The 56,903-nt window shown below is 73.0% G+C and carries 50 protein-coding genes and 1 tRNA gene (2 of these 51 only partly in view); 23 read left to right on the top strand and 28 right to left on the bottom strand.

Annotated features, from left to right (window positions below; genetic code table 11):
• Positions 1-291, bottom strand: the 5' portion of a protein-coding gene (locus O7622_RS03115) for a hypothetical protein (protein ID WP_282311775.1). It extends 168 nt beyond the left edge of the window; the window shows 291 of its 459 coding nt (coding positions 1-291); it begins with the start codon at positions 289-291; its stop codon lies off the left edge, out of view.
• Entirely contained in the window at positions 273-932 is a 660-nt protein-coding gene (locus O7622_RS03110) for an HNH endonuclease family protein (RefSeq protein ID WP_282311774.1), read from the bottom strand. The genes O7622_RS03115 and O7622_RS03110 overlap by 19 nt, the downstream gene beginning before the upstream one ends.
• Positions 933-1,040: 108 nt before the next feature.
• On the opposite strand from O7622_RS03110, the gene O7622_RS03105 reads away from it, so the two are divergent.
• Positions 1,041-2,486 carry an MFS transporter gene (locus O7622_RS03105; RefSeq protein WP_282311773.1) on the top strand — a complete coding sequence of 482 codons (1,446 nt, stop codon included), beginning with the start codon at positions 1,041-1,043 and terminating at the stop codon, positions 2,484-2,486.
• Between the two features lie 81 nt (positions 2,487-2,567).
• On the opposite strand, the gene O7622_RS03100 is transcribed toward O7622_RS03105, so the two are convergent.
• From O7622_RS03100 to O7622_RS03090, 3 genes are all read right to left on the bottom strand, one after another.
• Positions 2,568-3,512, bottom strand: coding sequence for an IS5 family transposase (locus O7622_RS03100; protein WP_282311772.1), 945 nt, complete (start codon positions 3,510-3,512; stop codon positions 2,568-2,570).
• Positions 3,513-3,639: 127 nt separating this feature from the next.
• The gene (gene leuA, locus O7622_RS03095) at positions 3,640-5,385 is read right to left on the bottom strand and encodes a 2-isopropylmalate synthase (protein WP_282311771.1); all 1,746 of its coding nucleotides are present in this window, start codon (positions 5,383-5,385) and stop codon (positions 3,640-3,642) included.
• Between the two features lie 271 nt (positions 5,386-5,656).
• Positions 5,657-6,421 carry a hypothetical protein gene (locus tag O7622_RS03090; protein ID WP_282311770.1) on the bottom strand — a complete coding sequence of 255 codons (765 nt, stop codon included), beginning with the start codon at positions 6,419-6,421 and terminating at the stop codon, positions 5,657-5,659.
• A 238-nt stretch (positions 6,422-6,659) separates the two neighbouring features.
• Here O7622_RS03090 and O7622_RS03085 point away from each other — a divergent pair, with 238 nt between their 5' ends.
• Together O7622_RS03085 and O7622_RS03080 are read left to right on the top strand one after the other, a co-directional pair.
• Complete coding sequence (locus O7622_RS03085; RefSeq protein ID WP_013289039.1) at positions 6,660-7,925, top strand: aspartate kinase; 1,266 nt, start codon at positions 6,660-6,662, stop codon at positions 7,923-7,925.
• A 6-nt stretch (positions 7,926-7,931) separates the two neighbouring features.
• Positions 7,932-8,993, top strand: coding sequence for an aspartate-semialdehyde dehydrogenase (locus tag O7622_RS03080; RefSeq protein WP_282311769.1), 1,062 nt, complete (start codon positions 7,932-7,934; stop codon positions 8,991-8,993).
• 144 nt (positions 8,994-9,137) lie between these two features.
• Here O7622_RS03080 and O7622_RS03075 read toward each other — a convergent pair whose 3' ends face one another.
• The gene (locus O7622_RS03075) at positions 9,138-10,595 is read right to left on the bottom strand and encodes a diguanylate cyclase (protein ID WP_282311768.1); all 1,458 of its coding nucleotides are present in this window, start codon (positions 10,593-10,595) and stop codon (positions 9,138-9,140) included.
• Between the two features lie 179 nt (positions 10,596-10,774).
• Here O7622_RS03075 and O7622_RS03070 point away from each other — a divergent pair, with 179 nt between their 5' ends.
• The 3 genes from O7622_RS03070 to O7622_RS03060 all read left to right on the top strand — a co-directional run bounded on the left by O7622_RS03070 (position 10,775) and on the right by O7622_RS03060 (position 14,403).
• Positions 10,775-11,554: a phosphodiesterase gene (locus O7622_RS03070; RefSeq protein WP_282311767.1), complete on the top strand. Its 780-nt coding sequence runs from the start codon at positions 10,775-10,777 to the stop codon at positions 11,552-11,554.
• A gap of 12 nt (positions 11,555-11,566) precedes the next feature.
• Positions 11,567-12,259 carry a histone deacetylase gene (locus tag O7622_RS03065; RefSeq protein ID WP_282311766.1) on the top strand — a complete coding sequence of 231 codons (693 nt, stop codon included), beginning with the start codon at positions 11,567-11,569 and terminating at the stop codon, positions 12,257-12,259.
• Between the two features lie 401 nt (positions 12,260-12,660).
• Positions 12,661-14,403, top strand: coding sequence for a bifunctional metallophosphatase/5'-nucleotidase (locus O7622_RS03060; protein WP_282311765.1), 1,743 nt, complete (start codon positions 12,661-12,663; stop codon positions 14,401-14,403).
• A gap of 57 nt (positions 14,404-14,460) precedes the next feature.
• On the opposite strand, the gene O7622_RS03055 is transcribed toward O7622_RS03060, so the two are convergent.
• Positions 14,461-15,744: an MFS transporter gene (locus tag O7622_RS03055; RefSeq protein WP_282311764.1), complete on the bottom strand. Its 1,284-nt coding sequence runs from the start codon at positions 15,742-15,744 to the stop codon at positions 14,461-14,463.
• 110 nt (positions 15,745-15,854) lie between these two features.
• Here O7622_RS03055 and O7622_RS03050 point away from each other — a divergent pair, with 110 nt between their 5' ends.
• The gene (locus O7622_RS03050) at positions 15,855-16,328 is read left to right on the top strand and encodes a hypothetical protein (RefSeq protein WP_282311763.1); all 474 of its coding nucleotides are present in this window, start codon (positions 15,855-15,857) and stop codon (positions 16,326-16,328) included.
• Positions 16,329-16,348: 20 nt separating this feature from the next.
• Here O7622_RS03050 and O7622_RS03045 read toward each other — a convergent pair whose 3' ends face one another.
• From O7622_RS03045 to O7622_RS03030, 4 genes are all read right to left on the bottom strand, one after another.
• Positions 16,349-17,452 carry an ionic transporter y4hA gene (locus O7622_RS03045; protein ID WP_222947868.1) on the bottom strand — a complete coding sequence of 368 codons (1,104 nt, stop codon included), beginning with the start codon at positions 17,450-17,452 and terminating at the stop codon, positions 16,349-16,351.
• Between the two features lie 76 nt (positions 17,453-17,528).
• On the bottom strand, positions 17,529-18,215 hold the full coding sequence (locus tag O7622_RS03040) for an HAD family hydrolase (RefSeq protein ID WP_282311762.1): 687 nt from the start codon (positions 18,213-18,215) through the stop codon (positions 17,529-17,531).
• Positions 18,216-18,296: 81 nt separating this feature from the next.
• Positions 18,297-18,373, bottom strand: a tRNA-Pro gene (locus O7622_RS03035).
• A 141-nt stretch (positions 18,374-18,514) separates the two neighbouring features.
• On the bottom strand, positions 18,515-19,408 hold the full coding sequence (locus O7622_RS03030; protein ID WP_282311761.1) for a metallophosphoesterase: 894 nt from the start codon (positions 19,406-19,408) through the stop codon (positions 18,515-18,517).
• 25 nt (positions 19,409-19,433) lie between these two features.
• Here O7622_RS03030 and O7622_RS03025 point away from each other — a divergent pair, with 25 nt between their 5' ends.
• Positions 19,434-19,889 (top strand): GatB/YqeY domain-containing protein, encoded by a 456-nt coding sequence (locus O7622_RS03025; RefSeq protein ID WP_282311760.1) that lies wholly within the window; start codon positions 19,434-19,436, stop codon positions 19,887-19,889.
• 75 nt (positions 19,890-19,964) lie between these two features.
• Here the strand turns inward: O7622_RS03025 and O7622_RS03020 are convergent, their stop codons facing one another.
• Entirely contained in the window at positions 19,965-22,394 is a 2,430-nt protein-coding gene (locus O7622_RS03020) for a transglycosylase domain-containing protein (protein ID WP_282311759.1), read from the bottom strand.
• Between the two features lie 403 nt (positions 22,395-22,797).
• On the opposite strand from O7622_RS03020, the gene O7622_RS03015 reads away from it, so the two are divergent.
• Positions 22,798-23,118 (top strand): WhiB family transcriptional regulator, encoded by a 321-nt coding sequence (locus O7622_RS03015; RefSeq protein WP_282311758.1) that lies wholly within the window; start codon positions 22,798-22,800, stop codon positions 23,116-23,118.
• A gap of 9 nt (positions 23,119-23,127) precedes the next feature.
• Here the strand turns inward: O7622_RS03015 and O7622_RS03010 are convergent, their stop codons facing one another.
• Genes O7622_RS03010 through O7622_RS03000 form a run of 3 tightly spaced genes read right to left on the bottom strand, consistent with a single transcriptional unit; the run spans position 23,128 to position 25,933 of the window.
• Positions 23,128-24,276, bottom strand: a complete 1,149-nt coding sequence (locus tag O7622_RS03010; protein WP_282311757.1) for an ArsA-related P-loop ATPase — start codon at positions 24,274-24,276, stop codon at positions 23,128-23,130.
• 54 nt (positions 24,277-24,330) lie between these two features.
• Positions 24,331-25,305, bottom strand: coding sequence for an ArsA-related P-loop ATPase (locus O7622_RS03005; RefSeq protein ID WP_282311756.1), 975 nt, complete (start codon positions 25,303-25,305; stop codon positions 24,331-24,333).
• A 49-nt stretch (positions 25,306-25,354) separates the two neighbouring features.
• Positions 25,355-25,933 carry a hypothetical protein gene (locus O7622_RS03000; RefSeq protein ID WP_282311755.1) on the bottom strand — a complete coding sequence of 193 codons (579 nt, stop codon included), beginning with the start codon at positions 25,931-25,933 and terminating at the stop codon, positions 25,355-25,357.
• Positions 25,934-26,267: 334 nt separating this feature from the next.
• Between O7622_RS03000 and O7622_RS02995 the strand changes: the two genes are divergently transcribed.
• From O7622_RS02995 to O7622_RS02965, 7 genes are all read left to right on the top strand, one after another.
• Complete coding sequence (locus O7622_RS02995; protein ID WP_282311754.1) at positions 26,268-26,708, top strand: hypothetical protein; 441 nt, start codon at positions 26,268-26,270, stop codon at positions 26,706-26,708.
• Positions 26,709-26,770: 62 nt separating this feature from the next.
• Positions 26,771-26,926, top strand: coding sequence for a DUF4177 domain-containing protein (locus O7622_RS02990; RefSeq protein ID WP_013289021.1), 156 nt, complete (start codon positions 26,771-26,773; stop codon positions 26,924-26,926).
• Positions 26,927-26,931: 5 nt separating this feature from the next.
• Positions 26,932-27,393, top strand: a complete 462-nt coding sequence (locus tag O7622_RS02985; protein ID WP_013289020.1) for a RidA family protein — start codon at positions 26,932-26,934, stop codon at positions 27,391-27,393.
• Between the two features lie 129 nt (positions 27,394-27,522).
• Positions 27,523-28,305: an MBL fold metallo-hydrolase gene (locus tag O7622_RS02980; protein WP_282314017.1), complete on the top strand. Its 783-nt coding sequence runs from the start codon at positions 27,523-27,525 to the stop codon at positions 28,303-28,305.
• Entirely contained in the window at positions 28,302-31,883 is a 3,582-nt protein-coding gene (locus O7622_RS02975; RefSeq protein WP_282311753.1) for an adenylate/guanylate cyclase domain-containing protein, read from the top strand. Before O7622_RS02980 ends, O7622_RS02975 begins: the two co-directional genes overlap by 4 nt.
• 134 nt (positions 31,884-32,017) lie before the next feature.
• Positions 32,018-32,476, top strand: coding sequence for a hypothetical protein (locus O7622_RS02970; protein WP_282311752.1), 459 nt, complete (start codon positions 32,018-32,020; stop codon positions 32,474-32,476).
• A 30-nt stretch (positions 32,477-32,506) separates the two neighbouring features.
• Entirely contained in the window at positions 32,507-33,982 is a 1,476-nt protein-coding gene (locus O7622_RS02965; RefSeq protein ID WP_282311751.1) for a serine/threonine-protein kinase, read from the top strand.
• On the opposite strand, the gene O7622_RS02960 is transcribed toward O7622_RS02965, so the two are convergent.
• A complete protein-coding gene (locus O7622_RS02960) occupies positions 33,969-34,433 on the bottom strand; it encodes a hypothetical protein (protein ID WP_282311750.1) in 465 nt (154 codons plus the stop codon). The genes O7622_RS02965 and O7622_RS02960 overlap by 14 nt on opposite strands.
• A gap of 235 nt (positions 34,434-34,668) precedes the next feature.
• Here O7622_RS02960 and O7622_RS02955 point away from each other — a divergent pair, with 235 nt between their 5' ends.
• The gene (locus O7622_RS02955; protein WP_282311749.1) at positions 34,669-36,447 is read left to right on the top strand and encodes an alpha/beta fold hydrolase; all 1,779 of its coding nucleotides are present in this window, start codon (positions 34,669-34,671) and stop codon (positions 36,445-36,447) included.
• Positions 36,448-36,564: 117 nt separating this feature from the next.
• Here the strand turns inward: O7622_RS02955 and O7622_RS02950 are convergent, their stop codons facing one another.
• The 9 genes from O7622_RS02950 to O7622_RS02910 form a co-directional block, all read right to left on the bottom strand.
• Positions 36,565-37,755 (bottom strand): acyl-CoA dehydrogenase, encoded by a 1,191-nt coding sequence (locus tag O7622_RS02950; RefSeq protein WP_282311748.1) that lies wholly within the window; start codon positions 37,753-37,755, stop codon positions 36,565-36,567.
• Complete coding sequence (locus tag O7622_RS02945) at positions 37,752-39,767, bottom strand: biotin carboxylase N-terminal domain-containing protein (protein ID WP_282311747.1); 2,016 nt, start codon at positions 39,765-39,767, stop codon at positions 37,752-37,754. The genes O7622_RS02950 and O7622_RS02945 overlap by 4 nt, the downstream gene beginning before the upstream one ends.
• Positions 39,768-39,835: 68 nt before the next feature.
• The gene (locus O7622_RS02940) at positions 39,836-41,437 is read right to left on the bottom strand and encodes a carboxyl transferase domain-containing protein (RefSeq protein ID WP_282311746.1); all 1,602 of its coding nucleotides are present in this window, start codon (positions 41,435-41,437) and stop codon (positions 39,836-39,838) included.
• On the bottom strand, positions 41,434-42,603 hold the full coding sequence (locus O7622_RS02935) for an acyl-CoA dehydrogenase family protein (RefSeq protein WP_282311745.1): 1,170 nt from the start codon (positions 42,601-42,603) through the stop codon (positions 41,434-41,436). The genes O7622_RS02940 and O7622_RS02935 overlap by 4 nt, the downstream gene beginning before the upstream one ends.
• The gene (locus O7622_RS02930) at positions 42,600-44,276 is read right to left on the bottom strand and encodes an acyclic terpene utilization AtuA family protein (protein WP_282311744.1); all 1,677 of its coding nucleotides are present in this window, start codon (positions 44,274-44,276) and stop codon (positions 42,600-42,602) included. The genes O7622_RS02935 and O7622_RS02930 overlap by 4 nt, the downstream gene beginning before the upstream one ends.
• Positions 44,273-45,067, bottom strand: coding sequence for a TIGR03084 family metal-binding protein (locus O7622_RS02925; RefSeq protein WP_282311743.1), 795 nt, complete (start codon positions 45,065-45,067; stop codon positions 44,273-44,275). Before O7622_RS02925 ends, O7622_RS02930 begins: the two co-directional genes overlap by 4 nt.
• A 32-nt stretch (positions 45,068-45,099) precedes the next feature.
• Positions 45,100-45,711 carry a TetR/AcrR family transcriptional regulator gene (locus O7622_RS02920; protein WP_282311742.1) on the bottom strand — a complete coding sequence of 204 codons (612 nt, stop codon included), beginning with the start codon at positions 45,709-45,711 and terminating at the stop codon, positions 45,100-45,102.
• 105 nt (positions 45,712-45,816) lie between these two features.
• Positions 45,817-46,560, bottom strand: coding sequence for a metallophosphoesterase family protein (locus tag O7622_RS02915; protein WP_282311741.1), 744 nt, complete (start codon positions 46,558-46,560; stop codon positions 45,817-45,819).
• Between the two features lie 141 nt (positions 46,561-46,701).
• Positions 46,702-47,379, bottom strand: a complete 678-nt coding sequence (locus tag O7622_RS02910) for a Crp/Fnr family transcriptional regulator (protein WP_007466162.1) — start codon at positions 47,377-47,379, stop codon at positions 46,702-46,704.
• A 220-nt stretch (positions 47,380-47,599) separates the two neighbouring features.
• Here O7622_RS02910 and O7622_RS02905 point away from each other — a divergent pair, with 220 nt between their 5' ends.
• The 6 genes from O7622_RS02905 to O7622_RS02880 all read left to right on the top strand — a co-directional run bounded on the left by O7622_RS02905 (position 47,600) and on the right by O7622_RS02880 (position 53,016).
• The gene (locus tag O7622_RS02905; RefSeq protein ID WP_282314016.1) at positions 47,600-48,307 is read left to right on the top strand and encodes an adenosylcobinamide amidohydrolase; all 708 of its coding nucleotides are present in this window, start codon (positions 47,600-47,602) and stop codon (positions 48,305-48,307) included.
• Between the two features lie 184 nt (positions 48,308-48,491).
• Entirely contained in the window at positions 48,492-49,631 is a 1,140-nt protein-coding gene (locus O7622_RS02900) for a CapA family protein (protein WP_282314015.1), read from the top strand.
• A gap of 59 nt (positions 49,632-49,690) precedes the next feature.
• Positions 49,691-50,470: an endonuclease III gene (gene nth, locus O7622_RS02895; RefSeq protein WP_282311740.1), complete on the top strand. Its 780-nt coding sequence runs from the start codon at positions 49,691-49,693 to the stop codon at positions 50,468-50,470.
• Entirely contained in the window at positions 50,470-51,072 is a 603-nt protein-coding gene (locus tag O7622_RS02890) for a TlpA disulfide reductase family protein (protein ID WP_282311739.1), read from the top strand. Before nth ends, O7622_RS02890 begins: the two co-directional genes overlap by 1 nt.
• On the top strand, positions 51,069-51,761 hold the full coding sequence (locus O7622_RS02885; protein ID WP_282311738.1) for a CoA pyrophosphatase: 693 nt from the start codon (positions 51,069-51,071) through the stop codon (positions 51,759-51,761). Before O7622_RS02890 ends, O7622_RS02885 begins: the two co-directional genes overlap by 4 nt.
• Positions 51,762-51,837: 76 nt before the next feature.
• Entirely contained in the window at positions 51,838-53,016 is a 1,179-nt protein-coding gene (locus O7622_RS02880; protein WP_282311737.1) for a MarP family serine protease, read from the top strand.
• Between the two features lie 62 nt (positions 53,017-53,078).
• Here O7622_RS02880 and O7622_RS02875 read toward each other — a convergent pair whose 3' ends face one another.
• From O7622_RS02875 to eccCa, 3 genes are all read right to left on the bottom strand, one after another.
• Positions 53,079-53,873 (bottom strand): phosphatase PAP2 family protein, encoded by a 795-nt coding sequence (locus tag O7622_RS02875; protein WP_282311736.1) that lies wholly within the window; start codon positions 53,871-53,873, stop codon positions 53,079-53,081.
• 40 nt (positions 53,874-53,913) lie between these two features.
• Entirely contained in the window at positions 53,914-55,155 is a 1,242-nt protein-coding gene (gene mycP / locus O7622_RS02870; protein ID WP_282311735.1) for a type VII secretion-associated serine protease mycosin, read from the bottom strand.
• 160 nt (positions 55,156-55,315) lie between these two features.
• Positions 55,316-56,903, bottom strand: partial view of a type VII secretion protein EccCa gene (gene eccCa / locus O7622_RS02865; RefSeq protein WP_282311734.1) — the final stretch only. The gene runs 2,351 nt beyond the window's last position; only the last 1,588 of its 3,939 coding nucleotides appear in the window; the start codon falls outside the window, past its right edge; it ends in the stop codon at positions 55,316-55,318.

Here is a 56,903-nt window from a genome sequence, read left to right as displayed (position 1 = left end):
CAGCTCGCCGGTCACCACGCCCACCTCGTCGGTCATGACCCCGCCCGGGCCCGCGGTGATGTCCGAGGTGCGGTCCGCCGGTCCGGCCGGTGCGCCCGGCACCGCGTCGGCGGTCATGCCCGCCCCGGCGACGTCCGCGGACACCGGCTGCCGGCCGTCCGCCGTCATCCCGGCCGAGGCCGGACCGGCCGTCGTCTCCGCGGCCGCCTCCGGGGCCGGTGCGGCGTCTGCCTCCGGCGTGCCCGCCGGTGCCGGTGTGGCGTCCGGCCCGGTCACGGTTTGCTCGCCCATGTGCAGCCCTCCAGCATGTCGGTGAGAGCGGCCTTCTCGGCACTTGTCACAGTCAGCCGCCAGTAGTGCTTGACCGTCACCCAGTCCGCCGCGTACTGACACCAGGACGACCGGTTCGGCGGCTTCCACTGGGACGGATCCTGGTCACCCTTTGCCCGGTTGGAGCGCGCCGAAACCGCGATGAGCTGCGGCCGCGTCAGGTCGTTGGCGAAGTCGCCGCGCTTCGAGTCGTCCCACTCGTCCGCGCCCGAACGCCACGCGGCGGCCAGCGGCACGGTGTGGTCGATGTCCACGTCCGACGGATCGTTCAGCACCACACCGTCGTAGACGCTCTCCCACCGCCCGCCCACGACGTTGCAGCCGGACAGCTTGATGCCCTCGCCGTCGCGTTGCAGCACGCTGTCGCGTACGTCGCAGTTCTTGCCGGTGCCCCGCCAGTGCGGGAAGCGGGAACGGCTGTAGCCCTTCATCGCCCCGGCGGTGGCCACTGTCAGCTCACCGAGCTGCTTGTTGACGTTCCCGGCGGCACTGGGCGGCGCCTCCGGCTCGGTGACCGACACGTCGCAGCCGGCCACGCCGAGGGCGAGCACCGCGCTCAGCGCGGCCGCCAGCCCGGCTCGGGCTCCTGATCTCGTACGCACAGACGACACCCCTCCAGCTTGCGTGCTCCGGGCGAGTCCGCACAGTACCCGGCGACGGTTTCCACGATTCGTGGCGTCGGCGGTGGGCGGCGGGCAGAGTGGTGAGACGTGACCGCACCCGCTCCCGCGCTGCGTACCGGCTCCGCCGCCGGACGCGGCACACTGCTCGCCGCGATCCTCGCCTCCGGCATGGTGTTCCTGGACAGCACTGTCGTCAACGTCGCGCTGCCGCGGCTCGGCGCCGAACTGGACGCCACAGTCGCCGGTCTGCAGTGGACCGTGAACGGCTACCTGCTCATGCTCGCCGCGTTCGTGCTGCTCGGCGGCGCGCTCGGGGACCGGTTCGGCAGGCGGCGCGTCTTCCTGCTCGGCGTGGTCTGGTTCGCTGTGGCGTCGGTGCTCTGCGGGCTGGCCCAGGACACCGGATGGCTCGTCGCCGCCCGGTTCCTCCAGGGCGCGGGCGGGGCACTGCTCACCCCGGGGTCGCTGTCCGTGCTCCAGGCCAGCTTCCATCCGGACGACAGGGGCCGGGCGATCGGCACCTGGTCCGGGCTGTCCGGTGTGTCCACCGCGCTCGGTCCGCTGCTCGGCGGCTGGCTGATCGACACGTTCTCCTGGCGGTGGATCTTCTTCGTCAACCTGCCGCTGGCCGTCGGCGTGGTGCTCGCCGCGCTGCGCTGGGTGCCGGAGAGCCGGGACGAGGAGGTCTCGCGTACCGGGTGCGGGCGGCGGCGGTTCGACGTGGCGGGGGCGCTGCTCGGCGCGCTCGCGCTCGGCGGTGTCACGTACGCGCTCATCGACGCCCCGGCACGCGGCCTGGACTCCCCGGCGGTGCTGGCCGCGGCGGTGCTCGGGGTGGTCGCCGTGGTGCTCTTCGTGCTGGTCGAGCGGCGGCGCGGCGACACCGCGATGCTGCCCACCGGGCTGTTCTCCAGCCGGCTGTTCTCCGTGCTGAACGTCTTCACAGTGGTCGTGTACGCGGCGCTCGGCGGGTTCACCTTCTTCCTCGCCGTCTACCTGCAGAACGTGGTCGGCTGGTCGGCGCTGCTCACCGGCCTGGCCACGGTGCCGATGACTGTGCTGCTGCTGGTCGGCTCGCCGCGCGCGGGCGCGCTGTCGGCCCGCATCGGCCCCCGGCTGCCGCTCACCGTCGGCCCAGTGATCGCCGCGGCGGGCCTGCTGCTGTTGCGCCGGGTCGGGCCCGGTGCGTCGTACTGGGTGGACGTGCTGCCGGGTGTGGCGCTGTTCGGCGCCGGGCTCACGCTCGTGGTGGCGCCGCTGACCACGTCGGTGCTCGGCGCCGTCTCGGACCGGTTCGCCGGGGTGGCGAGCGGTTTCAACAACGCCGCCTCCCGGGCCGGCGGCCTGCTCGCGGTGGCCGCGCTGCCGCTGCTGGTCGGGCTGTCGGGCACCGGGTACGAGCAGAAGGGCGCGCTCGCCGACGCGTACCGGGGGGCGTTGGCGTGGTGCGCGGGGCTGCTGCTGGCCGGCGCGGTGCTCGCCGCCGTGCTCATCCACCGCCCCGGGCGGGGGGAAGGAAGGGCCCCTTCTTAACGCCTCCGGTAGAGGAAGGGCCCCTTGTTAACACTCGGACCATTCGGGCGCGGACGTTAAGTGAGTGTTTGAGATTCCGGCTCAGGTGTGGGTTGCCTGGGCCGGTTTCGTGTGTCGGGCCAGGCGGGTGACCATGACGTGGTTCATGGCCCAGGTAACGAAGGCGGCGTGGCTGACCGGTAGGCGTTCGTAGTCGCGTACGCAGCGGCGTTTCTTGCTGATCCAGGCGAAGGTCCGTTCGGCGACCCAGCGTCGGGGAAGCACGACGAAGGTGTGTTGTCCGGGGAGTTTGTGGACCAGCTGCACGGTGAGGTCGAGGGCTTGGCGGGCCCAGGTGCTCAGGGTGCCGATGTAGCCGCCGTCTGCCCAGAGCAGGCGCAGGCCGGGGTGAAACAGACGGGTGCGCCAGAGCAGGTCACGGGCGATGGTGCGGTCGTTGACGTGAGCGCCGGTGATCATGACGGCCAGCAGCAGGCCCATGGTGTCCACGACGATGTGGCGTTTACGGCCGTTGACGTTCTTCGCCACGTCGAACCCGCGGCTGGATCGGGGCACGGTGTCCGCGGCGCGCACCGACTGGGAATCGATCGCGCCGGCGCTGGGATGCGCGTGCCGTCCGGCGGCGGTACGGCACTGCTCCCGCAACCGGTCGTGCAGACGCATCAACGTGTGGTCATCGCGCCATCGAGCGAACCACCAGTACACCGTCCCCGGGGGCGGGAACTCCCGCGGCAGGGCCCGCCACGGACAACCGGTGCAGGCCACATACAAGATCGCCGTGACGATCGCCCGCATCGGATGCGACGGCGGCCGCCCCCGCCGACCGACCGACACCGGCGTGACCAACGGCGCGATCACCGCCCACTGCGCATCGGTCAGATCACCGGGATACCGCCGCCGCGCCGCCCGTTCCCGTTCCCGCCGCACCCGCTGCGGCGGATAGCGGCGGGGCGACGCGGACGGCGTGACAGTGATCGGGTACAACGTCATCAGAAGGCCCTCGGTATGAAACGGTCGGCTCGACACCACCGGACCTACCGAGGGCCTTCCCTCACCTCAACCCGACACACCGCCGCACCCCCAATCTCAAACACTCACTAAGAAGGGCCCCCTCCTATGCAGAATGCGTTAAGAAGGGGCCCTTCCTTACACCTCAGGCGCGGGTGCGGTTCACCGCGCTCGTGACCGCCTTGATCGAGGCGGTGACGATGTTGGCGTCCACCCCGACGCCCCACACCGTACGGCCGTCCACCTCACACTCCACGTACGCGGCGGCCTGCGCGTCCCCACCGGAGGACAGCGCGTGCTCGTGGTAGTCGAGCACCCGTACCGCCACGCTTAGGGACTGCAGCGCGTTGACGTACGCGTCGATCGGGCCGTTGCCGACGGCGGTGAGCTGGCGGGTCTCGCCGCCGAAGCCGACGCGGGTGTCGATCTCGACCTTGCCGTCGACGGTGCCGATCGTGTACTCGGCCAGCTTCACGGCCGGGTCGACCTGGTGGCCGACCAGGTAGTTGCGGGCGAAGATCTCCCACATGGCGCCCGGCTCGACCTCGCCGCCGTCGTGGTCGGTGACCTGCTGCACCACGCCGGAGAACTCGATCTGGAGGCGGCGCGGCAGGTCGAGCTGGTGCTCGGTCTTCATGATGTACGCGACGCCGCCCTTGCCGGACTGCGAGTTGACCCGGATGACCGCCTCGTAGGTGCGTCCCAGGTCCTTCGGGTCGATCGGCAGGTAGGGCACCGCCCAGGTGAAGTCGTCCACGGGCACCCCGGCCGCCGTCGCGTCGGCGTTCAGCGCGGCCAAGCCCTTGTTGATCGCGTCCTGGTGCGAGCCGGAGAACGCGGTGTAGACCAGGTCGCCCGCGTACGGGTGGCGCTCGTGCACGGGCAGCTGGTTGCAGTACTCGACGGCGCGCTTGATCTCGTCGATGTTCGAAAAGTCGATCATCGGGTCGATGCCCTGGGAGAACATGTTCAGGCCCAGCGTCACCAGGTCGACGTTGCCGGTGCGCTCGCCGTTGCCGAACAGGCAGCCCTCGATCCGGTCGGCGCCGGCCAGCAGGCCCAGCTCGGCGGCGGCCACGCCGGTGCCCCGGTCGTTGTGCGGGTGCAGGCTCAGCACGAGGCTGTCCCGCCGGGGCAGGCGCCGGTGCATCCACTCGATCGAGTCGGCGTAGACGTTCGGCATCGCCATCTCGACGGTGGCCGGCAGGTTGATGATCAGCTTCCGGTCCGGCGTCGGGTCGATCACGTCGATGACCGCCGAGCAGACCTCCAGCGCGTACTCCAGCTCGGTGCCCGTGTACGACTCCGGCGAGTACTCGTAGTGGATGTCGGTGTCCGGGGTGTGGATCTCCGCGTACTTCTGGCACAGCCGAGCGCCCTGGGTGGCGATGTCGGTGATGCCGTCGCGGTCCAGGCCGAAGACCACCCGCCGCTGGAGCGTCGAGGTGGAGTTGTAGAAGTGCACGATGGCCCGGCGCGCGCCGCGCAGCGACTCGAAGGTCCGCTCGATCAGGTGCTCCCGGCACTGGGTCAGCACCTGGATGGTGACGTCCTCGGGGATCAGGTCCTGCTCGATCAGCTGCCGTACGAAGTCGTAGTCGGTCTGGCTCGCCGACGGGAAACCGACCTCGATCTCCTTGTAGCCCATCTGCACCAGGAGCTGGAACATCCGCCGCTTGCGCTCCGGCGACATCGGGTCGATCAGGGCCTGGTTGCCGTCGCGGAGGTCGACTGCGCACCAGCGGGGCGCGGCGTCGACGCGGCGGGTGGGCCAGGCGCGGTCCGGCAGGTCGACGCCGAACTCACTGTCGTACGGGACGTAACGGTGGACCGGCATCCGGCTGGGGCGCTGGCGGGCGAACGGATCGGTAGCGGTGACAGGTTGAGCCATCTCGGAGTGCTCCCTGGAACATGTGGCGTCAGCAGATCGGAAAGGTGTCGGCGAGATGCCGGGCGACGGTGCGCGGCGGTGCCGAGAAGAAGATCGGATGTGCTGGACGGCGCGTAGCGACTCCGCGACGAGGTGCCGGCCGGTCAGGCCTCGTCGCGGCAGCCAAGGAGAAGGTACGCGCGCCACATGACAGGGTCACCCTATGTGGTGGGACGGGCGGTGGGAAGGCTGGTCCGGACTATGGGATCGGAGTCACCGGATCGGCGACCGGCTACGGCGTACCAGGGCTCGGGGCGTCCCGTCCCACCGGCTCGCCGTCGGTCACCGCACCGGCCAGCTCGACGGTGCCCGGCGCGGCGCCGGGCACGCCGGTCAGCGTCAGGGTGCCGAATCCGGCCCGTACCGCAGCGGGTGTGCCGTCCTCCCGGAAGCAGTAGATGCCCACGTCCAGCGGCGCGTTGAGCGATGCCGAGGTGCTGTCGACCGTGTAGCACGGGCCGGTGGCGCCGGGCAGCGGCTCGGCGGGGGAGACCGCGAGCGGCGCGCGCCTGTCGGTCAGCACCTCCAGCCAGTCGGTGAACGGGTGCTGCACCCGGGGGTCGAGCCGGCGCGGCACCGCGTCGTCGGCGTCACCGAGGCGGACGCAGGTCGCCGCCTGCGCCCAGCCGGCCGAGGGCAGTGCGCACTGGAACAGCCCGTCGGACGTGCCGGCGAGCGAGACGTCCACCGTGCCGGCGTGCCCCCAGCCGGGCACGTCGACCCGCCAGCTGCCGTCGTTGGCGCTGGTGAAGGCCACCGTGCGGGGCGTGCCCTCGGCGGGCGCGAACGCGTACGTGGCGGTGAGGTGCCGGTCCTGCGCCGCGGCGGCCAGCCCGGCCAGTTCCTCGCGGGCGGCGTCGACCTGCACCGGGACCGGGTCGGCGGTGCCGGTGGGCGCTGCCTCGGGGTGGCCGCCGTCGCAGGCGGCCAGCAGTACCGGCAGGGTGAGCGCGAGCACGCCGGTCAGCCGGCGGGCCGCACGTCGATGAGCGTGCACCGGCTCATTCTGCGTCGTGGGGACGGTCCCGGTCAGCCCACCGTACGGCTGTACCGCTTGGCGTGTCGCGTCCCTCCGGGCCGGTGAGCCGCCCCACGCCGGGGCCGGATGGTGGGATCACGCGACCCGGCGTCGCGAACCGCCCGATAGGCTGAGGCGGTCTGACACGCGCCGCCGGACCGAGAGACCCGGCGGCGTCGGCACGCTCAGGGTCGTCGCTGGGAGGGAGTGCACCGTCGTGGCACTCGTGGTGCAGAAGTACGGCGGGTCCTCCGTCGCCAACGCCGAGCGGATCAAGCGGGTGGCCGAGCGCATCGTGGCCGCGCGCAAGGCCGGCGACGACGTGGTGGTGGTGGTGTCCGCCATGGGCGACACCACCGACGAGCTGCTCGACCTGGCCAACCAGGTCAGCCCACTGCCGCCGGGCCGCGAGCTGGACATGCTGCTCACCGCCGGGGAGCGGATCTCCATGGCGCTGCTGGCCATGGCCATCCACAACCTGGGGTACGAGGCACGCTCGTTCACCGGTTCGCAGGCCGGCGTGATCACCACCTCGGTGCACGGCCGGGCCCGGATCATCGATGTGACCCCGGGGCGGCTCAAGGGCGCGCTCGACGAGGGCGCGGTGGTCATCGTCGCCGGTTTCCAGGGCGTCTCGCAGGACACCAAGGACGTCACCACGCTCGGGCGGGGCGGTTCGGACACCACTGCCGTGGCGCTCGCCGCCGCGCTGGAGGCGGACGTCTGCGAGATCTACACCGACGTGGACGGCATCTTCACCGCCGACCCGCGCATCGTGCCGAACGCGCGGCACATCAAGCAGATCACGTACGAGGAGATGCTGGAACTGGCCGCCTGCGGCGCGAAGGTGCTGCACCTGCGCAGCGTCGAGTACGCGCGGCGCGCGGGCTTGCCGATCCACGTCCGTTCGTCATACTCGACCAACACCGGCACGATGGTCACCGGATCGATGGAGGACCTTCCTGTGGAACAGGCACTGATCACCGGGGTCGCCCACGACCGCAGCGAAGCGAAGATCACGATCGTCGGCGTGCCCGACGAGCCGGGCGCCGCCGCGTCGATCTTCGACACCGTGGCCGGCGCGGAGATCAACATCGACATGATCGTGCAGAACGTGTCCACCGAGGGCACCGGCCGCACGGACATCTCGTTCACGCTGCCCAAGGCCGACGGCCCGACCGCGATGACCGCGCTCAGCAAGATCCAGGAGTCGGTCAAGTTCAAGGGCCTGCTGTACGACGACCACGTCGGCAAGGTGTCCCTCATCGGCGCGGGCATGCGCTCGCACCCGGGCGTGGCCGCCGGCTTCTTCGCCGCCCTCGGCGCGGCCGGCGTGAACATCGAGATGATCTCCACGTCGGAGATCCGGGTCTCAGTGGTCTGCCGCGACACCGACCTCGACAAGGCGGTCCGCGCCATCCACGACGCCTTCGAGCTGGGTGGTGACACCGAAGCCGTCGTCTACGCCGGCACCGGGCGGTAACGGGCCATGGCGTCGCTGCCCACCCTCGCCGTGGTCGGGGCGACAGGTGCCGTCGGTACGGTGATGTGCCAGATCCTCTCCTCCCGGCGCAACGTGTGGGGCGAGATCCGGCTGCTCGCGTCCGAGCGGTCGGCCGGCCGGCGCGTGCAGTGCCGGGGCGAGGAGCTGACCGTCCAGGCACTCACCGCCGACGCGTTCGACGGCGTCGACGTGGCGATGTTCGACGTGCCGGACGACGTCTCGGCCCAGTGGGCCCCCGTCGCTGCCGCGCGCGGCGCGGTGGTGGTGGACAACTCCGGCGCCTTCCGGATGGACCGCGACGTCCCGCTCGTGGTCCCCGAGATCAACCCCGAGCAGGTACGCAACAGGCCCAAGGGCATCATCGCCAACGCCAACTGCACCACGCTGGCGATGATCGTGGCGGTCGCGCCACTGCACCGCGAGTACGGGCTGCGCGAGCTGGTGCTCGCGTCGTACCAGGCGGTCTCCGGGGCGGGCCGGGCCGGCGTGGACGCGCTGCACCTCCAGCTCGGCAAGATCGCGGGCGACCGGGTGCTCGGTTCCCGCGCCGGTGACGTGCGACAGGCGGTCGGCGACGAGCTGGGTCCGTTCCCGGCGCCGCTGGCGCTGAACGTCGTACCGTGGGCGGGCTCGCTCGCCGACGGCGGCTGGTCCTCCGAGGAGATGAAGCTGCGCAACGAGTCGCGCAAGATCCTCGGGCTGCCCGACCTCAAGGTGTCCGCCACCTGCGTACGGGTGCCGGTGGTGACCGGCCACTCGGTCGCCGTGCACGCGGTCTTCGCCACCGAGGTGGACGCCGAGGGCGCCCGTGAGGTGTTGCGCAACGCGCCGGGCGTGATCCTGGTCGACGACCCGGCCGCAGGGGAGTTCCCGATGCCGATCGACGCGGTCGGCACGGACCCCTCGTGGGTGGGCCGGATCCGCCGCGCGGTGGACGACCCCCGCGCTCTGGACCTCTTCGTGACCGGCGACAACCTCCGCAAGGGCGCCGCCCTGAACACGGCCCAGATAGCCGAACTCCTCGCCAAGGACCTGACCCGCCCATAACCCGGCCCTCCCGCCCGTCCGGCGGTCCCGTCCGGCGTTGATCTTGCACTTTCGGCCCTGTCTGTGGGTATATGTGGCATTTGTCGGGGCCCGAGTGCAAGATCGCGGGGGAAAAGGTTACGGGGGCGGGGAGGGCGGGGTGGGTCAGGCGGCGGAGAGGTGGACTCCGTCTCGGCCGTGGCGCTTCACGGCGTAGAGGGCCTGGTCGGCCCGGTGCAGGGTGCGTTCGGGAGACTCGCCGGGTCTCGGCAGGGCGATGCCGACGCTGATCGTCCGGCCGGTACGGCGGGCCGCCTCGGTGAGCCGTTCGGCGATCCGGACCGCCTCCTCCGGGCGGCTGACCTCGATCACCGCCACGAACTCGTCGCCGCCGGTCCGGTACAGCTCGTCGCCCTGGCGCAGTGCGCCCTCCAGCGCCCGGGCCAGCCCCACCAGCAGCCGGTCACCGGCCTGGTGGCCGTACGTGTCGTTGACGTCCTTGAACCCGTCCACGTCGATCGCCAGCAGTGCGGTACGCCCCGGCGTGGCGGTGGCGATCCGCTGCCCGAACGGGCCGGTGTGCCGCAGCCCGGTGAGCGGGTCCGAGCTGGCCTGCTCGCGGAGCCGGGCGAGCGTGCGCAGCCGGTCCAGGCAGGTCCACGCCTGCCCGGCGAGCAGCTCGATCAGGTTGACCGTGGTCGGGTCGGGGCGCAGGCGCTGCTCGTCGGCGACGAGCAGCACACCACCGGAGGCCGGTGTGCCGACCGGCACCGCCACGAGTGTGCGCGCGCCGGCCCGGGTCAGCGGCAGGTACTCCTCGGTGGGCGGGTGGCCCGCCTCGCCCAGCGTGTACGCCGAGCCGTACCGGTGGGCCCGGCCGATCATGCGGTCGAGCGCGGCCGGTCCGGCCTCGTCCAGCTCGGCCCGGATCCGCGCCTCCAGTTCGCCCGGGGTGGCGGTGGGCGCGCCGAGGCGTGGGCCGCGCCGGCCGGTGAGCACCAGCACGGCGGCGGAGAGCGCTGACACGTCCCGGGCCGCGGCGAGCGCGGCGGTCATCAGGTCCCAGTCCGTCGGGGCGGCGGTGAACGCGGCGGCGTGCCGCAACAGCTTCTCGCTGCGGCTCTCGGCCGGTGGCCCGCCGAGCGCGGCGATCCGCCCGCCGAGGCGGTCCGCCACCAGTTCGGCGGTCTCCCGCCAGGCCGCGAGCACGACCGGCTCGCTCCACTGGAGGTCGAGCACGCCGATCGGACGGCCGTCCGGGTCGCGTACCGGCACACAGAGTTCGGCGGTGACGTCCGGGCGGACCTCGAGGTAGTCGGGGTCGGCGCCGACGTCGGGCACGGCGGCGGTGATCCCGGAGGCGTAGACCCGCCGCACCACCGAGGGTTCGGGCCGGTGGCGGCCCGGCGGGGCGCCGTCGGCGGTGGCCGGTACGTGCGAGAACACCTGCCAGGCGCCGGTGGCGGCGACGCAGCGCAGACGGTCGTGGACGCGGAGCAGGACGGTGGCGGTCGCCGGGGTGTGCCGGGCGAGCGCGGCGACGGTCCACTGGCACGCCTCCGGGACGGTGGACGCCGTGGGGAGGCGCACCGTGACGTCGCGGAGGACTCGCTCGTGATCCACGTCGTTCCTGCTCGGAGGGGGTCGGGTCGCGATCAAGGGTACTCAGCGCAACCGCCGCCGACCTTCGTACACATGTGCTATCCACAGGCTGTGGACGCAGCCTGTGGGCAGGATCGGGCCTGCGCGAGGAGGGCGCGCGGCGATAGCGTGAGGGCCCGGGCACCCGAGGAGGCGCACCGATGCTCATCGCCCAGCTCAGCGACCCGCACGTGACCACCGGCCCGCTCGCGGCCGATCCGGCGTCCGGGCTGCACCGGGCGCTCGGCGCGGTGCTCGCGCTGCGTCCCCGGCCCGACTGCGTGGTGATCACCGGCGACCTCACCGCCAACGGCCGACCGGACGAATACCTCGCCCTGCGCGAGATCGTCGGCGCGTTCCCGCTGCCTGTGCACCTGGTGACCGGCAACCACGACGACCGTGAGTCGCTGCTCGACACGTTCGGCGGCACCGCGTACCTGGCCGGTGGCTTCTCGGCGCACTACCACGTCGACCTGCCGGACGCGACGCTCGTGGTGCTCGACTCGCTCACCCCGGGCAGCCCCGGCGGACGGCTGGGCGACGAGCAACTCGCCTGGCTGGACGGGGTGCTCGCCGGGCGTACCGACGCGCCCGCCGTCGTGTGCCTGCACCATCCGCCGGTCGCGGTGGGCGTTCCGGGCATGGACGCGATGGGTCTCGCCGACGCCGACGCGCTCGCCGCAGTGGTCGGCCGGCACCCCCATGTCGTACGCGTCGCCGCGGGGCACCTGCACCGCCAGGTGACCAGCGCGTTCGCCGGTACTGTGCTGACCACCGCGCCGAGCACCTGGATCCAGGTGAGCCTCAGCATGACCGAGGAGGAGGAACCGGGGTTCGTCGCCGAGCCGACCGCCTTCCTGCTGCACCTGATCGCCGACGGCGGCTGTGTGACGCACACCGTCCAGGTCAGCCACGCCGCCGGGCGCACCTGCTGGTTCTGAGCCGCGCCGCCGATGCTCTGGTACGTCGCGTACGGCTCGAACCTGCACGCCGCCCGGCTCGGCTGGTATCTGCGTGGTGGGTGTCCACCGGGCGGGTTGCGCACGTACCCCGGCTGCCGGGACCGCCGGCCGCCGCGCCGGACGGTTCCGGTGCTGATCGACGGCGGCGTCTACTTCGCCGGGGAGTCGCGGGCCTGGACCGGCGGTATGGCGTTCTACGACCCGCTGCTGCCCGGCCGGACGGCGGCGCGCGGCTATCTGGTGACCGTCGAGCAGTTCGCTGACATCGCCGCGCAGGAGATGTACCGGCCGCCCGGCGCCGACCTGGCCGGGATCGTTGCGGCGGTCGAGACCGGGCGGGCGACGCTCGGGCCGGGCCGCTACGAGACGCTGCTGCGCGTCGGCGTCCACGAGGATCTGCCGATGCTCACGTTCACCGCGCCGCACCGGGCGGTGGAGGTTCCCTGGACCCGGCCCGCCCCGGTCTATCTCGGGATGCTGGCGCGCGGGCTGCGCGACGCGCACGGCTGGGACGCCCCGCAGACCGTCGGCTACCTGGCGGGCCGGCCGGGGATCGCCGGAAGGTGGACCCGGCCCGCGTTGCGCAGGCTCGTCGGCACCGCCCACAGCGGACCTCGGACCGGCACGCCCGGCAGTGAGTCGAGTTCGGACAGTTCGCTCGATATGCCGGGCCGTCGGACATGAACGACCGTTCGGTCCGCGATGGGTGTCCGGCAGGAGGTGATTCCGGCAGGGACGGTTGCCAGCGCAAGGATTTCCGCGTGACATGAGCGTCGGCGCCGGCTCCCTGTCCCTGGGAGCCGGCGCCTTCGGCGGGGGCGGGCATCGACGGCGTGCGCCGCGCGGAATTTCACCTGACCGTCATGTCCGACTCGTCCGGCAGACCGGTACGGACCGTCCGACGCAACGACGATTCCTGATGCCGCCCCGTTCGACCTGGCGGCCGGTGGATGAGAAGCTACCCCGGCGGGCGGCGTTCCCCCGAGTACCGCCCTCCGCGATCGACACCTGTCACGGCACGGATCAGGGTCGCCGGGCGAACCATCGCCCGGACCGCCACATACCGGCATCTCACGAGGAGTTTCATGTCCGTCACCGGGATGCGACGCCGGGCCGCCGTCGGCCTGGCCGCACTCGCCGTGACCGCGTTCACCGCGGTCGCCGTCACCCCCGACCAGGCCGAGGCCCGCCCGAAGCCGGTCGACGTCCAATTGCTCGCGATCAACGACTTCCACGGCAACCTGGAGCCGCCGACCGGCTCCAGCGGCACCATCGAGGGCCAGCCGGCCGGTGGCGCGGAATACCTGGCCAGCCACCTGAAGTCGATGCGCGCCGCCGCCAAGCAGCAGGGCAAGGGCACCGTCACCGTCGCCGCCGGTGACCTGATCGGCGCCTCGCCGCTGCTCTCCGCCGCGTTCCACGACGAGCCCACCATCGAGGAGATGAACCTCGTCGGGCTGGAGTTCGCGAGCGTCGGCAACCACGAGTTCGACGAGGGCGCGGCCGAGTTGCTGCGCATGCAGCGCGGTGGCTGCCACCCGGTGGACGGCTGCGCCGACGGCACCCCGTTCGGCGGCGCCAAGTTCAAGTACCTCTCGGCGAACGCCTTCAAGACCTCCACCGGCCTGCCGCTGATGCAGCCGTTCGGCATCAAGATCGTCAAGGGTGTCCCGATCGGCTTCATCGGGATGACCCTTGAGGGCACCCCGAACATCGTCAGCCAGCAGGGCGTCGCCGGCCTGCGGTTCACCGACGAGGCCGACACCGCCAACAAGTACGCCCGGATCCTGCGCCTGCTCGGGGTCAAGAGCATCGTCGTGCTGCTGCACGAGGGCGGCGTGCAGAACGGCGGCGGCATCAACGACTGCACCGGGTTCAGCGGCCCGATCGTCGACATCGCCAACCGGATGGACCCGTCCATCGACGTGATCGTCAGCGGGCACACCCACGCCGCGTACAACTGCAACATCAACGGCAAGCTCGTCACCAGCGCCAGCTCGTTCGGCCGCCTGGTCACCAAGATCGACCTGAAGATCGACCCGCGTACCCGCGACGTGGTCACCGCGTCCGCGAACAACGTGGTGGTCACCCGGGACGTCGAGCCGGACCGGCCCTCGACCGACCTGATCAACCGGTACAAGACCGCGCTCGGCCCGGTGGCCGACCGGGTGGTCGGCGAGACCACCGCCGCGATCACCAAGACCCAGGAGAACCTGTACCAGACCGGGGTCGACGCCAACGGCAAGCCGACGTACCAGACCGGTGAGTCGCCGCTGGGCAACCTGATCGCCGACGCGCAGCTCGCCGCCACCGACACCGAGCAGAACGCGGTCGCCGCGTTCATGAACCCCGGTGGCGTCCGCGCCGACCTCGACGCCGGCCCGGTCACCTACGCCGAGGCGTTCACCGTGCAGCCGTTCGCCAACAACCTGGTGACGCTGGACCTGACCGGCGCGCAGCTCTACTGCATGCTGGAGCAGCAGTTCACGGTGGCGCGTGTGCTCTACGCGTCCTCGACCGTCAACTACGTCGTGGACGTCAACGGCACCACCGCGCCGGCCGGCACGCCGTGCGCCGGCACCCGGGTGGTCCGGGGCAGCCTCACCATCAACGGCACCCCGGTGACCGACACCGCCACCTACCGGGTCACCGTGAACAACTTCCTCGCCGGTGGCGGCGACGGCTTCAGCGTCCTGACCGGTGGCACCAACGCGGTGACCGGCCAGATCGACCTGGACGCCTTCACCGCGTACCTGACCGAGAAGTCGCCGGTCTCCCCGCCGGCGCTGGACCGGATCCGCACGACCACCGAGGTCGCCGCCGGCTGACGGCCGGCCGCATCGCCGACGGGCCCCGGAGCGTTCGCTCCGGGGCCCGTTCGCGTGTCAGCCGACCCGGGCCGGCTCGGGCGCCTCGGCGGCCGTCAGGCGGCCGTCCTGCGCGGCGGTGAGCAGCGGGCGCAGCGACAGCGCGAGCAGCGAGGCGGCCAGGCAGCCGCCCACCACCACCGCCACCCAGACCCGGCCGTTCGCCGCGCCGATCAGCGGTCCGGCGGTGACCGGGCCGACCACGCCGCTGATCCCGAAGATCATCGAACTCATCGCGTTGTACCGGCCGCGCAGCTCGTCGGTGGCCAGCGCGTTGGTGAGCGCGGGCATGACCGGCGACAGCATCGTCTCGCCGAACCCGAAGATCGCCGAACAGGCCACCACGCCGAGCGCCGCGAGCACCGCGTTGCCGCTGCCCACCACCCCCGCCGCGCCGAGCACCAGCCACGCGCCGGCGAAGACCGCGCCGACTGTGGCGAGTGCACGGGTACGGCTGCGCCCCTCCAGCCGCCGGATCACCAGTAGCTGCGAGAGCACGATCATCACGGTGTTCGCGGCGAGCGCCCACGCCACCACCCGGGGCGTCACCTCGACCACCCGGACCGAGTACGCCGCGAAGCCCACCTCGATCTGCGCGTACCCGCAGGTGGTCAGCACCAGGCCGAAGACGACCAGGCGGCGGAACGGCCGGTCCCGCAGCACCGTGAGGTAGCCGCCGCTCCTCCGGCCGGGGGACTCCGCGTCCTCGGCCAGGATCGGCCGGTGCCCCACGTGCGGCAGCGTGAGCAGGATCAGGGCCGGAGTCAGGTAGCTCACCGCGTCCAGCAGGTAGATCACCTCGAAGGTGATCGGACGGGCCACGTCGACCACCGCGCCGGAGATCAGACCGCCGGTGCCGATGCCCAGGTTGAGCAGCGCGAAGTTGAGCCCGAAGACACGCTGCCGCTCGCCGTCACCGGTCAGCGAGGCGAGGATCGTGTTTTGCCCGGCCCAGATCGCCGAACTGCCCACCGCGACGACCGTCATCACGCCGAACGCCGAGGCGGTCGAGTCGACCAGCGCCAGCGAGCCGGTCCCGATCGCCTCGATCACCAGGCAGGGCAACACCACCCGGCGCGCGCCGAACCGGTCGATGAACGTGCCGGCCAGCGGCGACAGAGCGAGCGTGACAGCGCCGAACCAGCCGATCACCAGCCCGGCCCGGGTGTCGGTCAGACCGCGTACGTCGGTGAGGTAGATGAACAGGAACGGCAGGGTGAGGCCGCGCCCGATCGCGGAGAACAGAGTGCCGAGCAGGATCCGGCTGGCTTCGGGACGGGCGGGCAGGGCACGGCGCAGCATGGCAGGGATTCTGTTCGGCGGGTACGACTGTCGCGACCCGTTTACCCCTTACACACGTGGTCGCCGGGCCGGAAGGTGAGCGATCACACGTCCTCTGCCATGCTGACCCGGTGACGACGACCTGGCGGCACCTGCCCGCACCGGCCCGCGAGATCGCCGCGACGGCCACCGACGCGGTGAGCGCCGCGCAGGCCCGCGACGCCGAAGCGTACGCCCCGGCCGTCCAGCGGCTGGCCGCCGCCGACCGGGCCGGACTGGTGCTCGGCGGCGTGGTCCGGCTGCTGCTGGAGGAGGGGCACCCGGACGGGCTGGACGGCGACGACGTACGCCAGGTGCTCGAACAGTGCGTCCGCTCGGCGGCGTCCTGGTGGCCCGACGTCGACCCGCACGTGCTGCTGGTGCTGCTGGCCGGCGCGCTCGGCGTCTACGACCCGGGCGACGACGAGAACCCGCCCGACCCGGCGGCGATCGCGCGGCACGCGCCGCTGCTGGTGGCCGACCTGCTGGCGGTCACCGGGCGGCCGTTCGCCGAGTATCTGACCGTCGCGTTCGCCGAGGTGGCGCGGACCGAACTGCACGACTGACGGTCCTGTTGTCCGGCGGCTTACGGGCTGGCGGCCAGGAAGACGAACGCGGCGAGCAGCACCAGGTGCACCCCGCCCTGGAGCACAGTCGCCCGCCCCGGCACCACGGTGAGGACAGCTGTCACGGCGGTCAGCGCCAGCAGCGTCATCTGGGTGCCGCCCAGGCCCAGGACCAGCGGCCCGTCCAGCCAGATCGAGGCGATCGCGATGGCCGGGATGGTCAGGCCGATGCTGGCCATGGCCGAGCCGAGCGCGAGATTGAGGCTGATCTGGACCCGGTCCCGCCGTGCCGCCCGGGCGGCGGCGAGCGTCTCCGGCAGCAGCACCAGCAGCGCGATGACCACGCCGACGAACGCCTGCGGCAGGTTCGCCGCGCTGACCGCCGTCTCGATCGCCGGGGAGATCGTCTTCGCGTCGCCGACCACCGCTACCAGCGCCACCACCAGTAGCGCCAGGCTGGCCAGTGCGGTACGCGTGGACGGCGGCTCGGCGTGCCCGTCACCGTCCTTGTCCTCGGCGAGGATGCTGCCCTCCTGGGTCACCGGGAGGAAGTAGTCGCGGTGCCGGCCGGTCTGCACCATGACGAACAGCAGGTAGAGCGCCAGCGAGGCGACCGCCGCGAAGGCGAGCTGCGCCGGGGAGAACTCCGGTCCCGGCCGGCTCGTGGTGAACGTCGGCACCACGAGGCTGAGCGTGGCGAGCGTGGCCACAGTGGCGAGCGCCCCGCCGGTGCCCTCCGGATTGAACACCGCGACCTGCCGCCGCAGCGCGCCGAGCAGCAGCGACAGGCCCAGGATGCCGTTGCAGGTGATCATGATGGCGGCGAAGACGGTGTCCCGCGCCAGCGCCTGCGTCTTGTCCCCGCCGCTGATCATAAGCGTGACGATCAGACCGACTTCGATCACGGTGACCGCCACCGCGAGCACGAGTGACCCGTACGGCTCACCGACCTTGTGCGCGACCACCTCGGCGTGGTGCACAGCTGCCAGTACGGCGACTGCGAGCAGGGCAGCCACCACGAAGATGAGCGGGCCGGGCAACTCCCGTCCCCAGGTCATCACGAGCACGAGCACGGCGACCAGGGGCGCGACGGTGGTCCAATCGGTCAGGCGGGATCGGATCATCGGCGGCATGCGCATACTTTGCCAGGAGGCAGGGGCAACCGCGGGTGGCGGGGTGGCTTCGGGCGGTTCCGTCGATCTATTCGGTGGCGCCGGAGATCGAGACCGGCTCCGCCAAGCGGGCGGGCAGATCGCGAAGGTCGGCGATCACCGGCCCGATCCAGCCGGGGTCGGTGTCCTGGTGTTCGGTGGTCCGGAGCACCGTCATGCCGACCGCCGCCGCGCCGGCCAGCTCACCGTCCGCGCCGTCGCCCACGTACACGCAGCCGGCCGGCGAGACGCCCAGCCGCTCCGCGGCGGTGCGGTAGATCGCCGGGTCCGGCTTGGCCAGCCCGACCGCACAGGAGAAGACCGCGACGTCGAAGCGCCGGGCCAGCGGGCCGCCCGCCCACGCCTCGGCCGTCTCGGAGGTGGCGTTGCTGATCAGGGCCAGCCGGTGCCCGCGCTCGCGCAACGCGTCGAGTACGTCCAGCGTGACGGGCGAGACGCGGCCCAGCACCCGGTGGGCGAGAGTCAGCCGATGCGCGGCGGCCCGGGTCACCTGCTCATCAGTGGGCGAGCCGCCGAGACGCCCGGCGAGGATGCGTACCGTCTCCGCCGCGTTCCACCGGACCAGGCGGTCCCGCCAGGTGGCGTGGTACGCGGAGACGAGCGCCGCCGGATCCACCCCGACGATGAGCGCCATCTCGCCGACCACGCGGTCCCGCTCGTCGTCGGCGCCGTGGACCAGGGTGTGGAAGAGGTCGAAGACGACCGGCCGTGGCATGGCGAGATCCTACTGCGACGGTGATCGGTGCGGGAAAACGCAGAGAGCACATCCGATCGATCGGATGTGCTCTCTTACCTCTGGTCGGGGTGGCCGGATTCGAACCGACGACCTCTTCGTCCCGAACGAAGCGCGCTACCAAGCTGCGCCACACCCCGAGGCGTGCCGACAAATAGTAGCCCACCCGCCCGCACGGTCAAACTCGGTACCCCCCGCCCCGCGTACCCGGCAGATCTTGGTACGGAACGGCCCTCCGGGGGGCGGGCGCGTACCAAGATCTGCCGGGGGAGCGGGAGTGGTCAGCGGGGGATCAGGGTGAGGATGCTGGCCTCTGGGGGGCAGGAGAAGCGGATCGGGGCGGTGGGGTGGGTGCCGAGGCCGGCGGAGACGTGCAGCCAGGAGTCCGAGCCGGGCCAGCGGTGCAGCCCGCGCGCCATCGACCGGGGCAGCCCGCAGTTGGTCACCAGGGCGCCGTACCCGGGCACGCAGACCTGGCCGCCGTGGGTGTGCCCGGCGAGCAGCAGGCCGAAGCCGTCGGCGGCCATCCGGTCCAGCACCACGGGCTCGGGGGAGTGGGACAACGCGATCGACAGCGCCGCGTCGCCACTGACCGGGCCGGCCACGGCGTCGTAGTCGTCCCGTTCGATGTGCGGGTCGTCCACGCCCGCCAGCTCGATCTCCCGCCCGCCGGCCTTGAGCGTGGTGCGGGCGTTGTTCAGGTCCGCCCAGCCGGCGCCGGTGAGGATGTCGCTCAGTTCCTCGTGCGGCAGCGGCACGCCCTCGGTGTACTCCCGGCCGGGCAGGAAGTAGGTGAAGGGGTTCTTGAAGACCGGGCCGGTGTAGTCGTTGGAGCCGAAGACGAACGCGCCGGGCAGGTCGAGCAGCGGTTGCAGGGCGCGCAGCACGCCCGGCACCGACCCCGGGTGCGCCATGTTGTCGCCGGTGACCACGACCAGGTCGGGGTCGAGCGCGGCCAGCGAGGCCACCCAGTCCTGCTTGCGTCGCTGGTCGGGCATCATGTGCAGGTCGGAGAGGTGCAGCACCCGCAGCGGTTCGGCGTCGGTCGGGAGCACCGGCACGTCGTACCGGCGGAGGGTGAACATGTTGCGCTCGATGAGCGACGCGTACGCCAGGGTGGCTGCGCCGGCGGCGACGGTTCCGGCCGCGAGCCGGAATAGTGTGCGCTTTCGCATGGCGTTCAGGGTAGTTTCACCGTCCATGAGCACGCTGAAGGACCGTCTCACCGCCGACATGCGCGCCGCTCTCAAGGCGCGCGACGGGCTGACCACCTCCACGCTGCGGATGGCCCTGGCCGCCGTGGGCAACGCCGAGGTCGCCGGCCGGGAAAAGCGCGAGCTCAGCGACGACGAGGTGCTCGCCGTGCTGACCAAGGAGGCGAAGAAGCGCCGCGAGGCGGCGGTGGCGTTCGCCGACGCGGGGCGCGCCGAGCAGGCCGGCAAGGAGACCGCCGAGGGTGAGGTGCTGGAGCGCTATCTGCCCAAGCAGCTCTCCGAGGAGGAACTCGCCGAGCTGGTCTCGGGGGCTCTCGCCGCGGGCGGCTTCACCGGCAAGGCGCAGATGGGCCCGGCCATGAAGGCGGCCCAGGCCGCGGTGGCCGGCCGGGCCGAGGGTGGTCGGGTCGCCGCCGAGGTACGCCGCCAGCTCGGCCTCTGACCCGGCGCTCGCGTAGCGCGGAAACGGCGACGGCCACCTCCCGCGGGAGGTGGCCGTCGCCGTTTGCTGTCGGGATCAGTTCCCCGGTCGTGCCGGTCTGCCGTTACCCGGGCCACCCGGCCGGTCCGGTGTCGCGGTGCCGCCCTGCTCCGGGGTGCCCTGGCCGGAGCTGACCTCGATCATCACCACGCCACCCTTGATGGTGCGGCCGTCAGGGCTGGTGCCGGCGGCGGTGCCGGCCGGGCACTCCGACGGCACCTTGTTGCTGGAGACCACCGGCTCGAAGCCGGCACCCTTCAGCCGGGACTTCGCGGTCTCGATGGACTCGCACTTCACGCCCGGGATGGAGCGTTGGTCACCCAGGACGATCTTGCCGCTGGGGGACGTGAAGTTCTTCCGCTCCTTGCCCTTCATGGCGTCCCGCAGCGTCTGGTAGACGGCCGGGTTGATGCCGGTGGGCGTGTCGTGGCCCATCTTCTGGTTGGTCTGCGGCCAGTCCGGGTCGGCCATGATGCCGGCCACCGCGTACTGCTTGGTCATCGCGACCAGGGCGGAGGTCTTCTCCGAGTCGGTGGTGCCGGACTTGCCGGCCACCGGCGCGTCGACGATGTTGCGGACGTTGCCGGCGGTGGCGGTGCCGCACTTCGTGGTGGAGGAGCGGTCACCGACCGGGCAGCGCGCGGCGTCCACGGCGGCGCGGGCCACCTCGGTGCTGACCCGCTGCTCGCAGCGCGGGTTGGCGACGTCCAGCTTCTCGCCGTCCGGGCCGCGGATCTCCTGCACCGGGATCGGCTCGCAGTACTTGCCGTCGGCGGCGAGCGTGGCGTACGCGTTCGCCAGCTCCAGCGGCGTGGTCTGGGAGACGCCGAGGCTGAACGCGCCCCACTGGTGCGGGTTGGCGGCGAGCTGCGCGTCACTCGACGAGCGGAACGTGATGCCGAGCTTCTGCGCGGCCTTCACCACGTTCTCCGCGCCGACCCGCTGCTGGAGGTCGATGAAGAACGTGTTGACCGAGAAGCCGAAGCCGCTCCACATGTTGTGGGGGCCGGCCATCGAGGCGTTGGCGTTCTTCGGGCAGTACTTGCTGGTGCCCGGGCAGGCGGCGGGCGAGTTGAACTCGACCGGGTAGTCCGACTTGAACACCGGCTGCGCGTTGATGCTGTAGCTGAGCGGGTAGCCCTTCTCCAGCGCGGCCACCAGCGTGAAGATCTTGAAGGTCGAGCCGGCCTGGTAGCCGGCGATGCCGGGGCCGCCGGTGACCAGCGGGTTCACCGTGTTGGGGTAGTTGCCCCGGATCTTCTTCTTGGCCTTCTTCGGGTCACTGGAGATCTTGTTCTGCGGGTCGGCCGGGTCGTCGAGCTTGAAGTTCCGGTTCACCGCCACGGCACGGACCCGGCCGGTGCCCGGCTCGACGGCGGCCACCATCCGGGCTGCCTTGCTGCTCTCGCCGAGCTTGTTGCGGACGGCCTTGTCGGCACCCTTCTGCGCCTGGACGTCCAGCGTGGAGATGATGGTGTAGCCGCCGCTCTTGAGCCGCCGCTCACGGTCGTACGAGGTGGCGCCGAACGTCTCCTGCTGGAGCCACCAGCGGTAGAGGTAGTCGCAGAAGAAGCCCCACGAGCGGGTGGTGGTCTGGGTGCAGCCGTTCGGGGTGCGCTTGCCCTTGACCTGGAGCTTGATCTTCTTGGCGGCGTCCGCCTCCTGCTGGGTGATCGCGCCGATCTGCACCATGTTGGCGATGACGTAGTCGCGCCGGCCGACCGCCTCCGGGTAGCCCGCCTTGGTGGTCGGGTCGAACGCGGTGGGTGCTTTCACCATGCCGGCGAGCATCGCCGACTCCTGGATGTCGAGCTTGCTCGGCGGCTTGTTGAAGTAGACCTGGCTGGCCGCCCAGATGCCGTACGCGCTGTTGCCGAACGCGGCGATGTTCAGGTAGCGCCGGAGGATCTCGTCCTTGGAGAGCTCCTTGTCGACCTGGAGCGCCAGGCTCATCTCGCGCAGCTTGCGGCCGCTGGTGTCCTCGGTCGCGGCGACGACGTCGGCCGGGTGCGTGGCCGAGTAGGAGATGGCCAGCCGGACGTACTGCATCGTGAGCGTCGACGCGCCCTGCCGGGAGGAGCCGGCGGCCTGGTTGTTGACGAAGGCCCGCGCCACACCGTTGATGTCCACGCCGTTGTGCTTGTAGAAGTCGTGGTCCTCGGCCGCGATGATGGCGTTCTTCATGTGCGGCGAGATGTCCTCGAACTTGACGTCCTTGCGGTTCTCGTCGTACATCGTGGCCAGCACGGTCTTGCCGTCGGCCGCGAGCAACTTGGTGATCTGCGGCGCCCGGGCGACTGCCAGCTCCTTCGGCAGCGCCTCGAACGTCTCCGCCCCCGCCTTCGCGGCCAGGCCGGACATCGCCGCCACGGGGAAGGCCGCCGCAGCGACCACCACTCCGGCCAACAGGCCGCAGATCAGCAGCGATGCGGCGTTGGTCAGCACGTTGTGGTCACGTTTCCGCATCCAGGTCACCTCGACAGGGTACGCGAGTAGGGAATGGCGGGCGCGCGGGGAACTTTCCCCATTTCCTGCACGCGCCGGCCTCGTTGTGCTAAACGCACGAGCCCTGGTCCGAGGTTGCGTGGGATCCGGCGGAAGTCTCGCCGAAGTCCGGGAGCGGCGCAGCGTTTTCACGTAGTCGGGCGGGGTAGTCGCGGGGCGAAAGCCCGGGAAGCCGGGAGTGTCCGGAATGATGGATTTCGCCGACAACGTTGCGTAATCGGGCGACTACACAGCATGATGGTGGCGGCGACCGCAGCCATGAGTCGTTCGTGCCGCCCTGGGGAGGCCGGGGCGAACGACCGGGGGGATGTACGAGGGCTGCTCGCGCGAAGTCGGTAGGTACTGCAAGGGGGGACGTGTACAGATGGGCATGATCACTGACTGGCCGTCACTGGCGGCATGTCAGAACGGAGACCCGGACGCGTTGTTCGTACAGGGCGCCGAACAGAACGTGGCGAAGAGGATCTGCCGGAGCTGCCCAGTTCGGTACGAGTGCCTGGCCGACGCGCTCGACAACCGGATCGAGTTCGGCGTGTGGGGTGGCATGACCGAGCGCGAGCGCCGGGCGTTGCTACGCCGTCACCCGCAGGTCACCAGCTGGCGCAAGATGTTCGAGGCGGCCATGAAGAAGAACGCCAAGGAGAAGGCCGGCAAGGACAAGATCCTGGTCACCACGGCCACCTGACCGCACCGGTCAGCTCCGGCTGATCGCCTCGCCGATCGTCCGCAGCCCGTCGACGTCGTGCACGTCGGCGGGCTGCGCCGTCACCGACACCGCCGGCACCGCCGGGAACGCCTCGGTGAACCGGGCCGCCACCTGCTCCTCGCGTACCGCCTGCTGGGCCAGCGCGGCGTGCGCGCGCAACACCTCGACGGTGCCCTCGTGCCCACCCACACCGGCCAGCCGCTCAGCGGCGGCCAGGCTCTCCGCGGCGGACAGGTCCGACGCCGGCCGGTGCACCCGGTTGAGCACCAGCCCGGCCAGCGGCATCCGCTCCTCGCGCAGGCGGCCGGCGAAGTAGGCGGCCTCCCGGACCGCGTCCGGCTCCGGCGTCGCGACCAGCAGGAACGCCGTCTCCCGGGCCTGGAGGATCCGGTACGTCTGCTCGGCGCGCTGCCGGAACCCGCCGAACATCGAGTCGAGGGCGGCCACGAAGCCGGACAGGTCGGTGAGCAGCTGGGCGCCGATCACCTTCTGCACCACCTTGGAGAACATCCCGAAGCTCGCCGTGACCAGGCTGAACATGCTCCGCCCGCCGCTGCGCGCGGGGGCCAGCAGCAGGCGCAGCATCCGGCCGTCGAGGAACCGGGACAGCCGGGCCGGCGCGTCCAGGAAGTCGAGCGCGGAGCGCGACGGCGGCGTGTCCACCACGATCAGGTCCCACTCGCCCCGGGCGTGCAACTGGCCCAGCTTCTCCATCGCCATGTATTCCTGTGTGCCGGCGAAGGTGGAACTCATGGCCTGGTAGAAGGGGTTGGCGAAGATCTCCGCGGCCTTCGCCGGGTCGGTGTGCTGAAGCACCACGTCGTCGAACGTGCGCTTCATGTCGAGCATCATGGCGTGCAGTTCGCCGCCGCTGGCCTCGACGTCGATGCCCTTGACCTGCCGGGGTGTGTTGTCCAGCTCGGTCAGGCCGAGCGACTGGGCCAGCCGGCGGGCCGGGTCGATGGTGAGCACCACCGTCCGCCGGCCGTGCCGCTCGGCCGCCCGCAGCGCCAGCGCCGCCGCCGTGGTCGTCTTGCCCACGCCGCCCGCCCCGCAGCAGACCACGATCCGTACGCCGTCGTCGGCGAGGATCTGGTCGACGTCAAGCGGAGGCGCCGCGTCTTCGGAAGGCACCAATCGAGCGTATCGGTCCCGAGGGTCACTCTGCTCCGTGCCGGCCGCAGGTGTGAGTCAATCCGCCCAGACGAGGGCCTCGGCGAGCGTCTCCAGCCCGGCCCGGTCGACCCCCTCGGGCAGCAGCGGCAACTCGACCAGGGGCAGGCCGAGGTCCACCAGGTCACCCCGGAGGGAGTCCTCCAGCTCACGGCGTACCTGCTGGTCACGAGCCTCCTCGACGAGCCCGGCCACGGTCGGGCCGTCGGTCGGCAGGCCGGCGGCGGCCAGCCCGCGCTTCAGCTCGGCCGCTGTCACCGCCCGCCCGGCCGGCACCGGCGGGCGGCCGCCGTTGACGATCACGCGGCCGACCGGGAAACCGAGCTGGGTCAGCTCCGCGACCGCGTCGAGCGTCTCCTGGACCGGCATCTCCTCCAGCAGCGTGACCACGTGCACAGCGGTCATCGGCGACCGGAGCAGCGCTGAGACGCCCTCGCTCTGGGTCTTGATCGGGCCGACCTTCGCCAGCCGGGCGGTCTCCGCCGTCACGTTCAGGAAACGGCCGATCCGCCCGGTCGGCGGCGCGTCCAGCACCACCGCGTCGTACGTCCGGCGCGACCCGCTGGTCCGGGTGGTCGCCTCCTTGACCTTGCCGGTGAGCAGCACGTCGCGCAGGCCCGGCGCGATCGTGGTGGCGAAGTCGATCGCGCCGAGCTTGCGCAGTGCCCGGCCGGCGGCGCCGAGCTTGTAGAACATGTCCAGGTATTCGAGGAGCGCCTCCTCGGCGTCGACCGCCAGCGCCCGCACCTCACCGCCGCCGGGTGCGTCGGCGAGGTGCCGCTCCTCGTACGGCAGCGGGTCGGTGCCGAAGAGCTGGGCGATGCCCTGCCGGCCCTCCACCTCGACCAGCAGGGTGCGCCGGCCCCCGGCGGCCAGGCCGAGGGCCAGCGCGGCGGCCACGCTCGTCTTTCCCGTGCCGCCCTTGCCGGTCACCACGTGCAGGCGGGCCGGCCATCTGCCGGCGGACTCGGCCGGCTGCTCACTAGCTGCCACCCGTCGAGCCTAACCAGCCGTTGGGACCAGCTCTGTCCGGCCGGTGGGATCAGCCGACCTCGCAGACCCACCAACCCGTCTTCCGCACCACTGTGAAACGCAGCGCCTGCTCGGCGACCTTCTCGTCGGCGGTGGTCATGGTCACCCGGGCGGAGACGGTGGCCCGGTCCCCGGTCTGGTTGTCGACGGTCGGTGTGGGCCAGCGGAACCGGGGGTTCTGGTACTGCGCGGCGTACTTCTGGACCTCGGCGACCTTGGTGGCGATCTTCTCGTCGTCGCGGGCCGCGGAGCAGACGAACGCCGCAGCCTTCTCGGCGTCGCGCTCCTGGTAGACGGCCTTGAGGAAGCCGTCCACGGCGACCTGCGGCTCCTTCGCGCCCTGGCCGTCCTCGCTGTTGCGCAGCGCGAGGAACGCGGCCGTGCCCCCACCGCCGCAGAGCAGGACCGCGGCGGCCAGCACCAGCGAGACGATCAGCACCGCCGGTCGCTTGCGCGGCTGGGGTTCGGACGGGTACGCCGGCGGGCCGGCTGGGGGTGCGGATCCCGGCGGCGCGCCGCCTGTGGGCGGCGGTTGCGGATTCGGGTCGCCGGGCGTGCCGGTGTCGCCACCGACGGGCGGTTGGGTCATCTGTCTCCCCCGGGTTGCGGCTCCGTCGCCGCCCCAGGCGACGGGCACGGGTCGAGGTGTGCGGGCGCGCGTCGGCGCGCGTCCAGTCCGGAAGGGTATCGGTCGGCGGGCCGCTTGCCAGCCCCGCGTACGCGCCCCGCCGGACGGAGACGGCTATCGCGTTCCCGGCCAGCCTTGTGTCGCAAATGTGACTGGAAGTGACGATGCGTGCGCGTCCCGTTGCCGGGACTTGTCGCAGGATCTACGTTCGTCCCCGACGCGGAGAGCCGGGCCGGGGACGGCTCCGAGCCGGATTGCGGTGTTGGTGAACAGGTACGACGCCCGGAGGCGAAGGATGCGCGACGCGGAGAACAGTCCTCGGGGTCAGTTCCCCGGTGACCGGGCCGGACGGCCGGGTGAGGCCGAGGGGCCGGGCGTGCCGTTCAACGAGCGCTCCTACGGCCATCCGGCCGACGTGGTCCGGACGCTTCCCCGTACCGGCGGGAGGGTGCGGGACGAGGACGAGCCCGGCTACGTGATCCACCTCCAGGTCCGGGTGCCCGACCTGGCGGCGGCCACCGCGCTCGCCGGCACCGTGGCCACCTCGCTGGGCTTCCTGGTGGAGCTGGACGCGGGCGAGACCACCGTCTCCACCGCCGACGACCAGAACAACAGGCACCGGGTCTTCTGCGACCTGCTGCTGCCCGACCGCAGCCGGTGCCCGCAGCGCTTCGAGCACGAGGGCCCGTGCGGCGAGCCGCCGTCGCCGCCGGAGCCGCGTCCCGCGTCCTGGTGACCGCGGCGGACCGTAGGCTGTGCCTGACCGAAGTCCAAGTCAGGCAAGGGAGCCCTCCTCCGATGCAGAAGTGGGAATACGCCACGGTGCCGCTGCTGGTCCACGCGACCAAGCAGATCCTCGACAACTGGGGCGAGGACGGCTGGGAGCTGGTCTCCGTGGTCCCCGGCCCGAACCCGGAGCAGCTCGTCGCGTACCTGAAGCGTCCGAAGGGCTGACCTCGATGAGCAACGGACCCCAGGCGAAGCTCGCCGAGCTCGGCCTCGAACTGCCCGAGGTGGTGCCGCCGGTGGCCAGCTACGTGCCGGCCGTCCAGTCCGGGCAGCACGTCTACGTGTCCGGCCAGCTGCCGATGGCGGAGGGCAAGCTGCTCGCCACCGGGAAGGTCGGCAACGGCGTCTCGGCCGAGCAGGCGAAGGACCTGGCGCAGCGGTGCGCGCTGAACGCGCTCGCCGCGATCGACGCGCTGGTCGGGCTGGAGAACGTGGTCAAGGTGGTGAAGCTGACCGGCTTCGTGGCCAGCGCACCCGGTTTCACCGGTCAGCCCGGCGTGATCAACGGCGCCTCCGACCTGTTCGGCGCCGTGTTCGGCGAGGCCGGCCGCCACGCCCGCAGCGCCGTGGGCGTGGCCGAACTCCCCCTCGACGCCCCGGTAGAGGTAGAGGTCATCGTCGAGGTCGCGTGACGCTCCAGCCCGCGATCTTGCGGTTGCGGCCCGGGCAGAAGCCCCAGACGGGGACAAAGCTCGGGCCGGAACTGCAAGATCGCGGGGAGCGGCGGGCGGAGTCGTACGATCGCAGCCATGGGTGGGCGTATGGCCGGTGCGGCGGGGGCGCTTGCGGACGGGCTGCCGGGATGGGTGACGTTGCTGCGTGCGCCGAACCCGGGGCCGATGACGCTCGACGGGACCAACACGTGGGTGCTGCGGGCCGGGCCGGACGCGCCCGCCGTCGTGGTCGACCCGGGGCCCGCCGACGAGGGGCACCTGGCCGCGATCGTGGCGCAGGGGCGCATCGGGTGCGTGCTGATCACGCACGGGCACGCCGACCACACCGAGGGCGCGCCCCGGTTGCGTGAGCTGCTCGACGGCGTACCGGTGCTCGCCGCCGACCCGGCGCACACCGCCGGAGGTGAGCCGCTCAGCGCCGACACCACCCTCGACGTGGGGCTGGACCTGAGACTGCTGCCCACCCCCGGGCACACCGCCGACTCGGTCTGCCTGGTCGCCGCGCACGGCGGCGAGCGTGTGGTGCTGACCGGTGACACCATCCTCGGCCGGGGCACCACAGTGGTCGCCCACCCGGACGGGCACCTCGGCGACTACCTGTCGAGCCTGGAGCTGCTCTCCACGTACCGGGAGATCCCGGCGCTGCCGGGCCACGGCCCGGCGCTGGCCGACTGCGGTGTGGCGGCCGACTTCTACCTGGCCCACCGGCGGGCCCGGCTGGACCAGGTGCGCGCCGCCGTCGCCGCGGGCGCCACCACCGCCGCCGAGGTGGTCGCAGTGGTCTACGCCGACGTCGACAGGTCGCTGTGGTGGGCCGCCGAGTGGTCGGTCCGGGCCCAGCTCGAACACCTCGGAGTGGAGCAGCCGTGACCTGCCCGGTGTGCGGAACCGTAGCCGTGCCCGGGGCGCGGTTCTGCCACAACTGCGGGGCGGCGCTGCCGGCTGCCGCCACGCTGCCCGCGGCCGAGCGCCGCGTGGTGACAGTGCTCTTCGGCGACCTGTCCGACTTCACCTCCTGGTCGGAGGATCTGGACCCGGAACGGGTCGGTGCGGTCACCGACCGGGTGCTCGCGGCCCTCGCGGGCGCGGTCAAGACGTTCGGCGGGCACGTCGACAAGCTCACCGGCGACGGGATCATGGCGGTCTTCGGCGCGCCTGTGGCACACGAGGACGACGCCGAGCGGGCGGTCCGCGCCGCGCTGTCCATGCAGCGTGCGGTGCGGCGGGTGCTCGACGACGAGCGCGGCGGCGGCGCGCCGCTGGGCCTGCGCGTCGGCCTCAACACCGGAGACGTCATCGCCGGCATCCAGGCGGCGATCGAGTACACGGTCATCGGCGACACGGTGAACACCGCCGCCCGGCTGGCCGACGCCGCCGCGGTCGGCGCGGTCTACGCCGGTGCGCGCACCTCCGCCGCCACCCGGCACGTCGCCTCCTGGCGGGCGCTGCGCCCGCTGCGGCTCAAGGGCAAGCGCGAACCGGTCGAGGCGTACGAGCTGCTGGGCCTGCTCGACGCGCCCGGCACCCGGTCCGGCCTCGGCGACGAGGCGCCGTTCGTGGGCCGGGAGACCGAGATCGGTCGGATCGCCGGCCGGCTCGCCGAGGTGATCGACAGGGGCGAGCCCCGGGTGCTGCTGATGACCGCCGAGGCGGGGATCGGCAAGTCCCGGTTCGCGGCCGAGGTGGAACGCCTCGCCGCCGGCTACGACGTCGGCGCCGGACGGTACGCGGCGCACACCGGCGCCCGCGTCCTCTCGGTGCGCTGCGCGGCGTTCGGCGAGCGCCGCCGGCTGGCGCCGCTGGCCGACCTGGTCCGGGCCGCCGTCGGCCTGCCCGGCGACGCGGCCACCGCCGTCACCCGGCCGGCCGTCGAGGAGCGGCTGCGCCGCCTCGGCCAGCGCCTGTCCCGGCTCCCCGGCGACCTGCCGCCGATCGCCGTGGACCAGCTCCTGGCCCTGCTCGGGTACGCCGAACTCCCGCCCGCCACGGAGAACGGCGAGTGGAACGCGGCCGGACCGCCGCCGGACGACGAGGCGGTGCCGACAGCTGTGGCGGACCTGCTCAGCGCGCTCGCCGGCGAGGCGCCGCTGGTGATCGTGGTGGACGACCTGCACGACGCCACCGCCGAGACGCTCAAGGCGCTGGCGCTGACTCTCAACCGGCTCAGCGGGCCGGTCCTGGTGCTGCTGCTCGGCCGCCCCGAGCTGGTACGCACCGCCGGCGCGCTGACCCGCGTCGCGGATGCCGAGGTGCACGCGCTGCCGCCGCTGCGCGGCGCGGACGCGTCCCGGCTGCTCACCAGCTACCTGTCCGGTGGCCGCATGCCCCAGACCGACACGGACCGGCTGCTCGCCACCGCGCAGGGCAACCCGTTCTACCTGGCCGAGCTGGTCACGCTGCTGATGGAGCGCGGTGCGCTCACCGCCGGGCCGGGGCGGGGCGCCGACGTCGGCTGGCGGCTCGCCCCCGGCTCGCTCGGCAGCCGCCTGCTCTCCCGGGACCTGGCCGCGGTGCTCGCGGCGCGTATCGACGCGCTGCCGCCGAACGCCCGCTCGGCGCTGCGCGACGCCGCGGTGGTGGGTGACACCGTACCGGCGGGAGCACTGGAGGCGCTGCGGGAGCAGCGGGTCGGACGGGACGGGCGGCCCGCCGCGGTGGCCGCCGTCGAGCTGGACCGGGCCGTGGAGGAACTGCTGCAACGGCGCATGCTGCACCGCACCCGCAGCGGGTTCGCCTTCGCCACCCCGCTGATGCGGGAGGCCGCGTACGCCGGGGTGAGCAAGGCCGAGCTGGCCGAGCGGCACGCGGCGCTGGCCCGCTGGGCCGCCCCGGAGAGCGTCGACGAGACCGGCGGCGCCCCGGGGGGCGCGTTCACCGAGGCCGCCCGGGACGACTTCGTCGCCGAGCACGTGGAACGCGCCACAGCGCTCGCCGACGCGGTCAAGCTGCGCCCGGATGCGCCGGCCCGGGCGGTCACCCCGCTGGGCGTGGCCGCGCTGGGCCGGGCCGCCCGCCGGTCGCTGCGGTCGGGGGAGCCGGCGCTCGCCGTCGAGTACGCCGAGCGCGCGGCCGAGCTGGCCCGCGACCGGGTGCCACCGGCGGACCGGGTGGTGCACGCCCGGGCGCTGCTCCAGGTCGGCCGCCCGGCCGACGCGCTCGCGTTCGCCGAGAAGATCGCCGCGAACACCGGTGACCCGGCCACCCGGACCGCCGCGCTGCTGCTCGCCGGGCAGGCCCAGCAGACACTCGGTGACGCCGAGCGGGCCGAGTGCAACTGGCAGGAGGCGTTGCAGGTGGCCACCGACGCCGGCCTGCCCACGCTGCGGGCCTCGGCGATGCGGCGGCTCGGCATGGCCGACTTCATCGCCGGCCGGCTCGGGCAGGCGAGCAGCCGGCTGGCCGCGTCCTACCAGGTCAGTCTCGCCGCGCGGGATCCCCGAGGGCAGGCCTGGTCCTTGCAGAACCTGGCCTGGGTGACCACCACCCGGGGCGACTTCGCCGGCACCGACGCGGTGCTCGGCCGGGCCGCCCGGCTCTTCGCCGAGCTGAAGGACCCGTACGGGCGGGCCTGGATGCGCGGCACCACCGCGTTCGCCCGGCTGCTCGCCGGCCGGCTGCGGGAGGCGTGCCGGATGGCGCGGGTGTTCCTGCCGTTCGGGGAGCGGGTCGGCGAGGCGTGGGCGGTGGGGACGCTGCGCGCGGTCGAGGCGTACGCCACCGCCGAGCTGGGCGACCTGGCCGAGGCGGACCGGGCCGCGCGGCGCGCGTACCGGGACTTCGCCGAGGTGGGCGACGACTGGGGGCAGGGCTTCGCGCTGGTGGTGCGCGGGGTGGTGGCGCGAGGGCTGGGCGAGCCGGAACACGCGGCCGACCTGTTCACCGAGGCGCTTGAGTACGCCGCCCGGACCACCCACCCGTTGCTCACCGGCATGGCCGGCACGCTGCGCGGCTTCGTGGCGCTGGACATGGGCGACCACGAGACCGCCGAGCGGGAGGCGCGGTCGGTGCTGACCCGGGTGGAGCCGCACAACCCGCAGGCGCCGGCCCAGGTCGCGCCGCGGGTGCTGCTCGCCATGGCCCGGCTCGCGGCGGGCGACCCGGGCACCGCTGTGGGGCTGCTCGCCCCGGTCGCGACCGGCGCGGCGAACGCGCCCTCGCTGCTGTTCTCGCGGCGGCAGACGATGGCCCGGTACGCCGCCGCGCTGCTCGCCCACGGCCAGCGCGAACAGGCGCTGGACTGGGCGCAGCGGTCGATCACCGCCCCGGCCGAGGACGTGCGCAGCCAGGTGGTGGCGCTGCTGGTGCTGGCCGAGGCGCTCGACGCCTGCGGTCGCCGGGCCGAGGCGCTGACGAACGCGGAGGAGGCGGTACGCCTCGCGTACGCCACCGAGCAGCGCAGTGAGCGGATCGCCGCGGACACGTTGCGGGTCCGCCTCTCCGGTGGCTGATCGCCCGTGTTCTGACGGTTCCGGGGATGTGTTCGTCGGTGGGGCCGGTTAGCGTGGGGCCCCGACAGTCGTGGATCGACTGCCGCCTTCCGGTGCGCGCCTGCGTCACCGGCAGACCACGCTGGGGAGGGACGATGAGGCTGCCGCGCTCGGGCGCCGGCTGGACGATCGCGGTCTTCGGGCTCCTCGCGCTGCTGCTCGGCGCGCTCGGTCTGATCTGGCCGGAGACGCAGCTGCGCCTGCTCGGCTTCGAGGTGCCGGCCGAGCGCGCTCCGGGCGACTACACCGGCACGTTCCTCACCGCGTCCTCGATGGCCTCGTTCAACATGGGGGTCTACTACCTGCTCGCCGTCGCCACCGAGTGGCGGCCGTTCTACCGGTTCACGGTGTGGTTCCGCCTGGTCACATTCACCGTGTTCACCATCGCGGTGCTCTCCGACGTCGCGCCGGACCGCTTCTTCGCGGTCGCCGTGTGGGAGGGGCTGGGCGCGGTCGCGACGGCGGCCGGCCTGTGGTGGGACGCCCGCCGGGCGGCCGCCGCCACTGACGACTCCGTCCCGGGTCCGGTGCCGGCCACCGACGCGGCGCGCTGACGGGTCCGGATCGTTGGGTATTTTCGAGTCGTGACCGAGACCCCGCCCGGCTCCCTGCGGCTGCCCATCGTGCCCGGTCTGACCGATCTGCAGGTGTTCGCCCGGGGCGGGTACGCCACCATCTACCGGGCCACTCAGATCTCGGTGGGGCGCGAGGTCGCGGTCAAGATCGAGAACCGCACGCTGGACAGCGAACGCGACCAGGCCCGCTTCCTGCGCGAGGCCCGTGCCGCCGGGCGGATGTCGTCGCACCCGCACGTGGTGGACCTGTTCGACGTCGGGGTCACCGTCGACCAGCACCCCTACCTCATCATGGAGCTGTGCGACGGCTCGTACGCCGAGCGGATGCGCACCTCCCCGCTGGGCCCGGCGGAGACCCGCGACCTCGGCGTGAAGATCGCCGACGCGCTGGCCCACTCGCACGCGGCGGGAGTCCTGCACCGCGACGTCAAGCCGGCGAACATCCTGCACTCCGAGTTCAACTCGGCCGTCCTGGCCGATTTCGGCCTGGCTGTGCTCGCCGAGTTCCGCGACTCCTCGGTGATGTTGGAGGCGCTCACCCCGGCGTACGCGCCGCCGGAGACGTTCAACCACAGCCCGCCCACGCCCGCCGTCGACGTCTACTCGCTGTGCGCCACGCTCTACGCGGTGATGTACGGCCGTCCGCCGCGCTGGCACTCCGAACGCAACCCGAGCCTGGTCACCGTGCTGGAGATGTTCCAGCAGCCGATCCCGGGCCTGCCCGGCGTGCCCGGTGAGCTGATCGACGTACTCCGGTTGGGCATGTCGAACGACCCGGGCGCGCGGCCCTCCGCGGCCGAGTTGCGCGGCCTGCTCGCCTCGCTGCCGCTGGACGGCGCCCCGGCGACCGGCGGCCTGTACGACGGTGGCACCGGCGACCGGTTCCACCGCACCGGCGGGCCGAACCCGCGGCCGCCCGCGGACGACGACCACCCGACGGTGGCCTCGCGTGGCCGGCGCTGGCCCAAGCGCTGGTTCCTCGGCGGTGCCGGCGTGCTGGCGCTGGCCGCCTCGGCCGCTGGGGGCTGGGTCGCAGGCGGCCACGCGCCGGCCGTCACGCCCACGCCGGCGCCCAGCGGGGTGACCGGGGTAGCGCCGGTGCCCGGCTGCGCGTCCGCCGACGTGCGGCTGCCCGCCGGGGCGCGCTGCGCGACGGAACTGGAGTGCTTCGGTCCGGTACGGCTGCGTCGCGACCGCGCCGAGGCGAGCCGGGTGCCGTGCGACGGCCGGCACACCTGGGAGACCTACGCCGCCGGTGACCTGCCGGCCGGTCTCGCCGGGGCCCGGCACGAGACGGTCGTGGCCGACCCGGCCGTCGGCAAGGTGTGCAACGCAGACACGTTCCGGCTGGTCAGCGGCGGCAAGGCGGCGAGCGGGTGGAACCTGGAGGTGCTGCCGCCGGAGGCCGAGGCGGACCGCACCTACCGCTGTCTGGCCGGCCGGGGCGTCAACGCGCTCGCCGGTCCCACGCTCACCGGTCGCTGAGCCCGTTCACGGTCCGGCCCTGCCGCACCGACCGCGGGTCGAGCGTCTCCAGCGTGTCGGCGTCCACCGCCGCCGGCGCCCGCATGCCGCGTACCACGCGCGGGTCCAGCGTCTCCAGCGTGTCCGCGTCGATCGGCTGACCCGGCGGGGTGCGCAGGTTCCGTACCGCACGCGGGTCGATCGCCTCCAGCGTGTCGGCGTCCACTCCGTACCCCTGGTGGGGGACCGGCCAGGTCTCGGCCTGCGGGGCGGGCCCGACGGTGCCGCCGGGCTGACGCGCGGCGGTGATCGCCACTCCCGTGATCATGGCGAGCAGGACGCAGACCAGGGCCAGCACGACCGACAGGATGCCGGGCGGCCGCCACACGGCGAGGGTCACCACCGCCGCCACCGTCGCCAGGGACGCGACGACGGCGTTCGCCCGCGCATCGGGCTTCGGGAACGATCTCACCCGACAAGCATGGCCCAGCGCGTCCACCTGTCAACCGGCGGGATGAGACGGCTTCCCGTCACCGACGCTCCACTTCGGAGTCGCAGGTAGCGACGATCGAGAAAAAATCGTTACATCATCTGGTTGTCCGCCGTATCGATCCACGTTTGGGGGCCGCTAACGTGGGCGTCGATCCCTAAAGTGACGGGGGTCGAGGTCTCCTCGACGGAACTGTTCCCCGACGGAAGGCAGCCTCATGCCCCGTGCAATCCGATCCCTGGCCGCAACCGGGATCGCCGGCGTCCTCCTCGCCGGACCGGCCGTCGCGCCCGCCGCGGCGGCGACTCCGCAACCACCCGCGCACGACAGGACCACCGCCGCCGAGGCGCGCCGGGTGGACCGCGTTCCGACGCCGAAGCTCGACTGGTACGCCTGCTACGACTACGCCGAGTGCGCCACGGTCCGGCTCCCGCTGGACTACGACAACCCGAAGGGCGCCACCACCGAGGTCGCCCTGCTCCGGGTCAAGGCCCGCGACCAGCAGCGCAAGGTCGGCAGCCTGTTCCTCAACCCGGGCGGCCCGGGTGGCTCCGGCACGAGCATCGCGCTCGCCGCGCCCTACTTCCTCGGCGACGACCTGCTCGACCGCTTCGACATCGTCGGCGTCGACCCGCGCGGCGTCGAGGCCAGCGAGAACATCAAGTGCTTCCGCTCGGTGAAGGACCAGACCCGGGCGTACGCCGGGCTGAACGTCGCGTTCCCGTGGACCAAGGCGGAGGAGAAGGCGTACGTCGCCGCGTCCAAGACGGTCGGCAAGGCGTGCTCCACCACCGGCAAGCCGCTCACCGGCGCAGCGTCCACCGCCGAGGTGGCCCGCGACATGGACGTGCTGCGCCGCGCCGTCGGTGACAAGTTGCTCAGCTACCTCGGCTTCAGCTACGGCACCGCGCTGGGCCAGTACTACGCCAACATGTTCCCGGACCGCTTCCGCGCGCTGGTCGTCGACGGCGTGCTCGACCCCAACGCCTGGATCGGCCAGGGCAGTGCCCGCAACCAGCTCCAGGAGACGCGGCTGCGCAGCGCCGACGGCGCGTACCGGGCGCTGCGGGAGATCCTGACCCGGTGCGGCGAGGCCGGCGCCGAGCAGTGCGCGCTCGCGGCCACCGGAAACCCGCTGGCCGCGTACGACACGGTGGCGAAGCGGCTGCGCAAGAAGCCGGTGGTGATCGAGGACCCGGACTTCGGCTCCTTCACCGTCAGCTACGCCGACTTCGTCGGCGCCACGCTCGGCGCGCTCTACGACCCGTACGGCTGGCAGTCGGTCGTCGACATCACCGTGCAACTCCTGGCCGCGACCGACCCGGCCGCCGGCAAGGCCGCCGCCGCGTCGGCCCGCAAGGCGCTCGCCGCCCGCGCCGCGCAGGCCCGGCAACAGCGGGGGTACGACTTCCCGTACGACAACGGGCTGGAGACGTTCCTGACCGTCGACTGCACCGACGCGTACCACCCGAAGAGCGCCGACGCCTGGCCGGCGCTGTCGGCGAAGGAGGACAAGCGGGCGCCGTACTTCGGGCGGGCGTGGGCCTGGGGCACCTCGCCCTGTGCCCGTAACACCTGGACGGTGCGGGACGAGGACGCCTGGACCGGGCCGTTCAACCGGGTCACCGCCGCCCCGGTGCTGGTGGTCGGCAACTACTGGGATCCGGCGACCAACTACCAGGGCGCGGTCAGCTCGGCGAAGCTGCTGCCGAACAGCCGCCTGCTGAGCAGCGACAGCTGGGGCCACACCGCGTACGGCACCTCGGCGTGCGCGACCGGCCGGATCGACGCGTACCTGCTCACCGGCAAGCTGCCGGCCAAGGGCACGCTCTGCGTCGGTGACGCGCAGCCGTTCCAGGAGGACGCGGCGGCCGGCCGGGCGGACGCGTCGAAGAGCGCGTTGGCCCGGGCGGGCGAGCCGAGCCGGGGCGAGCCGAAGCGGCTGCCGCCGGTGGCGACGCCGCGCCCGGCGGTCGGCACGCTGACCGTCCGCTGACGGACCCCCGGGGTACGGCGGGTGATCGGGCACCCGCCGTACCCCGGGCCCACCCCCGCGCACGACGAGGCGAGCATCGGTCTGCCCACCCTCCCGACGGACGTCGCCCGGTATGGGTCAGTAGGACTTGTCCTGGCCCAGGACGTGCTGGGCGACGAAGTTGAGGATCATCTCCCGGCTGACCGGGGCGATCCGGCCCGCACGTACCGCGCCGAGCAGCGTCGCCACGCCGTACTCGGTGGTCATGCCGGCCCCGCCGAGCGCCTGGACGGCGGTGTCGACGGCGAGCGCGGCGGCCTCGCCCGCCGCGTACTTGGCCATGTTGCCGGAGATGCCGGCCTCCAGGTCGCGGCCCGCGTCGTAGAGCGTCGCCGCCTTGTAGATCATCAGTCGGGCCAGCTCGACCTGCACGGCCGCGTGCGCCAGCGGGTGCGAGACGCCCTGGTGGGAGCCGATCGAGCGTCCGCCCCACACCTTGCGGGTGGCGGTGTAGTCGCTTGCCCTCTCGATCGCGTACCGGCCGGTGCCGGCGCCCATCGCGGCCACCGTGATGCGCTCCGGGTTGAGCCCGGCGAACAGGGCGGGCAACCCGGCGTCGAGCGACCCGCCGACGAGCGCGTCGGCGGGGAGCCGGACGTCGTCGAGGAAGAGCAGGAACTGGTTCTCCGGCGACAGGATCTCCATGTCCAGCTTGGACTTCTCCAGGCCCGGCGCGTCGGTCGGCACGATGAACAGCGCCGGCTTCAACTTCTGCGGAGACGCGTCCCCCGCGCCGGCACTGCCGTCTTCGACGGCGACGCGGGCCACCACGAGGACATGCCCGGCCTCGTCCACCCCGGATATGTAGATCTTCCGGCCGCTGAGCAGCCAGTCGTCGCCGTCGCGGCGGGCCACAGTGGCGAGGCGGTGGAAGTTCGATCCGGCGTCCGGCTCGGTGATCGCGAAGACGATCTTCTGGGAGCCGTCGGCGAGGCCGGGGAGGTGCTTCTTGCGCTGCTCCTCCGTACCGTGCCTGTTGATGATCGTGGCGGCGATGGCGGGGGAGACCACCAGGAGCAGCAGCGGGCAGCCGGTCGCGGCCAGTTCCTCGCACACCAGCGCCAGCTCGGTGATGCCGCCGCCCCCGCCGCCGTACTCGGTGGGGATGTTCACGCCCAGGTAGCCCAGCCGGCCGGCCTCGTGCCACAGCTCGGTGGTGTGCTCTCCCGACTTCGCCTTCCCGACGAAGTAGGAGTGGCCGTACTTGCGTCCCAGCTCCCGCACGGCGTCGCGAAGCTGATCCTGTTCGGGGGTGAGATCGAAGTTCACTGGGGGTCCTCCTCGGGGTCCACCACGGCCAGTACGGCACCCGTCTCGACCTGGCCGCCGGCCGGCACCGGCAGTTCCGTCACCACGCCGTCGGCGGGGGCGAGCACGGGATGTTCGAGCTTCATCGCTTCCAGCGTCAGCAGCAGGTCACCGGCGGCGACCCGCTGGCCGACCTCGACGTGCACCCGGGTCACCGCGCCGGGCAGCGGCGCGAGCAGCGACCCGGCCGCCAGCTCCGCGGTGGGCACGGGCAGGCGGGGCAGCTCGGTGAGGCTCGCCGCCCCGTCCGGGCCGTCCACGAAGACCGACGACCCCACCCGGTGTACGCGGAAGGCCCGCCGTACCCCGTCCACGTCGAGCAGCACCCGGTCCGGGGTGGCCGTCACCAGCTCGACCACCGGCAGCTCGGTGTTAAGAGGGGACCCTTCCTCTACCGGATCCGTTAAGAGGGGGCCCTTCCTTCCCCACTCGGCGAGGTTGCCGGTGCGGTTGAGCCGGTAGCGGACCTCGATCTCCTCGTCTCCCGGGCCGGTGAACCGGGTGACCTGCGGGAAGGAAGGCACGTTGCGCCAGCCCGACGGCAACCCGGCCAGCACCGGTGCGGCGGCCCGGCGCGCGGCGGCCCCGGACAGCGCCGCCGCCAGTGCCGCCACCGGAAGCTGCTCCGCCGGCAGCAGCGGCGCGAACACCTCCGGGTGCCGGCCCAGGAAGCCGGTGTCGAGGTCCACGGCCGTGAACTCCGCGCTGCGCAGCAAGCGGACCAGCAGGTCCCGGTTGGTGGCCACGCCGTGCAGTTCGGCGCGGGCGAGCGCGCCGGCCAGGGCACGGGCCGCCTCGGCGCGGGTGGGCGCCCAGGCGACCAGCTTCGCCAGCATCGAGTCGTAGTGCACGCTCACCGTCGAGCCGTCCACGACGCCGGAGTCCAGGCGCAGGCCACGGGCCGGACCGAACTCGGCCGCGACCCCGGGGATCGCGAACCGGTGCAGCGTGCCGGTGGCCGGGCGGAAGCCCTGGGCCGGGTCCTCGGCGCACAGCCGTACCTCGATGGCGTGGCCGTCGGCCGGCGGTGTGCTGGTGACCGGCAGCGGCTCGCCCTCGGCGACGAGCAGTTGCAGCCGGACCAGGTCCAGCCCGGTGGTCAGCTCGGTGACCGGGTGTTCCACCTGGAGGCGGGTGTTCATCTCCAGGAAGTGCACCTGCCCGTCCGGCGCCAGCAGGAACTCCACGGTTCCCGCGCCGACGTAGTCGACAGCCCGCCCGGCCGCCACCGCCGCTTCGTGCAGTGCCGCGCGCACGTCGTCGGGCAGCACACCCGGTGCCTCCTCGACGATCTTCTGATGGCGGCGCTGGATCGAGCAGTCGCGTACCCCGAGGGCCACGACGGTGCCGTGGGTGTCGCCGAAGACCTGCACCTCGACGTGGCGGCCGCGTTCCACGTACCGCTCGATGAAGACCGTGCCGTCGCCGAACGCCGCCGCCGCCTCGCGGCGCGCGCCCGCGACGGCCTCGGCCAGCCCGGCGGCGTCGCTGACGATCCGCATGCCCCGGCCGCCGCCACCGGCAGCGGCCTTGACCAGCACCGGGAAGGCGGTGACCTCGGCCGGGTCGGTCCAGGTGGGCAGCATCGGCACGCCCGCGTCGGCGAGCAGTGCCTTGGCGGCCATCTTGTCGCCCATCGCGGCGATCGCCTTGGCCGACGGCCCGACCCAGGTCAGGCCCGCGTCGGTCACCGCCGCGGCGAACCCGGCGTTCTCGGCCAGGAAGCCGTAGCCGGGGTGGACGGCGTCCGCGCCGGAGCGCCGGGCCGCGTCCAGGATGGCGTCGATGCGCAGGTACGTCTCGGCCGGCGTGTCACCCGGCAGCCGGACGGCCTGGTCGGCGTCGGCCACGAACGGCGCGTCGGCGTCCGCGTCGGAGTGCACGGCGACGGTCGCCACACCGAGGGCGCGGCAGGTGGCGAAGACCCGGCGGGCGATCTCGCCCCGGTTCGCAACCAGAAGCTTCGTGATCATGGACGCTGAGCCTGCCTTTCGTTCGCGACTGCGGGACTCCGCTCCGCTGCGTTCCTCGCGCTCACAGGTCACATCCGGAAGACGCCGAAACCTTCGGCGCCCTTCACCGGTCCGTTGTGGATCGCGGACAGGCACAGCCCGAGGACGGTGCGGGTGTCCCGGGGGTCGATCACCCCGTCGTCGTAGAGCCGCCCGGACAGGAACAGCGCGCCGGACTGCGACTCGATCTGCTGCTCGACCATCATCCGCATGGCGGCGTCGGTGTCCTCGTCGTACTCGCGTCCACGCGCGGCGGCGGCCTGCCGGGCCACGATGGACAGCACACCGGCGAGCTGTGCCGGCCCCATCACCGCCGACTTCGCGTTCGGCCAGGTGAACAGGAACCGGGGCTCGTACGCCCGGCCGCACATGCCGTAGTTGCCGGCGCCGTAGGAGGCGCCCAGGTTGACTGTCAGGTGCGGCACCGTCGAGTTCGACACCGCGTTGATCATCAGCGCGCCGTGCTTGATGATGCCGCGCTGCTCGTACTCGGTGCCGACCATGTAGCCGGTGGTGTTCTGGAGGAAGACCAGCGGCGTGTCCGCGGCGTTGGCGAGCTGGATGAACTGGGCCGCCTTCTGCGCCTCCTGGCTGAACAGCACGCCCCGGGCGTTCGCGAGTACGCCGACCGGGTAGCCGTGCAGCTCGCCCCAGCCGGTCACGAGCGCTGTGCCGTAGCCGGGCTTGAACTCGTCGAACGCGCTGTCGTCGAGCACCCGGGCCAGCACCTCGCGCGGGTCGAACGGCACCTTCAGGTCGGCGCTGGCGATGCCGAGCAGTTCCTCCGGGTCGTACCGGGGTGCCAGCGGGTGGGGGCTGCGCGGCGGAGGGCCGTGCTTGCGCCAGTTGAGCCGGCGGACGCACTGCCGGGCCAGCCGGATGCCGTCGCGCTCGTCCTCGGCGAGGAAGTCGGCCAGGCCGGACGTGGTGGCGTGCATCTCCGCGCCGCCGAGCGACTCGTCGTCGGTGACCTCGCCGGTGGCCATCTTCACCAGCGGCGGTCCGGCCAGGTAGACCTGCGAACGGTCGCGGATCATGACGGTGTAGTCCGACATGCCCGGCACGTACGCGCCGCCGGCGGTGGCGTTGCCGAAGACCACGCTCACGGTCGGGATCCGCTGCGCGGAGAGCCGGGTCAGGTCGCGGAACACCCGGCCGCCGGGAATGAAGATCTCCGCCTGGGTGGGCAGGTCCGCGCCGGCCGACTCGACCAGGTTCACCATCGGCAGCCGGTTGGCCGCCGCGATCTCACCCGCACGCCGGGTCTTCGCCAGCGACCACGGGTTGATCGCGCCGCCGCGTACCGTCGGGTCGTTCGCCACGATCAGGCACTCGACGTCCTCGACCACGCCGATGCCGGTCACGGTGCTGGCACCGACCGGGAAGTCCGTGCCGTACGCGGCCACCGGCGACAGCTCCAGGAACGGGCTGTCCGGGTCGAGCAGCAGCTCGATCCGCTCCCGGGGGAGCAGCTTGCCGCGACCGTGGTGGCGGGTCACGTACTTCTCGCCGCCACCGCCCCGGGCCTGGCCGAGTGCCGCGTCCAGTTCGGCCAGGCGTTCCAGCAGCGCCTCCCGGTTGGCGGTGAAGGCGGGTGCGGACGGGTCGATGGTGCTCTGCAGGACTGTCACAGGCCCATGCCCTTCGCGATGATCTCGTTCATGATCTCGGTGGTGCCGCCGCCGATGCCGAGCAGACGGGCATCCCGGTAGTGCCGCTCCACCTCGGCGTCGCGCATGTAGCCGAAGCCGCCGTGCAGTTGCAGCGCCGCGTCGACCACCCAGTCGCAGGTGCCCACCGCGACGTTCTTCGCCATCGCCACCTCGGTCACCACCGGCTGCCCGGCGGCCACCCGCTCGGCGACGTCGTGCACGTACGCCCGCGCCGCGTCGGTGCGGCTGTGCATCTCGGCCAGCTTGTGCCGGACGACCTGGCGCCCGACGAGCGGCCGGCCGAACGTCTGGCGGTCCCGGCACCACCGCACGGCCAGGTCCACGCAGCGCTGTGCGGTCGCGTACGCCTGGGTGGCGAGCGACAGCCGCTCGTTGGCGAACTGCTGCATGATGGCGAGGAATCCGGTGTCCTCCGGGCCGACCCGGTTCGTCACCGGCACCCGCACGTCGGCGAAGGACAGCTCGGCGGTGTCCGAGCAGTGCCAGCCCAGCTTCTCCAGCCGCCGCCCCACTGTGAACCCGGGCGTGCCCTTGTCGATGACCAGCAGGCTGACCGAGCCCGAACCGGGGAACTCGGTGCAGACGGCAGTGGTGACGAAGTCGGCGCGGACCCCGCTGGTGATGTACGTCTTGGACCCGTTGACGACGTAGTGGTCGCCGTCGCGGACCGCGCAGGTGCGGATGCCCGCCACGTCGGAGCCGCCGTCCGGCTCGGTGATCGCCAGCGCGCCGATCATCGTCCCGGCCAGCGCGGGACGGACGTACTTGTCGATGAGATGCTGCGGACCGCCTCCGCCTGAGCCTCCGTCGTCGCCGCAGGCGGCGACGATGTGCGGCAGCGCGATCCCGTGCGTGAACAGAGCGGCGACCAGCCCGGACGATCCGCCCGAGCGGATGATCTCCTCGGTGACCACCATCGAGTCGAGCAGGTCGCCGCCGCTGCCGCCGACCGACTCCGGGAAGCCGATGCCGAGCAGGCCGATCTTGGCGGCGGTCTCGTGCAGCGACCGGGGCACCTCGCCCGCCCGTTCCCAGTCCGACAGGTGCGGCAGCACCTCCCGAGTGACGAACGAGCGGGTCAGCTCGCGCAGTTGCCGGCGTTCCGGCGTGTCCACGATGGTCATGCGCGTGCCTCCGCCGGTAGGTCGACCACTCGCGAGCGCAGCAGCTCGCCGAGCGCCTTGGCCTGGGGGTCGAACCGGGTGGACGCGGCCACGCCCTGCCCGAGCAGCCCCCGGATCACGAAGTTGACAGCGCGCAGGTTCGGCAGCTCGTACCGCTCGACTGTGAGCGCCGCCGTCTCCGGCAGCAGGCCGGCCAGCCGTTCGACCGTCAGCCAGTCGCGCAGCCAGGGCCAGGTCGCGTCGGTACGGGCCCAGACGCCCAGGTTCGCGTCGCCACCCTTGTCGCCGGACCGCGCACCGACCAGCTCACCGAGCGGCCCCCGCCGCGTGCCGTGCAAGGAAGGGCCCCTTGTTAACGCCTCGTGTTGTATAAGGGGCCCCTGCAAACCACTCACCACGGTCGGCGGCCGGATCGGTACCCGCTCGCCGGAGGGCAGCACCGCGACGTGCTCGACCGCGTCCTGCGCGATCGTGTCGGCGGTGAACACCCCGTACGGCGTCGCGTCACCGGGCAGCGTGGTCAGCGTGCAGCCCGGGTAGGAGGCCAGCGCCAGCTCCACCGCCGCCGCCGAGAACGCCCGCCCGGCCCGCGACCTGTCGCCGTCGCGCAGGTGTACGTGCAGCAGCGCGCTCGCCGCCTCGGTGTCGCCGGTGTCCGGGTGGTCGGTGCGGGCCAGCGTGAACTCCAGCCCCTCCGCGCCGACCGACTCCTCGACCTGGCCCCGGACCAGTGCCGCCTTGGCCGGGATGTCCAGCCCGCACAGTACGAACGTCATCGAGTTGCGGAAGCCGCCCAGGTTGTTGACGCCCACCTTGAGCGTGTCCGGCGGCGGCGTGCCGCGCACCCCGGACACGCGTACCCGGTCCGGGCCCTCCTGCTCCAGCCGTACCGTGTCGAGCCGCGTCACCACGTCCGGCCCGAGGTAGTCCGGCCCGCCCACCTCGTACAGCAGTTGTGCGGTGACCGTCTCGACTGTCACCGCGCCGCCGGTGCCGGGGTGCTTGGTGAGCACCGACGAGCCGTCCGCGTGCAGCTCCGCGATCGGGAAGCCGGGCCGGTGCCCGCCGTCCGGCAGCTCGGTGAAGAAGCTGAAGTTGCCACCGGTGACCTGCGCGCCGCACTCGATCAGGTGCCCGGCAACAGTCGCGCCGGCCAGCGCGTCGAGGTCGTCGCGGGTCCACCCGAAGCGGGCGATTGCCGGGCCGACCGCCAGCGAGGCGTCGGTGACCCGCCCGGTGACCACCACGTCCGCGCCCGCGCCGAGGCAGGCCGCGATCCCGAACGCGCCCAGGTAGGCGTTCGCGGTCAGCGCGTCCGGCCGCTGGATCGCGTCGCCCTCGACGTACCCGACCCGGACCTGGAGGCCGATCCGGTCGCCGAGCGACCGGATCGCGTCGGCCAGCCCCGCCGGGTTGAGGCCGCCCGCGTTGGTGACCAGCGTGACGCCGCGCTCCAGCGCGGTGCCGAGCACGCCCTCGGCCTGACGCAGGAACGTCTTGGCGTAACCGAGCGACGGGTCGCGCATCCGGTCCCGGCCGAGGATGAGCATGGTCAGCTCGGCCAGGTAGTCACCGGTCAGCACGTCCAGCTCGCCGCCGTCGAGCATCTCCCGCCAGGCGGCGAAGCGGTCGCCGTAGAAGCCCGACGCGTTCCCGATCCGCAGCACGCTCACGAGGAGGCTCCGTCTGCCGGCTCGCGCTTGCCACCGGGCGGCCCGGCGAACGCCTGGGCCACGTCCAGCCACTCGTCGGCCACCGGTCCGGTGGCGGTCAGGGCCAGGTCGGCGCGGTGCCGGCGCTGGGTGACGAGCAGGCAGAAGTCGAGCGCCGGTCCGGTCACCCGGTCGGCCGCGTCCGCCGGCCCGAACTCCCACACCTCGCCGCCCGCGGGTGCGGTCAGCTCGACCCGCACCGGCGCCGTGGGCACCTCGCGGCCGTGGGCGGAGAAGCCGTGCCCGAGGGTACGGAAGCCGAGGTGCGCGATGTGCCGCAGGCGCTGCGTCGGGGTGCGGCTGACACCCAGCGCGTCGGCCACGTCCTCGCCGTGCGCCCACGTCTCCATCAGCCGTGCCGTCACCATCGAGGTCGGCGACATACTGGTGCCGTACCAGGGGATCTTCTGTCCGGCCGGTACGGCGGCGAGCGCCCCGGCGAGCGCCGACCGGCCGGCACGCCAGCGGGCCAGCAGCGCGGGCGGAGGCGCGAGGAAGGACACGGCGCCGTCCTCGACCAGGCGCGACAGGTCCGGTGCGGCCATGACCGAGGCGAAGAACGCCGACTCGTCGGTGGCCGCCAGGTAGGCGACGTGGTCGGTCCAGACCAGGTGCGCGATCTGGTGCGCGACGGTCCAGCCCGGGGCCGGTGTCGGCCGCTCCCATCCCTCCGGCGGCAGTTCCGCGACGAGCGCGTCGAGCTGTTCGGACTCGGCGGCCAGATCCGCGAGCAGGGCTGTCAGGTCGACCATCGTGCCTCCGGGCGGGGGTGGGCGTCAGGGGATCAGTGCCGCTCGCTCTCGGGGGTGAGCAGCGCGGCGAGCTGGCGTTTCCAGGTGTGCAGCAGGGCGGCGCGCCTGGGCGAGTCGTCGCTGAGCAGGTTGGCCACGCCGAGACCGCGGAGCAGGTCGAGGGTCGCCTGCACCGACTCGCGTACGCCCGGCTTGCGCTCGTCCGCACCGAGCAGCTCGACTGTGAGCCGGTGCATCTCGCGGCCGACCCGAGCCTCCAGCGGCACCAGCGCGGCGCGCAGCTCGGCGTCGGTACGCGCGGCCACCCACAGCTCCAGCGCGGCCACGAACAGCGGGCCGGTGAACGAGGCGGCGAGCAGGTCGACCACGCCGTCGAGCCGCTTCGGGCCGACCGGCAGGTGCGCCGCCTCGGCGCGCAGCTCGGCCGCCCGGCGCTCGGTCAGGTGCGTGACGGCGGCGGTCACCAGGGCGGCCTTGGTGGGGTAGTGGTGCAGCTGGGCGCCCCGGGAGACGCCGGCGTGGGCCGCCACCACTGTCGTAGTGGTGCCGGACCAGCCGTGCTCCACCAGGCACTCGACGGTCGCCTCCAGCAGCCGGGCCTGGGTGGCCCGGCTGCGCTCCTGCTGCGGAACTCGGCTCGACACGCAGACAGCGTGCCCCGCCCAAAACAAACAGTCAAGCCTGACTTTTTGGAAAGGAGGGGGCCCTTGTTGACGCCTGCGGTAGAGGAAGGGCCCCTTGTCAACGCCTCAGCGGCCGTCGCGCGGAGCGAAGACAGTGAGCGCGTCGGCGTCGGAGTGGCGGGAGCGGACGTACTCGTCGGCCCAGGCCGCCGCGTCGGGGAACGTGGACTCGGCGGCGACCCGGGCGCAGGCGGCGTCCACGTCGAAGCGGGTCCGGCGCAACTGCACGCCCGGGCCGAGCAGTGCCCACCAGGCGCCCGCGCCCCCGTACGGCATGCCGACGCTGCCCGGGTTCACCACCAGGCGACGGTCGACCAGCCGGGTGAACGGCATGTGCGTGTGCCCGCAGACCACTGTGCCGACCTCGGCCGGCAGGCCGGCGAAGACCTCGGCCCAGCGGTCCAGCCGCGAGTCGACGAGCACGACCTCCTCGTCGTCGCGCGGGGTGGCGTGGCAGAACAACACCTCGCCCAAGCCGGTCACCGGCAGCGTGACGGACGGCGGCAGCGCGGACAGCCGGGCCACCTGGTCGTCGCGGAGCTGCTCGGCGGCCCAGTTCGAGACGGCGATCGGGGAGGACCTGCCGGACCGCGCCTGCACCAGCTCCCGGTCGGCGTTCCCGCCGACCCAGCAGGCCCGGTCACCGAGCGCGGCCAGCCGGTCCAGCACCTCGACCGGCTGCGGACCGGCCGCCAGGTCACCGGTGAGGACGATCAGGTCGGCGGCCGTCACGTCCGGCTCGGCCAGCACGGCCTCCAGCGCGGGCAGCACACCGTGGATGTCGGAGAGGACGGCGACGCGATCGGGCATCGTCCCAGCCTGGCTACACCCGCGCGGGAGAACCAAGCGATTCTGCGGTGGGCAGAGACGGCGCCGGCCCGGCCTGCGCAGAAGACGGCATCGGCCCGGCTCCGCGGGTGGCGGGCCGGGCCGGGAAGCCGGTATTGAGGGTCAGACCCGCGCGCGGCGGGCCAGGCGCTCCGGGTCGAGGATGATGATGCTCTTGCCGTCCAGCCGCAGCCAGCCGCGCGAGGCGAAGTCGGCCAGCGCCTTGTTGACGGTCTCCCGGGAGGCGCCGACGAGCTGGGCGATCTCCTCCTGGGTGAGGTCGTGCGTCACGCGCAGCACGCCGCCGTCGCGGGTGCCGAACCGGCCGGCCATCTGGAGCAGGTTCTTGGCGACCCGGCCCGGCACGTCGGTGAAGATCAGGTCGGCGAGCGAGTCGTTGGTCCGGCGCAGCCGGCGGGCCAGCACCCGCAGCAGCTGCTCGGCGATCTCGGGCCGGTTGTTCAGCCACGGCCGCAGCGCCTGCTTGCGCAGCCGGACCAGGCGGGTGTCGGTGACCGCCGTGGCCGTCGCCGTACGCGGCCCGGGGTCGAAGAGCGACAGCTCACCGACCATGTCCGACGGGCCCATCACGGCGATCAGGTTCTGCCGGCCGTCCGCCGCGCGGCGACCCACCTTGATCTTGCCGGACAGGAGGATGTAGAGACTGTCGCCGGGCTCGCCCTCGTTGAACACGATCTCGCCCTTGCGGACCTCGATCGTCTCCATCTCCTTGGCGAGCGCCTCGGCAGCCTCCGGGTCGACACCCTGGAAGATCCCGCTGCGGGCCAGTACCTCGTCCATCGCGCACCTCCGCCTGCGCGTGCCGTCCGTCGGCCGGGTCCGCCGTCCGCTGATCCCTCGCGCGCCGCCAGTCTAGGCGCACATGAGCAGGAATCAGAGGTGCACCCCTGGAATCTTGATCGTTGGGCGTAACCCACCCGACCTGCGGAGCGGCTAAGATGCCGCCCCCCGGCCCGGGCCGGCGCCACCCGTTCCCACCTGTGATCGTAGGGTGACCGGCGTGCTGTGTGAGCCGTTCCTGGCCAGCCGGTCCGAATCCGGCCGGGACATCCCCCTGCTGGCCTGGCGGGCCGAGTCGCCGCTGCTCGCGGTCGGCTCCGCGCCGCTGGGCGGGGGGATCGGCGTCCGCCGGTGGGTGCTGAACGCGACGGTCCCCATGTCGTACGACCGGGACGACCCCGCCGCGCACCTGGCCGAGATGGCGCACGGCCTAGACCTGGACGGCCCCGGGGTCGGGCTGCTGACCGGCGTGGACGTGAGCGAGGTGGTCCGCCGCACGGACGGCGGCGTCCGGGTCTGGGCGACTGTCGGCCTGGGTACGCCGGTGTGGGCCGCCGTAGCCGAGCCCGCGCCCTCCGCACCCGGGCCGGCGTCGCCCGCCGCGAGCGAACCGGCCCGGCCCGCGCAGCACGTCGGCACTGTCAACATCGTCGTGTACGTGCCGGTGCGGCTCGGCGACGCCGCCCTGGTCAACGCAGTGGCCACCGCCACCGAGGCGAAGGCCCAGGCGATCTGGGAACTCGGACTGCCCGCCACGGGCACCCCCACCGACGCGGTGACGGTGCTCTGCCCGGCCGACGGCGATCCGGCCCCGTACGGCGGTCCCCGGTCGGCCTGGGGCGCGCCGCTGGCCCGGGCCGTGCACGCCGCCGTGCGCTCCGGCGGCGCCGGGACCGTGGTGCCCTGGTCCGACCGGCGGGCGGGCTGACGTGGGCTCGTCATATTCGACACGCCGGGTTTTCCGACCGATCGGCCCTCGTCGCGGCGTCCCGGGGACGGTAGCGTCGCCGACGATGTACGCTTCCGCCCGCTCTGTGCCCCGTACCCTCCGCGCCGTCGCCGGACCGCCCGCCGCCGTGCCCGGCCCGCGTCGCGCGGTGCTCGGCCGGCGCCTGGCCGCGTTCGCCGCGCTCGCCGCCGTCCTGTTCGTCGCCGGCTGCGGCGGCGACGCCGGCGGGTCCGGCGGCGACCCCAGGTGGCAGGCGGGACAGGGCGGCGGATCGACCGGTTCGGCCGGACCGGCCACCGGTGACCAGCCGGCGGCGCCCGATGCGACGAAGGAGCCGTCGATCTCGCTCGCCGCGACCGGTGACGTGATCATGGGCAACGCGCCGGACCGGCTGCCGCCCAACGGCGGCAAGGGCTTCTTCGACGACGTGAAGTCGGCGCTCAAGGGCGACCTGGTGATGGGCAACCTGGAGGAGCCGCTCACCGACGACACAGGCGTCGGCAAGTGCGGCCCGACGCCGAAGAACTGCTACCAGTTCCGCGCGCCGCCGGGTTATGCCGCGCACCTGCGGTCGGCCGGGTTCCAGCTGCTCAACCAGGCCAACAACCACGGCTACGACTACGGCCGCCAGGGCTACGAGAACACCCAGTCGGCACTGGAGGCGCACGGGCTCAAGCACACCGGCGCGCCGGGCGAGATCACCGTGGTGGACGTCAAGGGCATCAAGGTCGCAGTGATCGGCTTCTCGTCGTACCCCTGGTCCAACAGCCTGGTCGACCTGAACGCCGCCAAGCAGGTGGTCGAGATGGCCAAGGAGTCGGCCCAGATCGTGGTGGTGCAGGTGCACATGGGCGCCGAGGGGGCGGACAAGACCCGGGTGAAGCCGGGTACGGAGATGTTCTTCGGCGAGAACCGCGGTGACCCGATCCGCTTCTCCCGGACCGTCATCGACGCCGGCGCCGACCTGGTCATCGGGCACGGCCCGCACGTGCTGCGTGGGATGGAGTTCTACAAGGGGCGGCTGATCGCGTACAGCCTGGGCAACTTCGCCGGTGGCGGCAAGTCGCTGAGCAGCTCGGGCCGGTTCGGCTGGGGCGGCGTGCTCAAGGTGTCGCTCACCGCCGAGGGGAAGTTCGTCGGCGGCACGTTCACCTCCACAGTCATGAACGGCGTGGGCCGTCCGTCTGTAGACCGGCAGAACCGCGGCCTCGGACTGGTCCGCGACCTGAACCGGGCCGACTTCCCGGACACCGGCGCGAAGCTCGACGGAACCGGCAAGATCACCGCACCGGCGGGTGGCTGAGCGCACCCCGGCCGCGCCGAGCCGCCGGAGCGTCGGCCCCGCGACGTAGGCTGGCCGACGTGACCACGCGCTCCCCCGAGACCGACCTCGGCCGTACGCGCCGCGCCCGGCGCATCGGCCGCGTGCTGACCGAGACGCACCCCGACGCGCACTGTGAACTCGACCACGCCAACGCGCTGGAGCTCGCAGTGGCGACGATCCTGTCCGCCCAGTGCACCGACAAGAAGGTCAACGAGGTCACGCCGAAGCTGTTCGCCCGCTACCGCACCGCCGCCGACTACGCCGCTGCGGACCGCGCCGAGATGGAGGAGCTGATCCGGCCCACCGGGTTCTACCGCAACAAGACCAGCTCCCTGATCAACCTCGGGCGGGCGCTCTGCGAGCGGTACGACGGCGAGGTGCCCGGGCGGCTCGACGACCTGGTGGCCCTGCCGGGGATCGGCCGCAAGACCGCCAACGTCATCCTCGGCAACGCCTTCGGTGTCCCCGGCATCACAGTCGACACCCACTTCCAGCGGCTGGTGCACCGGTGGCAGCTCACCACCGAGACCGACCCGGTGAAGATCGAGCACGCGATCGGCGCGCTCTACCCGAAGCGCGACTGGACGATGCTGTCGCACCGGGTGATCTTCCACGGCCGCCGGGTCTGCCACGCCCGCAAGCCCGCCTGCGGCGCGTGCACGCTGGCGAAGCTGTGTCCCGCGTACGGCACCGGGCCGACCGAACCGGCTGCCGCGGCCAAGCTGCTCAAGGGCCCCCGGGCCCGTGACCTGGCGGTGGCCGTCGGCCTCGATCCCGACCTGGTGCCGCAGCAGGCGGCAGCGGCGGACGTGCCGTGATGCGCCGGTTCGCGTACCTTCTCGTCCCGCTGCTGCTGGCGGCCGCGGGCTGCACCGCCACGACCGAGGAGCCGGAACGTCCGGCGCCGGCGACCCGGGCCGAGCGCCCCTCGCCGTTCGCCGACTGCGCCCCGCTGACCGTCGCGCCCGCCGCCGCGTCCCCGACGCCCGCCGGGAAGGCCGGGGACCAGCTCCCCGACCTGACGCTGAACTGCTTCACCGGAGGCGCGCCGGTGAACCTGCGTGACGTCGAGGGCCCGGCGGTGATCAACGTGTGGGCGTCCTGGTGCCCGCCGTGCCGCAAGGAACTGCCCGCGTTCCAGCGGCTCAGCGAGCGGGCCGACGGCCGGTTCCAGGTGATCGGCGTGAACAGGCGGGACAGCCGCGGCGGCGCGCAGTCCATCGGCGAGGACTACGGCGTCGACTTCCCGATGCTGCTCGACCAGGGCGACGCGTTCCAGCGCGCGCTCGAACGCAACGCGTTCCCGCTGACCGTGCTCGTCGACGCCGACGGGCGGATCCGGCACACCGACGCGACCGGCGCGCTCGACGACGCCCGCCTCGCCGCGCTGCTCGAACGTCACCTCGGGGTGCGGGTATGACCCGACGGCCGCCGGGGTGGTTCGACCCGCTGCTGGGCCGGCTCGGCACCGCGCGGGCGGAGGACTTCACCCGCATCGTCACGCCGGAGAGCGGCGGCCGGGAGAGCGCCGTGCTGGTGCTGCTCGGCGAGGACCCGGGCGCCGGGCCGGACGTGCTCGTCCTCCAGCGCGCCGCGACGCTGCGCAACCACGCCGGGCAGCCGGCCTTCCCGGGCGGGGCGGCCGACCCGGAGGACGCCGACGCCCGCGCCACCGCGCTGCGCGAGGCGAACGAGGAGGTCGGCCTCGACCCGGGCAGCGTCACAGTGCTGGCCGAGCTGCCCCGGCTCTGGATCCCGGTCAGCGACTTCATGGTCACCCCGGTGCTCGCCTGGTGGCACGACCCGCACCCGGTGCACCCGCGCGAGCCGGCCGAGGTGGCCCACGTGGCCCGGCTGCCGGTCACCGAGCTGGTCGACCCGGACAACCGCATGCGGGTACGCCACCCGAGCGGCTGGATCGGTCCCGCCTTCTCCGCACGTGGCATGCTCGTCTGGGGCTTCACGGCGGGCGTGATCGACCGGCTGCTGGAGCTGGGCGGCTGGTCCCGTCCCTGGCCGCACTCGCGCGTGGTGGACCTGCCGCCGGTCGACGCCACGCCCGCTCCGTCGGCGGGCACCGAGGCGGCCGACGAGAGCCCGGTGCGGTGATCACCCGTACGCATCCCCGGGTCACGTTCCGCGAGCGCTGAGCCGAGCACGGGCCCGGTGCCCGTACCCTTGGGGCGTGTCCGCCGTGGATCTCGTCCTTCTCCTGCTCATGCTCGTGTTCGCGATCAGCGGATACCGTCAGGGCTTCGTCATCGGGGCCCTGTCGTTCTCCGGCTTCTTCCTCGGAGCGCTGCTCGGCCTCCAGGTCGGGCCGCTGATCGCCCAGCAGTTCACGGCGAGCGGCACACGCGTGCTGATCTCCCTGGTGGCGATCTTCGGGCTCGCGGTGCTGGGGCAGGCGCTGGCCGGCTGGCTCGGCTCCAACCTGCGGGCCGCCATCACCGGGCCGGCCGGCCGGAAGATCGACGACGTCGGCGGAGCGTTCATCTCGGTCGTCGCGGTCATGCTCGTGGCGTGGCTGGTCGCGGTGCCGCTCGGCTCCTCCTCGGTGCCGTGGCTGGCCTCCTCGGTCCGCAACAGCGCGCTGCTCACCGTCGTCGACCAGGTGCTGCCGGACAGGGCGCAGGACCTGTCCACAGCGCTGCGCGACACGGTCGACACCAACGGCTTCCCGGACGTGTTCGGCGACCTCGCACCGACCCGGGCCCGGCAGGTCGCACCGCCCGACCCGGCGCTCGCCAACTCCCAGGTGGTGCAGAACAGCAGGCGGTCGGTGGTGAAGGTGCTCGGCTCCGCGCCGAGCTGCTCGCGCCGCATCGAGGGCTCCGGCTTCGTGTACGCCGACGACCGGGTGATGACCAACGCGCACGTGGTGGCGGGCACCCGCTCGGTGGCTGTGGAACTGCGCGGCGAGCGGTACGACGGCGAGGTCGTCGTCTACGACCCGGACCGGGACCTGGCGGTGCTCTACGTACCCGGGTTGCCCGGCCCGTCGCTGCGCTTCGCCGCCGGGCCGGCCGCCACCGGTGCGGACGCGATCGTGCTCGGCTTCCCGCTCGACGGCCCGTACGACGCCCGCCCGGCCCGGATCCGGGACGTCGACCGGATCACCGGCCCGGACATCTACGCGGCCGGTGACGTCAACCGGGAGATCTACACGATCCGGGCGCTGGTGCGCAGCGGCAACTCCGGCGGCCCGCTGGTCTCCTCGAACGGTCTGGTGCTCGGCGTGATCTTCGCGGCGGCGGCGGACGACCCGAACACCGGCTTCGCGGTGACCGCGGCCGAGGCGCGGCCGGTGGCGCTGGCGGGCGCGGAGCGTACCCGGGGAGTGGCGACCGGCGACTGCACCTGAGCCGGCGGCGACGCTCAGCCACCCGGGGTGCTGCGCTCGCCTGTACCCCGGCGCGGGTCCGGCTACGCCCGGCCGCCCTCCGGCCACTGGTCGGTCAGCTCCGGCTCGACCCCCTCACGGAGCGGACGGGCGGACGGCCGCCCGGATCCGCTGCGCCAGGTGGCGAAGCCGGCCGCTGTCGCGGCCACCACCGCCGCCCCGAGCACCCAGCCGCCCACCACGTCGCTGGTCCAGTGCACGCCCAGCGCGATCCGGCTGAGCCCGGTCACCACTGCGACCAGCACGGCGGCGGTCCACAGCGCGACCCGGCCCCGGCGGCTGTCCCGCACGAACGGCAGGAACACCAGCAGCAGCGCACCCGCCGCCAGCGTGGCGTTGAGCGCGTGACCGGACGGAAACGAGTAACCGGCGGCCCGGGCCACCGGATCGAGCAGATCCGGCCGGTCCCGGCCGACGAGCAGCTTGAGCAGCGCGCCGAGCAGCCCGCCGGCGACCATCGTGACGACCACCCAGACCGCGAGCCGGGGCGCGCCGTGCCGGACCAGCCAGACCACCACCACGACCGCGGCCACCCGCAGCGGCCCGGGCCCGAACACGTGCGTCCAGACCGTCATCACGCCGACCCAGGCGGGATGGTCCTGTGCGTACCCGTGGAACGCGTCGGCGATCGAGGCGTCCAGCCGCAGCAGAGGCGGCCACGCGCCGAGAACCAGCAGCGCGATCAGGGCGAACGGCACCAGCACCAGGAAAGCCGCGACCGCGGCCAGGGTGAGCCGCAGGCCCAGCGGGTGCTCGCGGTCGAGGCGGCGGCTCCGCCACGACCGCTGCCGCGTGACAGTGGCCCCGGTGGTGTCCATGGGGCTTTCCCTACCCATCCGAGGGCGGGGCAAGACCGGTTCAGCGACGGGCCTGCCGGAACCGGCGAACCATCAACGCGGTGCCGGTGACGAGCGCGACGAACAGGGCCAGGCCGGTCCAGAGCCGTTCCGGGGCGGAGGCGTCCGTCTGGCCCGCCGGCCGGGCGGCCCAGCCTTCCGAGGAACGCCCCAGCGGGTCACCGCCCCGGCCCGCCGCGGCGGCCCGGGTGTCCTGCGTGTCGCCGGGCGCCGGGCCGAAGCCCACCACGCCGGGGGAGGCGTTGTCGTCGAGCGGGTTGTGGCCCACCGCCGGCACATCGGCGGTGAGCGCCGCCACCGGATCGACAAGGCCGTAGCCGAACCGGTCGTCCCGGCCGGTCGGGCCGAGATCCCGGGCCGTGGCGATCAGCCGGTTCACCACGTCCCCGGCCGACATCTTCGGATACCGCGCGCGGACCAGGGCGGCTGTCGCGGCGACGAGCGGCGCGGCGAAGCTCGTCCCCTGCACCCGCCAGTAGCCCTCCGGCCGGGCGCCGTAGAGCCCGGTGGCCGGGGCGCTGAGCACCGTCTCGTGACCCGTGATCGAGCCGGACCAGAGGTTCTCGCCGGTCCGCTCCAACCCGGCGACCGCGAGCACACCCGGTTCCCGGGCCGGGTACCAGACCTCGGTGGTCGTCGAGGTGGCCAGGTTGCCGGTGCAGGCCACCACCACCACGTCCCGGGCGAACGCGTAGTCGAGCGCCGCGGCCAGGGCCGGGTTGTCGCTGCTGCCGCCGAGCGACAGGTTGACCACCTGGGCGCCGTTGTCGACCGCCCAGCGCACCGCCTTGGCGATGATCAGTGCGTCGTCGTAGCGGTTCTCGGCGTCGAGGACGCGGACCGGGAGGATCTTGGCGTCCGGCGCGAGCCCCAGCACGCCCCGGTCGTCGTCGGCCCGCCCGGCGATCAGCCCGGCCACCGTGGTGCCGTGGCCCACCGGGTCCGGGCCGTCCGAGCCGTCCGGCGTCACCAGATCGAGGCCGGGCAGCACCTGGCCCGCCAGGTCGGGGTGGGTGCCGTCCACACCGGAGTCGATCACCGCGACCACCACGCCGCGCCCGGTCGAGGTGCGCCACGCGGTCTTCGCCCGCAACTCCGCCAGCTGCCACTGCTCGTCGCGTACCTGATCGGTGCGCAGCAGGCGGTCGGGGGCCACCCAGGGACGCGCCACTGTGGCCGGGGCGGCGGGCGCGGCGTGGGCCGGCGGCGCCAGCGGACCGGCGACGATGGCCAGCGCCGACACGGCGGCGAACAGCGCGCGTCCAGCGCGATGCCGGGGCGGCCCACCGGGCGGTCCCTGCCGATCCCCTGTCACATTCCCCAGCCGTTCGGTCGCGTCAGACACATGCTGCACGGAGATTACCGGTTGTCCCGACCGTCACGGGGCAACTCCGCGAGGCGGATCACCCGGGCGGGAGATGTGCCAACTGGACCAGGCGCACCCCCTCCCGGCGCGTGACCAGACGCGCCCGGCCCGGGGGCAGCGGCCCGGCCCTGACCTGACCGACGAGCGCGCCCTCCTCCGGGCCGCCCGACATCACCAGCCCGGCCGTGGACAGCTCGCGCAGCCGCTGCACGATCGGCTCGTACGCGGTCCGCCCGGCACCGCCGGTACGCCGCGCCAGCACCAGGTGCAGCCCGACGTCCCGCGCGTGCGGCAGGTGCTCCTCCAGCGCCCGCAACGGGTTCGTCGGCCCGCCTGCCACCAGGTCGTAGTCGTCGACGAGCACGAACAGCTCCGGTCCCTGCCACCACGACCGGCTGCGCAGCTGCGCCGGGGTCACCTCCGGCCCCGGCTGCCGCCCCTGGAGATAGCCGGCGGCCGACTCGATCAGCTCGGCGGTGTGCGGCGCCGCGGTGCCGTACCCGATCAGGTGCGGCGTCTCGATCACGCCCATCAGGCTGCGCCGGTAGTCCACGAGCATCACCCGGGCCTGCTCCGGGGCGAACCGGTTGACGATCGAGGTGGCGAGCGCCCGCAGGAACGACGACTTGCCGCACTCGGCGTCGCCGAAGACCAGGAAGTTCGGCTCGGTGGCGAAGTCCAGCACCACCTGGGACAGGTCCGCCTCGGCCACGCCGATCGGGAACGCCAGCCCGTTCGTCGCGCTCTGGTCCAGCTCGGCGTACGGCAGCACCGGCGGAAGCAGCCGCACCCGGGGTGCCGGCGGACCGGTCCACGCGCCGGCGACCGCCTTGACCAGATCGGCGGTCTCCGCGCCCAGTGCCTCGACGCGGGGTTCGGCGGTGAGGAAGTGCAGTCCGCCCGCCGTGATGCCGCGTCCCGGACGCTCCTCCGGCACGGTCGCCGCCAGCGCCCGCTTGACCACCACCGAGTCGGCCGGGTCGCCGAGACGCAACTCCAGCCGGGAGCCGAACAGGTCACGGATCGCCGGGCGGAAGTCCGACCAGCGCAGCGCGCTCGCCACCACGTGCACCCCGTACGCCAGGCCCCGGGTGGCGAGTTCGGTGACCAGCGGTTCCAGGTCCTCGTACTCGCCACGCAGCGTGTTCCAGCCGTCCACCAGCAGGAACACGTCCCCGAACGGGTCCGGCGCGCCCGCCGCCCGCCGCCGTCGCCACGCCGCCATCGACTCCACACCGGCCTCGGCGAAACGACGCTCCCGCTCGGCCAGCAGGCCGGCGACCTCGCCGACGGTACGGCGCACGGCGGTGCCGTCGGTGCGCCCGCTGACACCGCCCACGTGGGGCAGGTCGCGCAGCGTGCCGAGCGTCCCGCTGCCGAAGTCGAGGCAGTAGACCTGCACCTCGGCCGGGGTGTGGGTGAGCGCGAGCGCGCAGACCAGGGTGCGCAGCAGGCTGGACCGGCCGCTGCGGGTGGTGCCGACCACAGCGACGTGCCCGGCCGCGCCGTCCAGCGCCAGCCAGAGCAGGTCGCGCCGCTGCTCGAACGGCTTGTCCACCACCGCCACCGGCACCTGGAGCGCCCCGTGCAGCTCCGGATTCGCCACATTGAGCCCGCGTACCGGG

It is taken from the genome of Micromonospora sp. WMMD1076 (genome assembly GCF_029581475.1).
Classification (GTDB): Bacteria; Actinomycetota; Actinomycetes; order Mycobacteriales; family Micromonosporaceae; genus Micromonospora; species Micromonospora aurantiaca.
Note: the sequence above shows the minus strand (reverse complement) of the source record. Positions and strands in the feature narration are given on the sequence as shown.

Excerpts from the sequence above, each read along its gene's own strand:
- O7622_RS02980 (WP_282314017.1), top strand. The coding sequence starts at position 27,523 with ATGGCCGGTGCGGCGGGGGCGCTTGCGGACGGGCTGCCGGGATGGGTG.
- O7622_RS02890 (WP_282311739.1), top strand. The coding sequence starts at position 50,470 with ATGCGCCGGTTCGCGTACCTTCTCGTCCCGCTGCTGCTGGCGGCCGCG.
- O7622_RS02955 (WP_282311749.1), top strand. The coding sequence starts at position 34,669 with ATGCCCCGTGCAATCCGATCCCTGGCCGCAACCGGGATCGCCGGCGTC.
- O7622_RS02935 (WP_282311745.1), bottom strand. The coding sequence starts at position 42,603 with ATGACCATCGTGGACACGCCGGAACGCCGGCAACTGCGCGAGCTGACC.
- O7622_RS02875 (WP_282311736.1), bottom strand. The coding sequence starts at position 53,873 with ATGGACACCACCGGGGCCACTGTCACGCGGCAGCGGTCGTGGCGGAGC.
- leuA (WP_282311771.1), bottom strand. The coding sequence starts at position 5,385 with ATGGCTCAACCTGTCACCGCTACCGATCCGTTCGCCCGCCAGCGCCCC.
- O7622_RS02995 (WP_282311754.1), top strand. The coding sequence starts at position 26,268 with ATGCGCGACGCGGAGAACAGTCCTCGGGGTCAGTTCCCCGGTGACCGG.
- O7622_RS03065 (WP_282311766.1), top strand. The coding sequence starts at position 11,567 with ATGCTCTGGTACGTCGCGTACGGCTCGAACCTGCACGCCGCCCGGCTC.
- O7622_RS03020 (WP_282311759.1), bottom strand. The coding sequence starts at position 22,394 with ATGCGGAAACGTGACCACAACGTGCTGACCAACGCCGCATCGCTGCTG.
- O7622_RS03060 (WP_282311765.1), top strand. The coding sequence starts at position 12,661 with ATGTCCGTCACCGGGATGCGACGCCGGGCCGCCGTCGGCCTGGCCGCA.
- O7622_RS03025 (WP_282311760.1), top strand. The coding sequence starts at position 19,434 with ATGAGCACGCTGAAGGACCGTCTCACCGCCGACATGCGCGCCGCTCTC.
- O7622_RS02885 (WP_282311738.1), top strand. The coding sequence starts at position 51,069 with ATGACCCGACGGCCGCCGGGGTGGTTCGACCCGCTGCTGGGCCGGCTC.
- O7622_RS02990 (WP_013289021.1), top strand. The coding sequence starts at position 26,771 with ATGCAGAAGTGGGAATACGCCACGGTGCCGCTGCTGGTCCACGCGACC.
- O7622_RS03000 (WP_282311755.1), bottom strand. The coding sequence starts at position 25,933 with ATGACCCAACCGCCCGTCGGTGGCGACACCGGCACGCCCGGCGACCCG.
- O7622_RS02915 (WP_282311741.1), bottom strand. The coding sequence starts at position 46,560 with ATGCCCGATCGCGTCGCCGTCCTCTCCGACATCCACGGTGTGCTGCCC.
- O7622_RS03080 (WP_282311769.1), top strand. The coding sequence starts at position 7,932 with ATGGCGTCGCTGCCCACCCTCGCCGTGGTCGGGGCGACAGGTGCCGTC.
- O7622_RS02970 (WP_282311752.1), top strand. The coding sequence starts at position 32,018 with ATGAGGCTGCCGCGCTCGGGCGCCGGCTGGACGATCGCGGTCTTCGGG.
- O7622_RS02985 (WP_013289020.1), top strand. The coding sequence starts at position 26,932 with ATGAGCAACGGACCCCAGGCGAAGCTCGCCGAGCTCGGCCTCGAACTG.
- O7622_RS02945 (WP_282311747.1), bottom strand. The coding sequence starts at position 39,767 with ATGATCACGAAGCTTCTGGTTGCGAACCGGGGCGAGATCGCCCGCCGG.
- O7622_RS03045 (WP_222947868.1), bottom strand. The coding sequence starts at position 17,452 with ATGATCCGATCCCGCCTGACCGATTGGACCACCGTCGCGCCCCTGGTC.
- O7622_RS03040 (WP_282311762.1), bottom strand. The coding sequence starts at position 18,215 with ATGCCACGGCCGGTCGTCTTCGACCTCTTCCACACCCTGGTCCACGGC.
- O7622_RS03030 (WP_282311761.1), bottom strand. The coding sequence starts at position 19,408 with ATGCGAAAGCGCACACTATTCCGGCTCGCGGCCGGAACCGTCGCCGCC.
- O7622_RS03055 (WP_282311764.1), bottom strand. The coding sequence starts at position 15,744 with ATGCTGCGCCGTGCCCTGCCCGCCCGTCCCGAAGCCAGCCGGATCCTG.
- O7622_RS03070 (WP_282311767.1), top strand. The coding sequence starts at position 10,775 with ATGCTCATCGCCCAGCTCAGCGACCCGCACGTGACCACCGGCCCGCTC.
- O7622_RS03015 (WP_282311758.1), top strand. The coding sequence starts at position 22,798 with ATGGGCATGATCACTGACTGGCCGTCACTGGCGGCATGTCAGAACGGA.
- O7622_RS02925 (WP_282311743.1), bottom strand. The coding sequence starts at position 45,067 with ATGGTCGACCTGACAGCCCTGCTCGCGGATCTGGCCGCCGAGTCCGAA.
- O7622_RS02910 (WP_007466162.1), bottom strand. The coding sequence starts at position 47,379 with ATGGACGAGGTACTGGCCCGCAGCGGGATCTTCCAGGGTGTCGACCCG.